Raw genomic sequence first — 56,966 nt, forward strand, 5'->3', positions numbered from 1 at the left:
GCAAGGAATTGCAAGAAGCAATGGATGAGCTGGACAAGTAACGAGCATTGCGCGGCGAGTCATCTCGATGATCCGCCGCCTGTACGCAAAGTGCCGCTACATCGAGACGAAGAAGTAACTGACGATGATCGCGAACCCGGTGAACCATACCAACGACCGCAAGGCAGCCCAGTCGGCCAGGTAACAGATGATGTACAGCAGGCGTGTAGTGATGAACACCACTGCCAGCACGTCGAGCGTCACCTGTTGCGCATTGCCGACGATATCGGAAATGACCACTGCGGCGATGAAGCCGGGAAGAATTTCGAAACTGTTCAACTGCGCGGCGTGGGCCCGCTTGGGCAAGCCCTCCAGCGCGTCGAGGTAGGCACGCGGATCATGGTTGTGGCGCAAGCCGAAGTTGCCGCCCGTGAACTTGGCGATATAGGCGCATGCGTAGGGCAATACCAAAGCGATCAAGACACACCAGAAGGCGACGGTCATACAGAGTTCCTTGTTCGAGTCTTCCATACCGATGTGCCCATGCACGCTCGATACACACTAAGAGGACACACGCCGCGAAAGGTTCGCCCGCGCAGAGTTCCATTGCAATTATCAATTTGGCCGCCTTTGCGGCACTCCCTATAATACGCGCCGCTGTATTGCTGCATCCTTTTGCGCTCCTATTCCAATAAATCGTGTTCTCTGCAGTTCATGCGGAGGCTGGCGCATGCCTTTGTCGGGCAACTCACCCTCCTACTCGAGAACATCCGCATGCCACTTGCATTGTTTGCATTGGCCGTCGCCGCATTCGGCATCGGCACCACCGAATTCGTCATCATGGGCCTGCTCACCGATGTGGCGCAGGACCTGTTCGTCAGCATCCCGGATGCGGGCTTGCTGATCACCGGCTACGCCCTGGGCGTGGTCTTCGGCGCGCCGGTGCTGGCGGTGCTCACCGCCAACCTGCCGCGCAAGGCTACCTTGCTGGGCATGACCTTGATGTTCATCCTTGGCAACGTGCTGTGCGCGCTGGCGCCCAATTACGCCACGCTGATGGGCGCCCGAATCATCACGGCCCTGTGCCATGGAGCGTTCTTCGGAATCGGCTCGGTAGTGGCCGCAGGCCTGGTGGCGCCGAACAAGCGCGCCCAGGCCATCGCCCTGATGTTCACCGGACTGACCCTGGCCAACGTGCTGGGGGTACCGCTGGGCACGGCGTTGGGCCAGTTCGCCGGCTGGCGCTCCACGTTCTGGGCCGTCTCGGTGATCGGCATCATTGCCCTGCTGGCGCAGATCGTCTGGCTGCCCAAGGCCATTCCCATGGAACGCGGCAACCTGGCCCGCGAGTTCCGCGTGCTGCGCAAGCCCAACGTGTTGCTGCCCCTGGCCATGAGCGCGATGGCCTCCTGCAGCCTGTTCAGTGTGTTCACCTACATTGCACCGATCCTGCAGGACGTTACCGGCGTCAGCGCCCACGGCATCACCGTGATGCTGCTGCTGTTCGGCGTCGGCCTGACCATCGGCAGCATGCTCGGTGGCCGTCTGGCCGACTCGCGCCTGCTGCCCTCGCTGGTGGGCATGGCCATTGCGGTGGTGTTGATCCTGGCCCTGTTCACCCAGACCAGCGGCTCATTGATCCCGGCCGCGCTGACATTGCTGGCGTGGGGCGTGTTCGCCTTCGCGCTGTGCCCGATCCTGCAACTGCTGATCATCGACCAGGCACACGAGGCGCCGAACCTGGGCTCGACCCTCAACCAGAGCGCCTTCAACCTGGGCAACGCCGCCGGCGCCTGGGTCGGCGGCCTGGTTGTCGCCAGTGGTGCACCATTGGTGGATTTGCCATGGACCGGCGCCATAACCGGCATCGGCACCCTGATACTCGCCGTGGTGTTCATCTATTGGCAGCGCAGGCCAACCGCGGCACTCAACGCGGCGGGATGAACGGGTGTGCCGTTCGGGCGCACGGCAACATCCAACAACACTGCAGCGTTTGATAGACCTCATCTATCGAGAAATCTTCATCATTTGACCAAAGGAGCCCGGATGCTCGAGCTAGTTGCCACATTCATCTGCCTCACCACACTGCTGACCTATGTGAATTTCCGCTTCATCGGCCTGCCCCCTACCATCGGCGTGATGGTGACCGCTCTGCTGTTCTCGCTGATCCTGCAAGGCTTGAGTTTCATCGGCTACCCGGGCCTGGAAGAACGCGTCGAAGCATTGATGAACCAGATCGACTTCGGCGATCTGCTGATGAACTGGATGCTGTCCTTCCTGCTGTTCGCCGGCGCCCTGCACGTGAACCTCGCCGACTTGCGCAACTACCGCTGGCCGATCGGTCTGCTGGCCACTTTCGGCGTGCTGATCGCCACCTTCGTCATCGGCGCCCTGGCCTTCTGGATATTCGGCCTGTTCGGCTGGCACGTCAGCTTCCTGTACTGCTTGCTGTTCGGAGCCCTGATTTCACCTACCGATCCGATCGCGGTGCTGGGCGTGCTGCGCACGGCCAACGCCTCCAAGCCGTTGAAAACCACCATTGTCGGCGAATCGCTGTTCAACGATGGCACGGCGGTGGTGGTGTTCACCGTGCTGCTGGGTATCGCTCAACTGGGCGAAACACCGACGGCGGGCGCAACGGCCATGCTGTTCCTGCATGAAGCCGTGGGGGGCGCACTGTTCGGCGGCCTGATCGGCTACATCGTCTACCGCATGATCAAGAGCATCGAGCAGTACCAGGTCGAGGTCATGCTGACCCTGGCGCTGGTGATCGGTGGCTCGGCCATGGCCTACGAGCTGCATGTGTCGGCGCCGATCGCAATGGTGGTGGCCGGGCTGATCATCGGCAACCTGGGGCGCAACCTGGCAATGAACGACATGACCCGGCGCTATATGGACGGCTTCTGGGAGTTGCTCGACGACATCCTCAATGCGCTGCTGTTCGCCTTGATCGGCCTGGAGCTGTTGCTGCTGCCGTTCTCCTGGCTGCACCTGTTCGCAGCCTCCCTGCTGGCCGTGGCGATCCTGCTCTCGCGGTTGCTCACGGTGGCCCCGGCGATTCTGCTGCTGCGACGCTTTCGCAGCGTCCCGCGTGGCACCATTCGCGTGCTTACCTGGGGTGGCCTGCGCGGCGGCGTCTCGGTCGCCCTGGCCCTGGCCCTGCCGATCGGACCGGAACGCGACCTGCTGTTGAGCATCACCTACATCGTCGTGCTGTCCTCGATCCTGTTGCAGGGCCTGAGCATCGGCAAACTGGTCAAGGCCGTGACCCGCGAGCCGGATACGCAGGCCGTGCGCGAGCATTGATCGGCACCGTTCGCATACGAAAAACCCCGCTCTCGCGGGGTTTTTCATTTACACCATCACAACCGGGTCGCCATCAGAAGATGTTGATCGGGTACTCGACGAAAGCGCGTACTTCGTTGCCGTCGTCGTTATAGCCCGAAGCACGGACGTTGTCCGAGGTGCGCAACCACGAGCCGCGCAGACGCAGGGTCAGGTCCTTGGCCGGGCCGTTCTGCACCACGTACTGGACCTGGTTGAAGATCTCGCGTTCCTGGCCATCGCCCGTCGGGGTGCGGATGTTGTCGCCACGCACGTAGGCCACCTTGTAGGTCAGGCCGGGCACGCCGAACGTGCGGAAGTCGATGCCGTAGCCCAACTGCCAGGAGACTTCGTCTTCGGCGTTGAAGTCCGACCAGTACGAGTTGGCCAGGAAAATGGTCGAGCCACCGTCGCCCACGCCACCGGCGTTCTGATAGAAACCGTAGTTGTAGCCGGTATCGCCCGTGCTGCGCTGGTGTGCCAGGGTCAGCGAGTGCGGACCGAAGGCCCAGGTCGCGGCCAGACTCCAGATCTTGTTGTCCTGGCCAGTGCCCAGCGTGCTGGCGTAGTCCTTGTCCAGGTGCGAGCGGTAGCCGTTGAAATCAAACGTCAGCGACTGTTCGCTCGGCAGGGCCAGCACGTAGTTGAGGTTGACGTACTGCTTCTTCAGCCGGTCTTCGACATCCGAGGCATACAAGGCGCCGGTCAGGCTGTCGCTGAACTGATAGCTGCCGCCGTACACGTCGATCTTCTTCAGGCCACCGCTGTCGCGGGCTTCGGCGCTCTTGCGCGCTTCCTGGGTGAAGCGGCCGGCGTTGAGCACCAGGCCATCGATTTCCTTGGAGGTGATCAGGGTGCCGGTGAAGCTTTCCGGCAACAGGCGCGAATCGTCGAAATTGAGCACCGGCAGCGCCGGCATCTGGTCGCCGTACTTGATCACGGTATTGGAGATGCGCACTTTCACCGCTGCGCCGGCGCGGGCCAGATCGTGGGGCGCACTGCTCGGATCGTCCGAAGTACCGCCACGCTTGAAAAAGTCGATACCGCCGGCACCGGCGCGACCGGTGCCGCCGTCCAGGCGCAGCGCATACAGGCCGAATGCATCGACGCCGACGCCGACCGTGCCCTGGGTGAAACCGGAATTGAACTTGGCGATCACACCCTGGCCCCACTCGGCCTTGTCCTGCCCGCCATGCTTGTAGTCACGACTGATGTAGGCATTGCGCAGCAGTACGTCGAGGTGGCTGTCTTCGACGAAGCCCTTGCTATCGGCCTGTTCGCTGGCCATGGCCTGGGTCGCCGCCATCACGCCCAGCGCGAGGACAGCCAGTTTCTTGTTCAACATCTTGTTTTCCCTAATCACCAGTGAGGACGCGACACGGCCACCCGCTCGTTTCCCGCCGTCCGCATTGCCAGCGCAACGCTCTGCAACAGGCATTCGGAGGGGCGGGGCAGGGTCTATGCGGGCCAGTGCGCGGGGTCGGATCCTAGCGATGGGAGGATGCGAAAGTCAAAATTTCGTGAAACTTTATCGCTATAAGCAGGTCGCTTTGCGGCATAACGCCCACAAAAAAGCCCGACATCAGGTCGGGCTTCAAAGGCTGGTCAGCCCGCCTCAGCCGCGCACGGGCGCCGGCTGCTGCTGGGTCAGGCAATGGATGTTGCCGCCACCGAGCAGCAATTCACGGCCCGGCACCATCACCACTTCGTGCTCCGGAAACAGCTGCTGCAACAGGGCCTGCGCCTGGCTGTCGAGGGGGTCGTCAAAGCTGGGCGCGATGATGCCGCCGTTGACGATCAGGAAGTTAACGTAGGATCCGGCCAGGCGCACGGACGGGTGACGCTCCTGGCTGCCGGCAACCAGATCGACGCCATCGCACTCCTGCTGGGTGGCATACAAGGGCCCCGGGATCGGCATCTTGTGCACCACCAGCGCCCGGCCCTTGGCATCGACGCTGCTTTCCAGCACCTGCAGGGCAGCCTGGCAACGGGCATAGTTCGGATCACTGGCGTCGTCGGTCCAGGCCAGCAGCACTTCACCGGGACGCACGTAGCAGCAGAAGTTGTCGACGTGTCCGTCGGTCTCGTCGTTGAACAGGCCGTCGGGCAGCCAGATGACCTTGTCCACTGCCAGATGATCGGACAGGATTCGCTCGATCTGCTCGCGGCTCAGGTGCGGGTTGCGATTGCGGTTCAGCAGGCATTCCTCGGTGGTGATCAGCGTGCCTTCGCCGTCCACGTGAATCGAGCCGCCTTCGAGCACGAAACCTTGCGTGTGGTAACCCTGGCAGCGCTCCATGCCCAGCACCTTGCTCGCCACCTGCTCGTCGCGGTTCCAGGGCGCATAGAGGCCACCGTCAAAGCCGCCCCACGCATTGAACGCCCAGTCCACACCGCGCACCTGGCCGCTTTCGTCGATCACGAAGGTCGGCCCGGTATCACGCATCCAGGCATCGTCGCTGCTCATTTCGACCACGCGAATGTTCGGCACGTCCAGGCGCGCGCGCGCGTTGTCGTACTGCCCTGCAGACACCCCGACCGTGACCGGCTCGAAACGCGCGATGGCCTTGGCCAGGGCGACATGCGCCGCCTGCACCGGCTTGCCGCCCAGGCGCCAGTTGTCCGGGCGCTCGGGCCACAGCATCCAGGTCTGGGTATGGGGCGCCCATTCGGCCGGCATGTGGAAACCGTCGGCGCGAGGGGTACTGTCGAGCGTGGTCATGGGTCAGGGCTCCGGTGGTCCATGAAAAAGGTATGGACGCACTCTACAGGTTGTCGAGCGGATCGTGAAACGCGCCCGGGCCTGTCTTTCAGCCCTGGATTTCGTCCAGCACCTGCGCTACGCAATCGACGAAGAAATCCACGCTCTGTCGGGTGGTCACCATCGGCGGCTTGATCTTGAGGATGTTCAGGTGGTCACCGGTGGGCTGCATGAAGATGCCCAGCTCGCGCAGCCGCTCGCACAGCAGCGCCGTCTCCTGCGTCGCCGGCGCCAGGCTGTGGCGATCGCGCACCAGTTCCAGGCCCAGATAGAACCCGGACCCGTGCACGGCGCCCACCAGCGGATGCTGGTCGAGCAACCCTTGCAAGCGTGCCTTGAAATGCCCGCCAACCACCTTCGCGTTCTCCCACAGCCCCTCTTCGGCCATCACATCGAGCACCGCCAGGCCAATGCGGCAACTGACCGGGCTGCCACCGGACGATGAGAAGAAATACCCCTCGGCTTCCAGTGCCTCGGCTACCTCGCGGCGGGTAATCACCGCGCCCAGCGGGTGACCATTGCCCATGCCCTTGGCCATGGTGATGATGTCCGGCACCACGCCTTGCTGTTCGAACCCCCAGAAATACTCGCCCAGGCGCCCATAGCCAACTTGCACTTCGTCGGCGATGCACAGCCCGCCCCGCGCGCGAACGCGGTCATAGACCTGCTGCAGATAGCCCTCGGGCAAGGCTATGCCGCCGGCGTTGCCGTACACCGGCTCGCAGATGAAACCGGCCAGCTGGCGGCCCTGCTCATCCAGCTGACGCAAGGTGTCGTCGACACTGCGGACGTAGCCTGCGGCGCAGTCGGGACCACGGAAAGTGCCACGGTAGCTGTTGGCCGCCATGACCGGATGGACCCAGTCCGGTCGCGTGCTCAACGCCTGCGGGTTGTCGGCGATGGAGGTGGAAATGGCATCGGTGGCCACCGACCAGCCATGGTAGGCCTCGAGCATGCTGAGCATGTCGCGCCCGCCGCTGGCTGCCCAGGCCAGGCGGATCGCCAGATCGTTGGCCTCGGTGCCGCTGTTGACCAGAAACACCCGATCGAAACCTGGCGGCGCGAGCGCCAGCAGGCGCTCGGAAAACTCGGCGATAGCTGCATAGTGAAAGCGTGAGTTGGTATTGAGCAGTGACCATTGCCGCGCCGCCACCTGGGCCATGCGCGGGTGTCCATGGCCGAGCACCGCGACGTTGTTGAGCATGTCCAGGTACGACTGGCCGTGCATGTCGATCAGATGGTTGCGCCAGCCGCGCTCGATCTGCGGCGGCGCCTGGTAATAATGCTTCTGCGAGCGAGCGAAACTGGCGTCGCGCCGCTGCAGCAGCAGACTTGCGTCGGGCGGTAGCGGCGCGTCGCAACCCATGCCGAGCACCCTTGCCGGCGACGGGCACAGGGACTGCCAGGCCGCCGCCCGCGCCGGCGTGCAGAACAGTGGCGGGCTCACATCAGGGCTGCGGCACAACTGCACCAGCAGCGAACCGTCGACCTTGCCCAACGGTGCGCCCGCAGCCAGCACGGTCCCCGCCGGGCTTGGGCAGTCGAGCCCCCACAGGTGCAGGCTCACGGAAGGACCTTCGAGCACCACGCTGGCATCTGCCAACCGCTTCAGCGTGCCAGCCCAGGGCGCCTGCAGGTTGGTGCCCGGCGGCGCCTGAACCTGCACGTGCAGCGCGCAGGTCGCCGAGGCCGCGCAGGTATCGATGCGGGTACGCGAAAGGCGATACTCACCATACCCCGTACAGGCCCAGCCGCTGCCCGCTGCGGCATCGCTCAGCAGCCGTTCGTCGATATTCGCTTGCTCCCAATTGCCGTCCGCGAAATGCTCGCTGAGTACGCTCAAGTCCACTCGACAAACTGTCGAATGCGTCACGTGGGCGAACAAAGGCAATATGCCATCTCCGCCTGATTCAGGTATGCTCTGGCCCACACTGCTGAAAATTGCCGCTTCCATCAATTCGAATGGTTCTGCGGTAGCTATGTCGAAGATTTCCCACTCATGTTCGACATTCGCCCGGATGTAGTCGTTGTCCGGTGCCACGCTCAACTGCCGGGCGCTGCTCGACACCAGCACCGCGGCCCGCAGCACCACCAATGGCCACAACGCACGCAACTCCGCTGCATCGAGCGGATTGACCCGATGATAGGCTGCCACTGCCGGCAACACCGCGAACGGATCGCCATGGCCATGATGCAGCAGCGCAGCGCAGGTCGCCGCCAGGTCCGCCACCCGCCAGGTGTGCACCAGATCACCGAAGTCGATCAGGCCCGTGAGCTGCCAGCGCAGGTCGGCATCGCGCTGCCAGACACTGTTGTCATCGGTGATGTCCAGATGCACCGCCTGCAGCGGCAGATCGGCACTGACCGCACCCAGTCGACGCTGCGCCTGGAACGCCATTTCGACCACACGGCCGCGCTGCCCGGGATCGTCGAGCGCCGGCAACAGATGATCAAGCAACTTATGCGCATGTCGCGGGTCCCATTGCAGCGTGCGCGCAAGGCCAGGGTGTTGAAAGTCGAGCAAGGCGCGGCCTACTTCGCCGCACAACTGACCGATGCGCGCGATCGCAGCCGGCCCCAGATGCTTGAGGCGTGTCAACGGCTGACCGTCCAGATAGCTCAACACGCGCATCTGCAGGCGCTGCTGGCCCAGGTGTACGCCGAGGGTGTCGCGACCGTCGAGGGCAGCCAGTGCCTGTGGTACTGCAAGGCCGTGGCCAGCCAGATGGCGCATCGCGGCATGCTGGGCCGCGAGTGCCTGGGGGGCGTCATCGTGACAGAACTTCAGCACCCAGCGATGCTGGGCGCTTTCCACGCGAAAATTGAGGTCTTGCTGGCTGCCCAGGCTGTGCAGCTGACCTTGCAGGCCATAATGCTCGAACAACAATGCCTGCGCCTGTTCGATACTCACCACGGGGTTGGGACGACTGGCGCGATGCACGAGCGTGTCGAGCGGCATGAATGAAACCTCGATGGTCTGGTTTGCAAGTACTGTAGCGGTTCGCCGCGCAGGATTTCCACCGCCGGCAACCCTGCCGCTCGCGATTCGATCGCGCAGGCAGACTGCCGTTGAATTACGCCGCCCCAGGCCTGTGTCACTCATGAACAGGCCTGGGGTGGAACACCGTTGCACATTCGTTTGACAAACCGGGCTTGCACCGCCGCGCCCATCCACACAAGCTAGGCTGCAACGAATCATTGTCAGCTCAGGAAGAAGGCTTTCGACATGCGCATTCTCATCACCGGCGGCGCCGGTTTCATTGGCTCGGCACTGGTGCGTCACCTGATCGCCAACACCGAGCACGAAGTACTCAACCTCGACAAGCTGACCTACGCCGGCAACCTCGAATCACTGGCTGAAATCGCCAGCGACAGCCGTTACGAATTCGTCCAGGCCGACATTGCCGACCAGGCCGCGGTCAGCGCCGTGCTGGCGCGCTTCCAGCCCCACGCGATCATGCACCTGGCGGCCGAATCCCACGTCGATCGCTCCATCGACGGGCCGGGCGAGTTCATCCAGACCAACGTGGTCGGTACCTACGCCTTGCTCGAAGCCACCCGTGGCTACTGGCAGCACCTGCCGACGGCCGAACGCGAAGCCTTCCGCTTCCACCATATTTCCACCGACGAGGTCTACGGCGACCTGCACGGCGTGGACGACCTGTTCACCGAAACCACACCGTACGCGCCAAGCTCGCCGTACTCGGCCAGCAAGGCAGCCTCCGACCACCTGGTGCGTGCCTGGCAGCGTACCTATGGGCTGCCGGTGCTGATCACCAACTGCTCGAACAACTACGGCCCGTATCACTTCCCGGAAAAACTCATTCCGCTGGTGATTCTCAATGCCCTGGCCGGCAAGCCACTGCCCGTGTACGGCAATGGCATGCAAGTTCGTGACTGGCTGTACGTCGAAGACCATGCCCGCGCCCTGTTCAAGGTCGTCACCGAAGGCGTGGTCGGCGAGACCTACAACATCGGCGGCCACAACGAGCAGAAGAACATCGACGTGGTGCGCAGCATCTGCGGCCTGCTCGACGAACTGGCGCCACAGCGTCCGGACGGCGTGGCGCACTATGCCGACCTGATCACCTTCGTCAAGGACCGCCCGGGCCACGATGTGCGCTATGCCATCGACGCCAGCAAGATCGAGCGCGAACTGGGCTGGGTGCCGCAGGAAACCTTCCAGACCGGCCTGCGCAAGACCGTACAGTGGTATCTGGACAATCTTCAATGGTGCCGTCGCGTACAGGACGGCAGTTATCAAGGTGAACGCCTGGGCTTCACCGAACCTAAGGATTTGATCGCATGATGAAAGGTATCGTTCTGGCCGGGGGCTCCGGCACCCGCCTGCACCCCATTACCCTGGGTGTTTCCAAGCAACTGCTGCCCATCTACGACAAGCCGATGATCTACTACCCGATCTCGGTACTGATGCTGGCCGGCATCCGCGAGATCCTGCTGATCTCCACCCCTCAGGACCTGCCGCAATACCGCCAGTTGCTCGGCGACGGCAGCCAGTTCGGGATCAACATCCAGTTCGCCGAACAGCCAGCACCGGACGGCCTGGCCCAGGCGTTCCTGATCGGTGAGGAATTCATCGGCGAAGACCCGGTGTGCCTGATCCTGGGCGACAACATCTTCCACGGCCAGCACTTCAGCGACCAGCTCAAGCGTGCCTCGGCGCACCCGACCGGCGCCACCGTGTTCGGCTACTGGGTCAAGGATCCGGAGCGTTTCGGCGTGGTCGAGTTCGACCAGGACGGGCGTGCACTGTCCATCGAAGAGAAGCCGACCGAGCCCAAGTCCAGCTATGCGGTCACCGGCCTGTATTTCTACGACAACGACGTGGTGCGCATCGCCAAGGATGTCCAGCCTTCGCCCCGTGGCGAGCTGGAAATCACCGACGTCAACAATGCCTATCTGGAACGCGGCGACCTGCGCGTGGAACGCTTCGGCCGCGGCTTTGCCTGGCTCGACACCGGTACCCACGACAGCCTGCTCGATGCTTCGCAATACGTGCAGACCATCGAACACCGTCAGGGCCTGAAAGTGGCTTGCCTGGAAGAGATCGCCTACCAGAACCACTGGATCGACCGCGAACAGCTGCTGGTACGCGCCAAGTACTTCGGCAAGACCGGCTATGGTCAGTACCTGTACTCGCTGGCCGGAGAAACCCGATGAAAGTGATCGCTACCGACCTGCCCGATGTGTTGATCATCGAGCCGAAGGTTTTCGGTGACGAGCGCGGCTTCTTCTACGAAAGCTTCAATGCCAAGGCCTTCCAGGAAGCCACCGGCGTGACGCTGCCGTTCGTCCAGGACAACCATTCACGCTCCGCCCGCGGCGTGCTGCGCGGGCTGCACTATCAGGTGCAGCATGCCCAGGGCAAGCTGGTTCGCGTGGTCACCGGGCAAGTGCTCGACGTGGCAGTGGACATCCGCCGCAGCTCGCCGAACTTCGGTAAGTGGGTGGCGGTCGAGCTGTCCGCGCAGAACAGCCGTCAGTTGTGGATTCCGCCAGGCTTCGCCCACGGTTTCGTGGTGCAGAGCGAGTACGCCGAGTTCCTCTACAAGACCACCGATTACTACGACCCGTCGTCCGAGCGCAGCATTGCCTGGGATGACGAGCAGTTGGCAATCGACTGGCAGCTGGACGCAGCCCCGTCGCTGTCGGCCAAGGACCTGGCCGGCAAGCGCCTGGAAGAGGCCGACGTGTTCCCGTGATCGGCCTGCGGTAACGTCGCGATGCATGTCGACCGTGCTTCGCGGCGTTTACGTGGCGCATAATACGCCGGTCAATTCCGGCGTGTTGTCCTATGACCTCCAGACCTTTCATCACTCGCAGACCCCGCTGGCGCAGCCTGGCAATCCTGGCCCTGTGCCTGGCGCCACTGTTGTGGCCACTGGAGCATCTGGCCGAGCGCTATTACAAAAGCGAGCTGGTCAGCCAGAATCGGCAGACGCTGGACCTCTACGTCGCCAACCTGCTGGGCACCCTGCACCGCTACGAAACCCTGCCGCAGATCCTCGGTGACCTGCCGGCGCTGCGCGCCTTGCTGGCCGCTCCCCGCGATGCCCAGGCGATCCTCGACGCCAACCACCTGCTCAAGGACATCCGCGAACAGACCGGCGCCGAAGTCATGTACCTGCTGGACGCCGACGGCAATACCCTGGCCGCCTCCAACTGGGAACAGCGCGACAGTTTCGTCGGCCGCAATTTCGCCTTCCGCCCCTATTACAGCGATGCCGTGGCCGGGCGCCTGGGGCGCTTCTTCGGGCTCGGCACGACCTCTGCCAAGCGCGGCTACTTCTTTGCCGCCGCCGTGCATGACCAGGACAAGGTCATTGGCGTTCTGGTGGTGAAGGTCGACCTCGACCACACTGAAACCCTGTGGGGCAAGACGCCTGAACAGCTGCTGCTCACTGACCACAACGGCGTGGTCATCCTGACCTCGCGCCCTGAATGGCGCTTCCGTGCCACGCGCCCGCTCAGCGACAGCGAGCGCCAGGGCATCGTCTCGATCCTGCCCTACCCCACCCGCGATCCACAGCCGCTGAACCTGGACCCCGACGCCTGGCTCACGCAAACGCGCACCATCGCCGAAACCGGCTGGAACGTCAGCATCCTCGCCCCCAAAACCTTGCTCGATCGACCGGTGCGCACCGTCGTCGCCGTGGGCGGAGCCTTGCTCCTGGCATTGATGCTGCTGCTCGGCCTGATGATGCAGCGCCGCCGCCACTACCTCGAGCGCATCGAGTTCGAAGGGCGTACCCGGCACGAACTGGAAACCCGGGTGGTGGAACGCACCAGTGCGCTCGAAGGGCTCAACAGCAAGCTGCGCCAGGAAGTGCTCGAACGCGAGCAGGCCCAGCAGGAACTGGTGCGTGCCCAGGACGAACTGGTGCAGGCGGGCAAGCTGTCGGCGCTGGGCACCATGTCGGCCAGCATCAGCCACGAGCTCAATCAGCCCCTGGCGGCCATTCGCAGCTACGCCGAGAACACCGAAGTGCTGCTCGACCACGAGCGCATCGAGGATGCACGAGGCAACCTCAAGCTGATCAGCGAACTGACCGGGCGCATGGCCTCGATCATCGCCCACCTGCGCGCCTTCGCCCGACGCGACCGTCACGCCCTGGAAAGTGTCGCCCTGCAACCAGCCCTCGACGATGCCCTGGCCCTGCTCGCCAAACGCCGCCGCGCCATGGCCGTCGAACTCATCCGCGACCTGCCCGATGCGCCGCTCTGGGTGCAGGCCGGTGAAACCCGACTGCGCCAGGTGCTGGGCAACCTGCTGGCCAATGCCCTGGATGCCTTGACCGAAAAGGCCAACCCGCGGTGCCTGTGGCTGAGCGCCGAACAAACGGCCGACGGCGTCGAACTGCGCATCCGCGACAACGGCCCAGGCTTCACCAGCGAGGCCATGGCCCGCGCCCGCGAACCCTTTTTCACCACCAAGACACGCACGCAGGGACTTGGCCTGGGCCTGGCGATCTGCGATACGCTGATGCGCGCGCTGGGCGGCGAACTGCTGCTGTCCAATCATCCCCAAGGCGGTGCCCTGCTGATCCTGCGCTTGCGCGCCGGAGAGCCCGGGGTCAGCCTGCAAGCTCCAGAGGACCCATCGGCATGACCAGCGACAGCGCCATCGACAGCAAGATCCAGGTCGTGCTGATCGACGACGATCCCCACCTGCGCCAGGCCTTGAGCCAGACCCTGGACCTGGCCGGGCTGAAAGTGCTGGCCCTGGCCGACGCCCAGGGCTTGTCCGGGCGCATCGAGCGCGACTGGCCGGGTGTCGTGGTCAGCGACATCCGCATGCCGGGCATCGACGGCCTGCAGTTGCTCGAACAACTGCATGCGCGGGACACCGAACTGCCGGTTCTGCTGATCACCGGGCACGGCGACGTCCCATTGGCCGTGCAGGCCATGCGCGCCGGTGCCTACGATTTCCTCGAAAAACCATTCGCCAGCGATGCGCTGCTCGACAGCGTGCGTCGCGGCCTGGCCGTGCGCCGGCTGGTACTGGACAACCGCAGCCTGCGCATGGCCCTGAGCGATCGCCAGCAGCTGAGCACACGCCTGGTGGGCCAGTCGGCGCCGATGGCGCGTTTGCGCGAACAGATCGGCGCCCTGGCCGGAACCAAGGCCGACGTGCTGATTCTGGGCGAAACCGGCGCCGGCAAGGAAGTGGTGGCGCGCGCCCTGCACGACCTGTCCAGCCGCCGCGGCGGTCCCTTCGTGGCGATCAACGCCGGTGCCCTCGCCGAATCGGTGGTGGAAAGCGAGCTGTTCGGCCATGAACCCGGCGCCTTCACCGGCGCGCAGAAACGCCGCATCGGCAAGTTCGAGTTCGCCAACGGCGGCACCTTGTTTCTCGACGAAATCGAAAGCATGAGCCTGGACGTACAGGTCAAGCTGCTGCGCCTGCTGCAGGAGCGCGTGGTCGAGCGCCTGGGTGGCAACCAGCAGATCCGCCTGGACATCCGGGTGATTGCCGCCACCAAGGAAGACCTGCGTCAGGCCGCCGACCAGGGACGCTTCCGCGCCGACCTGTATTACCGCCTCAATGTTGCCTCGCTACGCATTCCGCCGTTGCGCGAGCGCGGCGAAGACGTACTGTCGTTGTTCCAGTACTACGCCGACGCTGCTGCCGAGCGCCACGGGGTACTGGCCAACGAACTGTCGGCGGCCCAGCGTGCATTGTTGTTGCGGCACAGCTGGCCGGGCAATGTGCGCGAGCTGCAGAACGCTGCCGAGCGCTTCGCCCTGGGCCTCGAACTGGCCCTGGACAACGGCGAGCCCGGCCCCGTGGACATGGCGCGGACGGTCGCCGGCGGGCTCAGCGAACAGGTCGAGCATTTCGAACGCGCCTTGATCGCGGCCGAGATGAGCCGCTCGCACACCTCCGTGCGCAGCCTGGCCGAGGCCCTGGGCATTCCACGCAAGACCTTGCACGACAAGCTGCGCAAGCATGGCCTGAGCTTTGGCGGGGGCGACGAACACGAGTGAATCCAGGGCTCTGCAGCGACTGCCTAGTGCTCGCTCGCGGCCTGCGCCAGCGTCACCAGTGACTGACGCCATGGCACATCCCTGGGCAGCGCCAGGAACGACGGGTTGAGCAACGACTGGCGGGCAGGATAGACGAACGGCTGCCCGTCGATCTGCAGCACTTCGCCGCCAGCACCTTCGAGCACACCCTGGGCGGCAGCGGTGTCCCATTGCGAGGTTGGCGCCAGGCGCGGATAGCAATCGGCGGCGCCTTCGGCCAACAGGCAGAACTTCAGCGAGCTGCCGACACTGACCAGATCCAGGGGGCCCACCACGGCGCTCAACCCGGCGAGCAGGTGCTCCTGCCCGGGGCTGGAATGGCGGCGGCTGGCAACCACCTTGAACGCGCTGCCTGGCGCAGGCGTGCGGCGCACGCTGATCGGTTGCGCCGGCTGCTCGCCCACGGCGTGCCAGGCGCCGAGCCCCGCCCCGCCATAGTAGGCGCTGCCCGTGGTTGGTACGGTGACCACACCGAACAGCACCTGACCATGCTCGATCAAGGCGATGTTGACGGTGAATTCCTCGCTGCCGTTGATGAATTCCTTGGTGCCGTCCAGTGGATCGACCAGCCACCAGCGGGTCCATCGTTCGCGCACGTCCAGCGCGATGTCCGCATCTTCTTCGGACAGGATCGGGATATCCGGTGCCAACGCCTTCAATCCATCGACGATGACGTGATGCGCGGCGAGGTCGGCTGCGGTGACCGGCGACTCGTCGGCCTTGGCCATGACCTGCACATCGGCCCGCCAGAACGGCAGGATCGCCGCTCCAGCCCGATGGGCCAGCGCCACTACTTCTGGCAACAGACGTTCGAGATCGCTCACAGGCTGAACACTCCACGCTGGATCAGCAGGTCGCGCGCCAGGTACAGGGCGGCCAGTGCGCGGCCTTCGGAGAACTGCGGATGCTGGGCCAGGCTGGCCAGCTCGCGCAGGTTCACCCGCTCGACCCGCATCGGCTCCGGCTCGTCGCCCTCGAGCTGCTCCTCGTACAGCCCTTGGGCCAGAACCACCTGGATTTTCTGGCTCATGTAGCCGGGCGACAACGACAGCTCGGTCAGGTGCTCGAGCTGCCGGGCGCCAAATCCGGCTTCTTCCTTGAGCTCACGATCGGCTGCAGCCAGCACGTCTTCGCCCGGCTCGATCAAACCCTTGGGCAGCGACAGCTCATAGGCGTCGGTGCCCCCGCAATACTCTTCGACCAGCAGCGCATGCTCGGCATCGGCCATCGCCACGATCATCACCGCGCCATAGCCATTGCCGCGCCCCACCAGACGTTCGTAGGTACGCTCGACACCATTGGAGAAGCGCAATTGCACTTCTTCGACACGGAACAGGCGACTACTGGCGACGATTTCGCGGGCAAGGACTTCGGGTTTCTGGCGCATCGGGCAGCTCCTGGACGTGAACGGGTTACTATACCGTGGCTTGGCCTGCGGCAGGCCACCCTTGATCCACCACTGCCCGAGAATCTTCGCTATGCCACGCCTCGCCTGGAGCACCATCGATACCGTCCTGCTGGACATGGATGGCACCTTGCTCGACCTGCATTACGACAACCATTTCTGGCTCGAACATCTGCCGCAGCGCTATGCCCAACTGCACGGGGTGAGCCTGGCCATGGCACAGCTGGAGCTGCAACCGCTGTTCACCGACAACGCCGGCAAGCTGAACTGGTACTGCCTGGATTTCTGGACCCGCGAACTGAACATCCCGGTACGCGAGCTGAAACTGGAGACGGCCGATCTGATCGCCCTGCGCCCCGACGCCGACACGTTTCTGGCAGCGATTCAGCGCGCCGGCAAGCGGGTGATCATGATCACCAACGCCCACCGCGACTCGCTGTCGCTGAAGCTGGAGCGCATCGAGCTGGCGCCGTATTTCGAACGGCTGATCAGTTCCCACGACTACGGCTACCCCAAGGAAAACGCGCAGTTCTGGGACGCCCTGCAGGCCGACATCGGCTTCGACCCGGCGCGCAGCCTGTTCATCGACGATACCCTGCCGGTGCTGCGCAGCGCCCAGGCCTACGGGGTCAAGCATCTGCTCGCGGTGTGCGAGCCGGACAGCCGCAAGGGCGCCAAGGACACCGAAGAATTCGAGGCGGTGGGTGATTACCGCGAGCTCATCGCAGGTCTGTGACCCACCCTGCTGCCCACCGCCCCACCGCCAGCGCGTGCCGCTATACTGCGCATCGCCTACCCGGGAGCGAGCATGGACATCAAGCAACTCAAATTCCTTATCGCGTTGGATGAAACCCGTCATTTCGGCCAGGCCGCAGCGCGTTGCCACATCACCCAGCCGACCCTGTCGATGCGCCTGCGCAACCTCGAAGAAGAGCTCGAGTTGCCCCTGGTGAAGCGCGGCCAGCGCTTTGAGGGCTTCACTGCCCCAGGCGAGCGCGTGCTGGCCTGGGCGCGTACCGTGCTGGCCGCCTACGACGGCCTGCAGGCGGAAGCCGCTGCCTGTCGCGGGCATCTGGTAGGCACCTTGCGCTTGGGGGTGGTGCCGCTGTCCAGCTTCGACCCAGTGCCACTGCTGCACACCCTGCACGGTGAGCATCCCAACCTTCGCTTCGAGCTCAGCTCGCTGAGTTCCGAACAGATCCTCGAGCAACTGGCAAGTAACCGCATCGACCTGGGGGTATCGTTTCTGGAGCGGCTCGATCAGGAGCGCTTCGAATCGAGGGCGCTGGGAGAAACCCGCATGGGCCTGTTGTTCGATCAACGCCACTATGATTTCGGCGAGCAGGCCCTGAGTTGGGAGGCGCTCATCGAGTTGCCGCTGGGCATGCTCACCACCGGCATGCATTTTCGTCAGTCCATCGACCACAATTTCCACTCCCGAGGGCTGGCGCCGCAGCCCTTGCTGCAGACCGACGCGGTTCACCAGTTGATCCAGGCCGTACACGGTGGCCTGTGCTGCGCCATCATGCCCCTGGCCGGCGGGCTGGAAGGGCTGACCGAGCACTTGCGCCTGCAACCCATCGCCGACGCCCACACGCTGGCGCCGCTGGGGTTGATCATGCGCCGCGCGGCGCCGCGCTCGGCACTGGCCGAAGCGTGCTTCAAGCTGTATGACGCGCCATGATCAATGCGGTCGATCGTCGCATCGGCAATAGCAATTAGACGCTGGCTCGTCCTGCGCCTAGGCTAAAGGCTGAATTCACTGCCGGTCCATTCCCATGAACGCCAAGCACCCGGCCAGCGCGGTGCCCGTTTCTACCTCGGCTGCACCTCTCGCCAGCCCCATCGCCAGCCAGACCTACAGTTATTGCAGCTTGAGCCTGGACGCGCCCGGCAGTACGCCCCTGGCCGAAGAAGTGGCGCTGGCGATCGCCTACAACGGTATCAGCCAGGCGGTGATGCTGGTCACGCCCACCGATCTCGAAGACTTCGTCACCGGCTTCAGCATCGGCAGCGGCATCGTGGCCGACGCCAATGAAATCTACGACATCAAGCTCAGCGGCACTGGGTCGGCACGCCACGCCGAGGTACAGATCGCCAATCGCGCCTTCTGGAACCTCAAGACCCAGCGCCGGCAACTGGCCGGCAGCAGTGGCTGCGGATTGTGCGGCGTCGAAGCCGTAGAGCAGGCGCTGCCCGAACTGGCCGTGCTGGCCGGCGCCGACTTGCCGCCGGTGCAGTGGCTCGAGGGCCTGCGCCAGCGCATCGGCGCCTTCCAGCCCCTGGGGCAACGCAGCGGCGCGGTGCATGCGGCGCTGTTCATGGACGCCCAAGGCACCCTGCTGCTGGGCCGTGAAGACATAGGCCGGCACAACGCGCTCGACAAAGTGATCGGCGCCCTGGTGCGGCAGAACATCGACAGCACCGGCGGCCTGGCCATCGTCACCAGCCGGTGCAGCCTCGAACTCATCCAGAAAGTACTGCGCGCCGGCATCCAGACCCTGGTCAGCCTGTCGTCGCCCACCGGCCTGGCCCTGCAATGGGCACGCCGGCACAACCTGAACCTCATTCACCTGCCGCAGCACAGCGCGCCGCGGGTCTATAGCCCTGCGTTGGAGAATCAAACGTGAGTATTCACAATCAAGCCGACAAGACCCCCGTTCCCCGCTACAAGCCCTACAAAGGTGCAGCGGGTGGCTGGGGCGCACTGATGAGCGTGACGCAGTTCTGGCTGAGCAGCGACAACGCGCTGAAGAACATCCGCACCCTGCTCAAGACCAACCAGAATGGCGGCTTCGACTGCCCCGGTTGTGCCTGGGGCGATTCGCCGGAAAGCGGCATGGTGAAGTTCTGCGAAAACGGCGCCAAGGCGGTGAACTGGGAGGCGACCAAGCGGCGTGTCGACCCGGCCTTCTTCGCCAAGCACAGCGTCACTTCCCTGCTCGAGCAGAGTGACTACTGGCTCGAGTACCAGGGCCGTCTCACCGAGCCGATGGTCTACGACCCTGCCAGCGACCGCTACGTGCCGATTGCCTGGGACGATGCGTACGCGCTGGTCGCCAAGCATCTGCTCAACCTCGAAAGCCCCGACCAGGCCGAGTTCTACACCTCGGGCCGGGCCAGCAACGAAGCGGCCTACCTGTATCAGCTGTTCGTGCGGGCGTTCGGCACCAACAACTTCCCCGATTGCTCGAACATGTGCCACGAAGCCAGCGGCGTTGCATTGTCGCAGAGCATCGGGGTGGGCAAGGGCACAGTGACGTTCGACGACTTCGAACACGCCGATGCCATCTTCGTCTGGGGGCAGAACCCCGGCACCAACCATCCGCGCATGCTCGAACCCCTGCGCGAAGCGGTCCAGCGCGGCGCCCAGGTGGTCTGCATCAACCCGCTCAAGGAGCGGGGCCTGGAGCGCTTCCAGCACCCCCAGCATCCGATCGAGATGCTCACCAACGGTGACCGTCCGACCAACACCGCCTACTTCCGTCCGGCACTGGGCGGCGACATGGCGATGATGCGCGGCATGGCCAAGTTCCTGCTGCAATGGGAACGCGAGGCCCAGGCCAACAACGCGCCGTCGGTGTTCGACCACGACTTCCTCAACGAGCACACCGCCACCGTGCTGGAATACCTGGCCGCGATCGACGACACGCCATGGGCGCATATCGTCGAGCAGTCCGGCCTGCCGCTGGAGGACATCGAACTTGCCGCGCGCATGTACCTCAAGGGCAAGAACGTGATCATGTGCTGGGCCATGGGCATCACCCAGCATCGCCACTCGGTACCGACCATTCAGGAAATCTCCAACCTGATGCTGCTGCGCGGCAACATCGGTCGTCCCGGTGCCGGCCTGTGTCCGGTACGGGGTCACAGCAACGTGCAGGGCGACCGCACCATGGGCATCAACGAGCGCCCACCGGCGTTCCTTCTCGACGCCCTGGAAAAACGCTTCGGCTTCAATGTGCCGCGCACCAACGGCCATAACGTGGTGGAAGCCATTCATGCGATGGCCGAAGGCAGGGCCAAGGTCTTCATCGCCCTGGGCGGCAACTTCGCCCAGGCCACGCCGGACAGCCCGCGCACGGCGCAGGCGCTGCGCAACTGCGAGCTCACGGTGCAGATCAGCACCAAGCTCAACCGCAGCCACCTGATGCACGGCAAGCAGGCACTGATTCTGCCCTGCCTGGGTCGCACCGACATCGATCAACAGAGCGAGGGCCCACAAGCGGTCACCGTGGAAGATTCATTCAGCATGGTGCACGCCTCCAATGGCCAACTGCAGCCGCTGTCGAAGCACATGCGCTCGGAGCCGGCCATCGTTGCCGGCATTGCCGCCGCCACGCTCGGTACGCAGCCGGTGGACTGGAACTGGCTGATCGGCGACTACGATCGCATTCGTGACCTGATCGCCGATACCCTGCCCGGCTTCAAGGACTTCAACCAACGGCTGAAGCATCCGGGCGGCTTCTACCTGGGCAACAGCGCCGGTGCACGCCGCTGGAACACCCCCAGCGGACGGGCCAATTTCAAGCCCAACCGCCTGCCGCTGGACCTGATCGACGAACGCGTACGCGCCACCGGCCAGATACCGGACCTGATCATGCAGTCGATGCGTTCCCACGACCAGTACAACACCACCATCTACGGCCTGGACGACCGCTATCGCGGCGTGCGTGGCCAGCGTGACGTCCTGTTCGCCAATGAAGCCGACATCATTCGCCTGGGCTTCCGTCCAGGGCAGAAAGCCGATCTGGTGTCGATCTGGGAGGACGGCCGCGAACGGCGCGTGAAGGGCTTCACACTGCTGGCGTTCGACATTCCGGCCGGTCAGGCCGCAGCGTACTACCCGGAGGTCAATCCGCTGGTGCCGCTGGAAAGCGTGGGCGAAGGCAGCAGCACGCCTACCTCGAAGTTCGTTGCCATCCGCCTGGAGCAGCCTGCCCCAAGCGTCCGCATCGCCTGATGTCGAGCGCAGCTCCGTGTCGCACCGCGTGGGCCGCCAACGCGGCTTGCGCCGCTGCTACAGGTAGATCGGACGCCCTGTAGCAGCGGCGCAAGCCGCGTCGCTTTTGATCGTGATCTCGATCTCGATCTCGATCTCGACAAAAAGACGCCACTCCGGAAGTACGTGCGACCACCCTCTCTGCTCAAAGTTTCCCCATGAAACTTCCGAATCTCGAAACTGCGTACCCATCGTGCTTTCCATCACCTCGTGCTTGCCGGCTGACCCGTCGCATTGCAAAGTCGCGCCGTCATCCCTCTGAGATCTGATCGATGAAATTTCCCTCGATACTTTTGTTGACCCTTGGCCTGGTGACAGGCGCTGCTTCTGCAGGCAGCAACACCGAAGCCGGTGTAGGGGGCGCATTGGGTGGGGTTCTGGGCGCGGTGGTTGGCCAGCAACTGGGCGGCAGCACCGGCTCGACCATTGGCGCGGGCCTGGGTGGTGCCGCCGGCAGTGCAGTGGGCGCAGACAAGCGCAATCGCGGCCAGGCCGCCATAGGTGGCGCGCTGGGCGCTGCAGGTGGCAACGTGGTAGGCCGCACCGTGGGCGGCAGCACCGGCGGGCTGGTGGGCGCGGCGACGGGTGGCGGCGCAGGCGGCGCATTGGGCAACTACATGGGCACCTCGGCCGACCGCGACGACCGTGACGATCGTCGCTATCGCGGCCATGACAATCGCGGCAAATCGAAACATCGCGACCGCGGTCGCCACGTCGGCCACAACAAGCACTGGCGTGATCGCTGAGCCAGGCTTTCTGCAAACGCGGCAGGCGGCAAGGCTTCCAGCTGCAGGCCTTTAACCGTCCGCCTGTGCCAGAGCCATAAAAAAACCGCCCTCAAGGGGCGGTTTTTTATTTCAGCAGACGCTTACAACTGCGGACCGGCAGCCTTGATCGAGTCGCTCACTTCGAACTTCTTGAAGTTCTCGATGAACAGCGAAGCCAGGCCTTTGGCCGCTTCGTCGTAGGCAGCTGGGTCGGCCCAGGTGTTGCGCGGGTTGAGCAGATTGGTATCGACGCCCGGTACGACCTTTGGCACGTCCAGGTTGACGATGTCCAGGTGCTCGGTCTCGGTGCCGATCAGGGCGCCGCTCTGGATCGCTGCAATCACGCCACGGGTGGTGGGGATGTTGAAGCGCTTGCCAACGCCGTAGCCACCACCGGTCCAGCCGGTATTGACCAGGTAGACCTTGGAACCGAAGCCACGGATACGCTTGATCAGCAGCTCGGCGTACTCGCCCGCCGGACGCGGGAAGAACGGTGCGCCGAAGCAGGTCGAGAAGGTCGACTTGATGCCGCTGCCCGAGCCCATTTCGGTCGAACCTACCAGTGCGGTGTAGCCCGACAGGAAGTGATAGGCAGCCTGCTCTTCGCTGAGGATGGACACAGGTGGCAGCACGCCGGTCAGGTCGCAGGTCAGGAAGATCACGGCATTGGGCTCACCGCCCAGGTTCTTCGGCGCGCGCTTCTCGATCAGCTCGCGAGGGTACGCGGCACGGCTGTTCTGGGTCAGGCTGTCATCGGCGTAGTCGGCCTTCTTGTCGGCATCGAGCACGACGTTTTCCAGCACGGCGCCGTGTTGAATGGCTTTCCAGATGACCGGCTCGTTCTTCTCGGACAGGTCGATGCACTTGGCATAGCAACCGCCTTCGATGTTGAACACCACGCCCACGCCCCAGCCATGTTCGTCGTCACCGATCAGGTAACGGCTTTCGTCGGCCGAAAGCGTGGTCTTGCCAGTGCCCGACAGGCCGAAGAACAGAGTGACGTCGCCGTCTTCGCCCATGTTGGCGGCACAGTGCATCGGCAGCACGTCGGCAGCCGGCAGCAGGAAGTTCTGCACCGAGAACATGGCCTTCTTCATTTCGCCGGCATAGCGCATGCCTGCGATCAGCACCTTGCGAGCCGCGAAATTGATGATCACGGTACCGTCGGAATTGGTGCCGTCGCGCTCTGGGACGCACTCGAACTCAGGCGCATTGAGCACCTGCCATTCGTCCTTGCCACCGCCGTTGTACTGCTCGGGGTTGATGAACAGGCAACGTCCGAACAGGTTGTGCCAGGCGGTCTGGGTGGTCATCTTGACCGGCAGGTAGTGCGCCGGATCGGACCCTACATGAACATGGGAAACGAACCGCTCGCGCTCGCCCAGGTAGGCTTCGACACGATTCCACAAGGCATCGAACTTGTAGGCCGGGAATTTGCGGTTGATCGGGCCCCAGGCGATGGCGTCTTGGGTGGTGGGCTCTTCGACAATGAAGCGGTCGACTGGCGAACGACCGGTGCGATGACCGGTACGCACTACCAGAGCACCGGTATCGGCAAGCTCGCCTTCACCACGGTTCAGGGCTTCTTTAACCAGATCGTCTACAGTCAGATCGGCGTACACGGCGTTCTTGGCTTGCGTCATGAGGTTCCCCGTCGGCTCTGGGCCGAGTGTTCCAAACATTTTGTAGTAAGTTTACAACAACCACTACAGCTAAAAAGTGGGCCGGATTATGCCAGAAACGCTCGAAAAGAATAGCGTCCTCCGGTCGGTAACGGCGTTATTCCGGCGTGTTTTTCTTCATTTAGCGAGACTAAATCGCTTCAGTGACGGGTATCTGACGGAGCGTCGACACCAGCACCACTGAAGAGCTGATCGACGTCGGTGGCGTCAAACAAGTAGCGCTGGTTGCAGAACTGGCAGTCGATTTCCACCGTACCGCCATGCTCCTTGAGCAACTCGCGTGCATCGTCGTGCCCCAGGCTGACGAGCGCTCGTGCCGAACGCTCTCTGGAACAGCTGCAGCGAAACCGTATCGGCTGGGTATCGAAAAGCCGCAGTGCCTGCTCGTGATACAGGCGGTACAGCACGGTTTCGTTATCCAGGCCCAACAGTTCTTCGGCCTTGAGGGTGTCCGCCAGGGTGGTGGCGGCCGTCCAGCTCTCGGCGCGCTCGTCCTCGTCCTTGATCACGGCGGCAGGCAATTGCTGCAGCAGCAAGCCACGGGCACGGGTGCCGTCGGCCTTGAGCCAGAAGCGCGTGCCGAGCTGTTCGGAGAGGGCGAAATAATTCGAGAAACTTGCCGACAGGTCGGCACCTTCCAACTCCACGATGCCTTGGTAGCGCTGGCCTTCGGTAGGATCGATGGTCATCGCCAGGGTTCCGGCAGGCATCAATTCGGGCAGGCCATCGGTGTCGTTGATCTGCTCGGCGTGGAAACGCGCCAGGCCGCGGATCTCGCGTTCGCTGGAGCACTCGATCATCAACAGTGGCACGGGGCCTTCGGAACGGGCCTGCAGGATCAGCAAACCGTCGAACTTGAGCGTACCTACCAGCAGCGCCGCGGCAGCCATGAACTCGCCCAGCAGCAACTGCACCGGCAACGGATAGTCGTGCTTGGCCAGAACCTCGGCATAGCTGCGCTCCAATGCTACCGCCTCACCGCGTACATCGGCGTCATCGAAAATAAAGCGTTGGGTGAAATCGGCTTCAGGAAGATCGTGCATAATTCCAGTATCTGAGAATGGTGACAAAATGTGTAGCGGCTTTTATAAAGCCCGCTTCAGAGCGTTCGCTTGATCGCTCACTGCCCTGTAGATGTAGAGGTATCTTATGAACAAAGCCCCGCTGTTCCAAGCCAGGTGGAACGTTAGCGGCTTGCTGCTGTGCAATACAATCCCGATCATGCTGTTGTGCTTCTGGTTATGGCCTATTGGCCATCATTTGTGTACAGCATTCGACGAATGGCTGTTTCGCCTGCTCAACGCGCCCTTGGCCAGCAACGCCGCCTGGCGTTACGCCTGGACCCTGGGCAGTCTGCGCCCTTTCGATATCGTGGTCGGCGTGATCATGCTGGCGCTGCTGATCCGCGGCAACTGGGTGTTCAAGGCCCATCAGGTTCGCCAGGCTTTCTTCGGCTTCATGGCCGTGCTGTTGCTCTTAGTGGTGGTGCGCGCGCTGTTTTCCAAGTGGATACACGCAATGGGCTGGGACCATGACAGCCCGAGCATGGTATTGGCCGACCCGGTACTGCTCAGCGACTGGTACCCGAACCTGGAACGTCACTGGGAGCTCAAGGACCGCTCCAGCCAGAGTTTTCCCGGCGATCACGCTTCGGTGCTGTTGATCTGGGCGCTGTTCATGAGTGTCTGTACCCGCAGGCTCGGGCAGTGGCTGTGCATCTGGGCCCTGGCCGTGGTGTTCATGCTGCCGCGCCTGGTGGCTGGCGCCCACTGGGGGCAGGACGACTACATTGGTGGCGTGTTGATGGCCGTCTGGGCGCTGGGGTGGGGGTATTACACACCTCTCGCGGCCCACACTTCACAGTGGCTCGTACGTGCCACCGAGCCACTGTTCAGGCTGCTGGCGAAGCTGCCGGTGCTGGGCCGGTTGAGTATCGCCGCAAGGTGATGCGGTGTCTGTGCTGGCCTCTTCGCGGGCAGAGAGCTCGCCGCCCGCCCCGCTCCCACAGGCCAGCACTGCGCTGCATCAATCCACTGAGCGAAAACTGAACAGCTGCCGGCGCTGCTTCTTCGAAGGCTTGCCATCGGTGGTAACACCCAGGACACCTGCCTTGCGCATGGCCGCCGCGGCCTCGCGCCTGGCCTGGCTCTGTTCGGTCTCGCGGTAGAGCGTCTGCGCTTCCGGCGCCCCACGCCGCACGATTGACAGCGCCTCGATGATCACGCTGCGCTCATCGAAACCGGTGCGTATCTGCAACTCGTCGCCCACGTGTGGCTCCTTGCCAGGCTTGCAGCGCTCGCCGCGGTAATGCACCTTGCCGCTCTCGATGGCTTCCTTGGCCAGCGCGCGCGTCTTGTAGAAGCGCGCCGCCCACAGCCATTTGTCCAGACGGACCTTTTCCTCTTCTTCCTGCTTGTGCTTCTGTGCCACAGGCTCACCTCGCGAAATGCCGTCATCAAACTGTACTACCGTGCCTGTCGGATGCAAGCGGCGGTCTTTGCGATTACAGTGCACGCATGCTTGCCAAGCGGCGTCGGGCTGGGTTGAATTGATCCGGTCCGCGCCGGTCTGAAGCTTGCGTATACGGGTCCATCCCTACCTCTTGCGGTTTGCCGATTTGAAGACATTTGACCATCTGACCGTTATCGGTCTGCGCGAGTGGGTGGCGCTGCCCGATCTGGGTGTCGCCGGCCTGCGCGCCAAGATCGATACCGGCGCCAGCACCTCCAGCCTGCACGCCACGGACATCGAGCCGTTCACCCGTGCCGGCGAAAAATGGGTGCGTTTCACCGCTCATCTGGGCACCGTGGTGCAGCTGCGCCACCGGCGTTGCGAAGCGCCGCTGGTGGCGATGAAAACCATCAAGAGCTCCAATGGCCATGCGCAGACGCGCTACGTGATCAAGACCACCCTGGCCCTGGGCGACCGGGTCTGGACAGTGGAATTCACCCTGGCCTGCCGCAAGTCCATGCGTTACCGCCTGTTGCTCGGCTCCAAGGCGCTGGTCCATGGCCAACTGGTCGTGAATCCGGGCGTCACCTACGTTCAAGACAAGCCGGTGTTCCCGGCCTCTACTACCTCTGCCACAGGTGTTGCATGAAGATCGCTGTGCTGTCGCGCAATCCGCGTCTGTATTCCACTCGTCGTCTGGTCGAAGCCGGTACTGCCCGTGGCCATGAAATGGTGGTGATCGACACGCTGCGCGCGTATATGAACATCGCCAGTCACAAACCGCAGATCCACTACCGCGGCAAACCGCTGCAGGGCTTCGATGCGGTCATTCCGCGCATCGGCGCGTCGGTGACGTTCTATGGCTGCGCGGTGCTGCGCCAGTTCGAAATGATGGACGTCTTTCCGCTGAACGAATCGGTGGCCATCGCCCGCTCGCGGGACAAGCTGCGCTCCCTGCAGCTGCTGTCGCGACGCGGTATCGGCCTGCCGGTCACCGGCTTCGCCCACTCGCCGGACGACATTCCCGACCTGATCAGCATGGTCAACGGCGCCCCCCTGGTGATCAAGGTGCTCGAGGGTACCCAAGGCATCGGTGTGGTCCTGTGTGAAACCACCAACGCGGCCGAATCGGTGATCGAAGCGTTCATGGGCCTCAAGCAGAACATCATGGTTCAGGAGTACATCAAGGAGGCCGGCGGTGCCGACATCCGCTGTTTCGTGGTGGGTGACAAGGTGATCGCGGCGATGAAGCGCCAGGCCAGGCCCGGTGAGTTTCGCTCCAACCTGCACCGCGGCGGCTGTGCCAGCCTGATCAAGATCACACCCGAAGAGCGCATGACCGCGATCCGCGCCGCCAAGGTGATGGGGCTCAGCGTCGCCGGCGTGGATATCCTGCGCTCCAACCACGGCCCGCTGGTGATGGAGGTGAATTCATCACCCGGCCTGGAAGGGATCGAGGTGACCACCGGCAAAGACGTGGCCGGGATGATCATCGAACACATCGAAAAGAACAGCGGCCCGAACATGACCCGCACCAAGGGCAAGGGCTAAACACCGCAACATGCCGTTCGGCCAGCGTTGGCGAACGGCATCCTCGTGGCGGCAGGTCTACACGGCGTCCCTGGGCAGCATCAGGCCCAGCGGCAGCCTGACACGCGCCTCCAGCCCACCCGTCGAACGATTGCGCAGCTCCACGTTGCCGCCATGCATGGCAGCGATGCGCTTGACGATCGCCAGGCCCAACCCGGTGCCCTTGCCACTGCGGGCGCGGTCCCCGCGAATGAACGGGTCGAAGATGCCGGCCAGTTCACCCGGATCGATGCCTGCCCCCCGGTCCACCACACTGAGCACCACATAGGGCGCGTTGTCGTCGCCCGAAACATGGACCGCCACCTCCACGCCGCTGCCGGCATGGTAGAGGGCGTTGCCGATCAGGTTGTTCAGCAGGCGCTTCATCGACACCCGGCGCAGTGGGAACGGCGGGATCGGTTCCAGGCGAAGCAGTACCTGTTCTTCTGCCTGGTTATAGGGCGCGACCACTTCCTGCACCAGATGGCCCAGATCGACGACCTCGACGCTTTCGTCACGGCCGTCGCGAATGAAGGCCAGGAACTGATCGAGGATCGCGTCCATGTCCTCGATGTCGCGGACCATGTCGGGGGTGAACTCGTTGTCCGAGGTCATCAGTTCCAGTGACAGCCGCAAGCGGGTCAATGGCGTGCGCAGATCGTGGGACACCCCGGCCAGCATCAGCTCGCGCTCGCGGCCGGCCTGTTCGACGTCCTCGGCCATCTGGTTGAACGCTCGGTACACCTCGGTCATTTCGCTGGGCGTGTCGCTCACCGGCAGGCGCACGCTGCGGCCCTGCCCCAATTGCCGGGCGGCGAACACCAGACGCTTGAGCGGCTGGTTGAGCTGACGCACGAATATCCAGGCCGAAGCGGTCGACAGCAAGCCGATCGCAAGGAACCAGCCCAGCACGCTCCAGATCTTCTGCCCACGCAACGGGTGCGGGTACAGAGGCACTTTCAACCAGCCCGCGCCCAGGCTCGGCGCACGCACCCACAGCGCGGGCGGGGCGTGGACGCGCAGGCGCACTTCGGTGTCTTCGCCCAGCTCGGCCTGCATCTGGCGTTGGTAGATTTCACTGTACGGCCAGTGCTGCTCGCCTTCCGGCACGCCGCCGCCGACCACCCGGATCAGGCCCGCCGCATCGGCGATCTGGTCACGGTTGTTCTCGTCCGCCGCCCAGTAGGCACGCAGCGTCAGCGCCACGCCGTGACTGTACTGGCGGTCGACCAGCACGTCTTCGTTCATCAACAGGTAGACCAGGGTCAAGGCCTTCGAGAACAGGACGACGACCAACACCAGCCAGAGGGTTCGGGCGAAAAAACTTTGGGGAAACCAGACAGGGGTTTTCATTGCGTGGCGATCACATACGTTGCAGGAGCGAGCAGGCTCGCAGACATTGTGGATGACGAACATCCCGAATCAACGAGTGATTCAGGATATCGCTCCTACAAAAACCCCGGCAGTCTATCGGGCAGCGTTGCCATCGGGTACGAACACGTAACCCACACCCCAGACCGTTTGAATGTAGCGAGGCTTGGAGGGATCGGGCTCGATCATGCGGCGCAGCCGCGAGATCTGCACGTCGATGGACCGCTCCAGGGCATCCCATTCACGTCCGCGAGCCAGGTTCATCAGCTTGTCGCGGGTCAGTGGCTGGCGCGCGTTCATCACCAGGGCCTTGAGCACGGCGAACTCACCGGTGGTCAGCATGTGCACTTCGTCGCCGCGCTTGAGTTCGCGGGTGGCCAGGGAAAGCTCGTAGTCGCCGAAGGAAACCGATTCGTCCTCGCTGCCCGGAGCGCCGGGAACCGGCGCCGACTGGCGACGCAGCACGGCCTTGACGCGCGCCATCAGTTCATCCGGGTTGAAGGGCTTGGCCAGGTAGTCGTCCGCGCCCAGTTCCAGACCCTTGATCCGGCTGAGTTCGTCACCCTTGGCGGTCAACATGATGATCGGGACCTGGTTGTTGCTGGCACGCAGGCGGCGGCAGGCAGACAGGCCGTCTTCACCGGGCAGCATCAAGTCCAGGACAACCAGATGGAACACTTCACGGGCGAGCAGGCGATCCATTTGCTCTACATTGGGCACGGCGCGCGCACGGTAGCCTTTGCTGGTGAAGAATCGCTCCAGCAGGCTGCTCAGTCCCGGATCGTCGTCAACGATGAGGATCTTTTCACCTTCGGCTGCTTGTGCGGTACTGCTCATGGGTTGCTCCTCTGATCTCGGCGCGCATTATGGCGTAGCTGCCAACGCTCGTGCCGTGTGCATTGTTAGCAGATTTTTCCTGGCCCGCTAGTCACAATCCTCGATCGCCTGGGCGTCGGGTTCGCGCCGCGACGATGTGGCTGGGTATACTGCACGGCTCGTCAGCCGGGCTCGGCGGGGATTGCACCTTGTACCCAACATTTTTCAGGTGGTTATCATGATCAGCATAAACAGCCGCATCGCCGAGGAACTCGGCGTCCGCCCTCAACAGGTCGAAGCGGCCGTCGCACTGCTGGATGAAGGTTCGACCGTGCCTTTCATCGCTCGTTACCGCAAGGAAGTGACCGGCAGCCTGGACGACACCCAGCTGCGTCACCTCGAAGAGCGCCTGCGCTATCTGCGCGAACTCGACGAGCGCCGGGCAAGCATCCTCGCCAGCATCGAGGAGCAGGGCAAGCTGACCCCCGAGCTGGCCCGCGAGATCAACCAGGCCGACACCAAGACCCGCCTGGAAGACCTTTACCTGCCGTACAAGCAGAAGCGCCGCACCAAGGGCCAGATCGCCCTGGAAGCCGGCCTCGGCGAGCTGGCCGACCGCCTGTTCGGCGACCCTGCGCTGCCCCCGGAAGCGGAGGCGGCACGGTTCGTCGACAGCGACAAGGGCGTCCTCGATACCAAGGCCGCGCTTGAAGGCGCCAAGTACATCCTGATGGAACGTTTCGCCGAAGACGCCACGCTGCTGGCCAAGCTGCGCGGTTTCCTCAAGCAGGAAGCCGTGCTCAGCGCCCGGGTGCTGGCCGGCAAGGAAGAGGAAGGCGCCAAGTTCCGCGACTACTTCGAGCATGACGAACCGCTCAAGAGCATGCCTTCGCACCGCGCCCTGGCGATCTTCCGCGGACGCAACGAGGGCATCCTCGGTTCTTCGCTGAAGGTCGGCGAGGAACTGCCGGGTACCCTGCACCCGTGCGAGATGATGATCGCCGAGCGTTTCGGCGTGAAAAACCAGCAGCGGGCCGCCGACAAGTGGCTCGGCGAAGTGGTGCGCTGGACCTGGAAGGTCAAGCTCTACACGCACCTGGAAACCGACCTGCTGAGCGAGCTGCGCGAGAACGCCGAAAGCGAGGCCATCAACGTCTTCGCACACAACCTGCATGACCTGCTGCTGGCCGCCCCGGCCGGCCCACGCGCCACCCTGGGCCTGGACCCGGGCCTGCGCACCGGCTGCAAGGTGGCGGTGGTGGATGCCACCGGCAAGCTGCTCGATCACGCCACGGTGTATCCGCACGTTCCGCACAACAAGTGGGACCAGACCCTCGCCACGCTGGCCGCGCTGTGTGCCAAGCATGCCGTGGACCTGATTGCCATCGGCAATGGCACTGCCAGTCGCGAGACCGACAAGCTGGCGGCCGAGCTGATCAAGAAATACCCAGGCCTGAAAATGACCAAGGTCATGGTGTCCGAAGCCGGTGCGTCGGTGTATTCGGCCTCGGAGCTGGCTGCTCGCGAGTTTCCCGATCTGGACGTGTCTATCCGCGGTGCGGTCTCCATCGCCCGCCGCCTGCAGGATCCGCTGGCCGAACTGGTCAAGATCGATCCGAAATCCATCGGCGTCGGCCAGTACCAGCACGATGTCTCGCAGCTCAAGCTGGCGCGGGGCCTGGATGCCGTGGTGGAAGACTGCGTGAACGCCGTGGGCGTGGACGTCAACACCGCCTCCGTGGCCTTGCTGGCACGCATCTCCGGGCTCAATGCCACGCTGGCGCAGAACATCGTCGCCCACCGCGACGAGCATGGTGCATTCAGAACCCGTGCGGCGCTGAAGAAAGTCTCGCGCCTGGGCGAAAAAACCTTCGAACAGGCGGCGGGCTTTCTGCGCGTCATGAACGGCGACAACCCGCTGGACGCCTCGGCCGTGCACCCCGAAGCATACCTGCTGGTGCAGCGCATTGCCGCGGGCACCGATCGCGACATTCGCTCGCTGATCGGTGACAGCGGCTTCCTCAAGCGCCTCGATCCGAAAAAATTCACCGACGAAACCTTTGGCCTGCCCACCGTCACCGACATCCTGCAGGAATTGGACAAACCGGGCCGCGACCCTCGTCCCGGATTCAAGACTGCAGAATTCCAGGACGGTGTCGAAGACCTCAAGGACCTGCAACTGGGCATGGTGCTCGAAGGCGTGGTCACCAACGTGACCAACTTCGGCGCGTTCGTCGATATCGGCGTCCACCAGGACGGCCTGGTGCATATCTCGGCACTGTCGGAAAAATTCATCAAGGACCCGCGTGAAGCGGTGAAGGCTGGCGACGTGGTCAAGGTCAAGGTGATGGAAGTGGACATTCCGCGCAAACGCGTAGGGTTGTCGATGCGCATGGGCGACACGCCCGGGGAGAAGATCGACGGCGCACGTGGCAGCCGTCCTGGTGCCGCCGGGCGCCAGCAGGCCGCTCCGGCGCGCGTCAAGGAACCTGCCGCCGCACCGGCCAGTGGTGCCATGGCGTCGTTGTTCGCCAATGCCAAACAGCTGAAGAAGCGCTGATGCAGGTCGACGACGAGTTGACCCAGAGCGCCTACTTTCGCAACCTTGGCTGCGAGGTGCGGCGCCTGGACGCCGGCGTGGCCGAGGTGGCACTGCCGCTGGCCGCGCACCTGCGCAATCGTGGGCAGGTGATGCACGGTGGCGCCATCTTCAGCCTGGTCGACATTGCCATGGGCCTGGCATGTTCCACCGCGCACGGTTTCGATAATCGAAGTGTCACGCTCGAATGCAAGATCAATTACCTTCGCGCGGTGTCAGAAGGTGAGGTGATCTGCAAGGCCCAGGTATTGCACGCCGGTCGGCGCACGATGGTGGTCGAGGCCGAAGTGCTCCAGGGCGAAAAACTGATGGCAAAAGCACAAGGTACCTTCGTGGTTCTCTAGCCCGAAGGGGCCGTTATGCGGTAATTTCGGCACGGCGCAGGCGGTGCCGAACGCCGCACGGCCTGCACCCTGCCCGATCGAAACCAGGCGACAACGCCGGTTCCTTTTTGTCTTCACCCTTGCAGACCGTCCGCTCCACCCCCATATCGGGGCGACTGACGCGTGAAGGAATCCAACTTGAGCGAATTTCTCAACCGCCGCCTGACTTTGCTCGGCGAGCCTGCCACCCTTTCCCTGCTCGCGCAGTGCCTGCATGGCATAGAGCGCGAGTGCCTGCGCGTCAACCACGAGGGTCGCCTGGCACAGACGCCACACCCCGAGGCGTTGGGCGCGGCGCTGACCAATGAACAGGTCACTACGGACTATTCCGAATCGCTGCTGGAATTCATCACGCCCGCGCTCCAGGATCCTGCACAGACCCTGCACAGCCTCGAGCAGATCCACCGCTTCGTGTACAGCAAGCTGGGCAGCGAGTATCTGTGGAGCCCCTCCATGCCCTGCCCGCTGCCAGCCGAGGAAGACATCCCGCTGGCCTACTACGGCACCTCGAACATCGGGCGCCTCAAGTATGTCTATCGCCAGGGGCTGTCCCTGCGCTATGGACGCACCATGCAGTGCATCGCCGGCATTCACTATAATTTCTCCCTGCCCGAGCAGCTGTGGCCAGTGCTCAAGCAGGCCGAGGGTTACGTCGGCACCGATCGCGATTATCAGTCGGCGGCCTACATTGCACTGATCCGCAATTTCCGTCGCTACAGCTGGTTGCTGATGTACCTGTTCGGCGCCTCGCCGGCGCTGGATGCAGGCTTCCTGCGCGGACGTGCCCATCAACTCGAGCAACTGGATGCGCAGACCCTGTACCTGCCCTATGCCACCAGCCTGCGCATGAGCGACCTGGGCTACCAGAGCAATGCCCAGGCGGGCCTGACGCCGTGCTACAACGATCTGGCCAGCTACACCGACAGCCTGCGCAAGGCGGTTGCCACGCCCTACGCACCTTACGTCCAGGTCGGTACGCACAAGGATGGCGAATGGGTGCAGTTGAACACCAACATTCTGCAGATCGAAAACGAGTACTACTCCAACATTCGTCCGAAACGAGTGACCTACAGCGGCGAACGGCCGATCCAGGCCTTGATGGCGCGCGGCGTGCAGTACATCGAAGTGCGCTGCCTGGACATCAACCCGTTCCTGCCCACCGGCGTTGACCTGCCCGAGTCGCGTTTTCTCGATGCGTTCCTGCTGTTCTGCGCGCTGGAAAGCAGCCCGCAGATCGACAGTGCCGAGTGCTCGGCGTGCACCGACAATTTCCTCAACGTGGTCAAGGAGGGTCGCCGCCCTGGCCTGCAGCTGCAGCGCAATGGGGAAGCGGTCGAGCTCAAGGACTGGGCCAATGATCTGCTGGAGCGTATCGACGCCGTCGCCGCCCTGCTCGATCGCAGCACTGGTACCGATGAGCATGTGCAGGCGATGGCGGCGCAGCGTGCCAAGGTTGGCGATGCGTCGCTGACGCCGTCGGCGCAGGTACTGGCGAAGATGGCCGAGCAGAAGCAGAGTTTTGCCGAGTTTTCCTTCAGCCAGAGCCAGGCTCACGCCGACTACTTCCGCGAACAGCCATTGAGCCCCCAGGACCAGGCGCGCTTCGAACAGCAAGCCCGCGATTCGCTGGTAGCCCAGGCGACGCTGGAAGCCGAAGAAGTTGGCGATTTCGATCTGTTCGTCGGCTCCTATCAGGCAAGCATCCTCGCCATCAGCAACTGACCAAGCGGTCGATCCTCGAAAGACCGCGCCGCCTGCTTCGCGGCCACGGACCGCTCCTACGGATGGCCTCGACCTCACGTAGGAGCGGTCATCGGCCGCGAAAAAGGCGCCGCCGATCCAGCGGATGCCCCGCTACAGCGCTTTTTCGAAGATCTTCGAATTGCGCTGGTAGTTGTACAGCGAGGCGCGCGCCGAGGGCAGGCGTTCGACACCGCTGGGCACGAAGCCACGCTCGCGAAACCAGTGCGCCGTACGGGTGGTCAGCACGAACAGGGTGTTGAGCCCGAGCGCGCGCGCCCGTTCCTCGATGCGCTCGAGCAGCTCGTCGCCACGCCCGCCGTGGCGGTATTCCGGATTCACCGCCAGGCAGGCCAGCTCACCGGTCTGCGAATCGGCGATCGGGTATAACGCCGCGCAGGCGATGATCATGCCTTCGCGCTCGACCACGCTGAACTGGGTGATCTCACGCTCCAATACTTCCCGGGAGCGGCGCACCAGAATGCCCTGCTCTTCCAGCGGACTGATCAAGTCCAGCAGCCCACCGACGTCTTCGATGTTGGCTTCGCGCACCTGTTCGAACTGCTCTTGCGCCACCAAGGTGCCGCCGCCATTGCGAGTGAACAGCTCGGTCAGCAGTGCACCGTCTTCGGCGTAGCTGACGATATGCGCGCGGCTGACGCCACCCTTGCACGCCTGGGCAGCGGCATCGAGCAACTCGCCCTGGTAGTCGTTGCCCAGACGCAGCAAGTGCGCCGGTACCTGCTGCGGACGCAGCTCGCGCACCAGATGACCGGTTTCGTCGAGCAAGCCCGGCTCGGCGCCGAACAGCAGCAACTTGTCGGCTTCCAGGTCGATGGCTGCCCGCGTGGCCACGTCTTCGCAGGCAATGTTGAAGATCTCGCCGGTGGGCGAATAGCCCAGTGGTGACAGCAGCACGATCGAGCGTTCGTCGAGCAGGCGATTGATGCCCTTGCGATCGACCCGCCGCACTTCGCCGGTATGGTGGTAATCGACACCCTCGACCACGCCGATCGGCCGCGCCGTGACCAGGTTGCCGCCCGCCACGCGCAACCGCGAGCCCTGCATCGGTGAGGACGCCATGTCCATGGACAGGCGTGCCTCGATGGCGATCCGCAGGTGACCCACGGCATCGATCACGCATTCGAGCGTGGCCGCATCGGTGACCCGCAGGTTGCGATGGTAATGCGGGCTCAGACCGCGCGCGGCCAGGCGGCTCTCGATCTGCGGGCGCGACCCGTGGACCAGCACCAGGCGCACGCCCATGCTGTGCAGCAGCACCAGGTCGTGGACGATATTGCCGAAGTTGGGGTGGGCAACGCCTTCGCCGGGAAGCATCACCACGAAGGTGCAGTCACGGTGGGCATTGATGTAGGGAGAAGCGTGGCGAAGCCAATTCACGTAGTCGGGCATGACAGCAAAAGCCTGTAGAAAGGTGGGACGAAAAGCATCACTCGGCGCACAGCGGTATGAGGGTTATCGTCGTGACAGGCTAGGCAACACGCGTGCACTCCTTGCATGGATGGCGGCCTCGGGGGCGGTCAGATTCAGGTAATCACCGATTCGAGGCAGTAATGCCCGATCAGTTCACGCAATAGACGCACGGTAGGCTGCAAACGTGACATTTCGAGGTATTCGCCGGGCTGGTGGGCACAGGCGATGTTGCCCGGACCCAGCACCAGGGTTTCACACCCCATGCTCTGCAGGTATGGCGCCTCGGTGCCGAAGCCCACGGCGGCTGCAGTGTGCCCGGTCAGGCGCTCGGCGACCCGGACCAGCTCGGCGTCGGCACGCTGCTCGAAGGGCGGTACCTCGGCGAACAACGGGGCATAGTCGATCTTCACCTGGTGCAGCTCGGCCAACGGTGCCAGCTTGCCGAGAATCGCGGCACGCAGGACCTGCGGGTCCATGCCCGGCAACGGCCGCAGGTCGAACTCCAGCGAGCATTGCCCGCAGATACGGTTGGGGTTGTCGCCGCCGTGGATGCAACCCAGGTTCAAGGTCGGCTGGGGCACACTGAACTGCGCGTTGTTGTACTCGCGCTGCCACTGCCGGCGCAGGTTCAGCAACTCGCCGATCGCCCCGTGCATCGCTTCCAGGGCGCTGTGGCCCAGGCTTGGGTCCGAGGAATGGCCACTGCGACCGAGGATGTCGATGCGTTCCATCATCACCCCCTTGTGCAGGCGTATCGGCCTGAGCCCGGTCGGCTCGCCGATGACCGCGGCACGGCCCAACGGGCGACCGGCCGCGGCCAGCGCCTTGGCGCCGGACATCGAACTTTCCTCGTCACAGGTGGCGAGGATGATCAGCGGCTGCTTGAACGGCTGGTCGATCAGGCCGCGCACCGCCTCGATCGCCAGCGCGAAGAAGCCCTTCATGTCGCAACTGCCCAGCCCGACCCAGCGTCCGTCGACTTCGGTGAGCTTGAGCGGATCGGTGCTCCACAGCGCCTCGTCGTAGGGCACCGTGTCGCTGTGCCCGGCCAGCACCAGGCCGCCGGGGCCGCTGCCGAACGTGGCGATCAGGTTGAACTTGCCGGGCTCGACCTGCTGGATATCGCAGGCAAAACCCAGGTCGGACAGCCAGCCGGCCAGCAGATCGATCACCTGGCGGTTGGACTGGTCCAGGCTGGGCTGGGTGCAACTCACCGAAGGCGCCGCGATGAGGGCGGCGAACTGTTCCTGCATGGACGGCAATGGCATGGCGAACCTCCCGGGGCGAGCCCCATCATAGAGCCATCGGGCGCCAAGAATAAACCGCCGTGGCGCGACTGCTGTACACTGCACGGCCTTATCTAGTCATCAGCGCGTTGTTGTCCGCCAGCGCTTGGATTGCCCCCTCATGCACAAAGAAACCGAAATCAAACTGCGCGTCAGCCGCGAAACGCTCGCTGCCTTGCGTGAGCACCCTTTGCTGAAGAAGCGCAACAAAAGTGGCTGGGAGCGCCGAGAGCTGTTCAACCAGTACTTCGACACGCCTGCGCGCGAACTGGCGGCGGCCAAGGTTGCCCTGCGCCTGCGTCGCGATGGCGAAGAAGTCATCCAGACCCTCAAGACCCGTGGCAGCAGCGTGGCCGGGCTGTCGCAGCGCAACGAGTACGACTGGACCCTGCCCAAGGCCAAGCTCGACCTGAAGAAACTCGACGGCGAATGCTGGCCCGAGCAACTGGCCGAACTCGACAAGAAGACCATCAAGCCGGTATTCACCACCGATTTCGTGCGCGAGCGGGCAGAGATCGCCTGGGGCCGCGGCAAGGCCCGGGTGGTGATCGAAGCCGCCCTGGACCTGGGCAAGGTCATCGTCGGCAAGCAGTCCGAAGAGATCTGCGAACTGGAGCTGGAGCTGCGTGAGGGTGAGCCATCGGCATTGCTCGAGCTGGCCGCCGAACTGGCCGAGAAACTGGCGCTGATGCCCTGTGACATCAGCAAGGCCGAGCGCGGCTATCGCCTCAGCGATCCGGACAGCTACGCCCTGAGCCTGCCGGCGCCGGAACTGAACGCTGAAACCTCGCTCGACGACGCCTTCACCGCCTTGGCCTGGCACCTGTTGGCGAACAGCCAGCGCCTGGCCGAGCAGTACCGTTTCAACGGCCACTGGCGCCTGCTGCAGGACTGGGTACAACAACTCGTCGAACTGCGCGGACTGGTTGGCAGTCTCGGCCAGGCCGCTCCACGCACCAGCAGCAACGAGCTGCGCACCTCCCTCGATGCGCTGCTCGAAGACTGGCGCCCGCTGGTGCAGGCCGGGCAGGAGGACGAGGACGTGCGCAAGGCCGCGCCCGAGCAGTTCGCCGAAGAACTGCTGGACGTGCGCTGGGGCCAGTTCTCGCTGAACACTTCGCGCTGGCTGCTGGGCCGCCTGTGGACGGTCGAGCGCAACAACCGCGGCAACCGCCAGGGCGCCGCCCAGCTGCAAAGCTGGCTGGGCCACCTGCTGGCCGAAGAAGGCGCAGCGCTGCAACTGCCGCGCTACCAGCAGCAGCCCGAGGACCTGGCCGAGCAGTTGCCACGCATCGAACGCATCCAGAGCTGGCTGCACCTGGCCCGCGGTGTGCTGGACGTGCCGGAAGTCGACCGCCTGTTCGGCGAACTGAACAAGCTGCATGCATTGGCCAGCCTGGATATCAGCGATGAAGTGCTGGACGCGCGGATGCAGCAGGCCATTGCCGTGAGCCAGAACCGCGCCTGGAAAATGCTGCTGCGCAAGTAAGCTTTGCGGGGTTTTTCCGACCTCTTCGCGGCTGCCAGCCGCTCCTACAGGGTGTTGTGAACCTGTAGGAGCGGCTGGCATCGCGCCTCACCGATTCACCGGCAAACTGGTGGTGGACTTGATTTCGGACAGCGCCACCGTCGAATTCACCTCTTGAATGCCCGGCACCATCGACAGTTTCTCGAAGAAAAAACGCTCGTATGCTTCGATGTCCGGCGTGACGATGCGCAGCAGGAAATCGACATTGCCCATCAACACATAGCACTCCAGCACTTCTGGAAAGCCGCGTATCGCTTCGGTGAACTCGGTGAAGTTCGAGCGACCGTGGGCGTTGAGTTTCACTTCGGCGAATATCTGCGTGTTGAGGCCGATCTTCTTGCGGTCCAGCAGCGTCACCTGCGCCCTGATCACCCCCTCTTCCTTGAGCCGCTGGATGCGCCGCCAGCAGGGTGACTGCGACAAGCCCACCTGCTCGGCAATCTGCGCGCTGGAGAGCGTGGCGTCCTCTTGCAGCAATGCGAGGATGCGCCGGTCATAAGCATCCAAAGAACTTTGCATAGAAATGCCTCTGCCTTGCTGTTTATGGAATTGCACAATTCAAGATAGCTCAATAACTCGCCAAGTCAGGCAAGAAATACCCGTTCCAGCGTGGGAGACTTTCTCCCATCGACCACGGAGATCGCCCATGTCCGCCTTTGAACTGCTGACCTCGCCGCGCCCCGATGTCTGGGCCGCAGGCAACCTGACCACCACTGTGCAGTTCAGCCTGAGTGCCGAGATCGAGGCCGACGTGCTGTGCCGGGTGCTCAATCTGTTTGCCATGCAGTACCTGATCCCCCGGCAGCTCGCTGCATCCCAGGTAGCGGACAGCCTGCAGATCCAGGTGCAGGTGGGCGAGTTGACCTGGCACCGCGCACAGGTGATCGCGGAAAAGATGCGCAACCTGATCAGCGTGTTCGATGTGCAACTGGTCGATGCCCAGCACCCGGCCCAGGTACAGTCGTACGCTTGAGCGGCCGACAAATGCGGCAACGGTTGCCATGACGGCGACTTCCGGCACGGGCGCTAGGCTGGGTAGCACGACAGATCGCGCACCGCCAAGGAGGCCCCCGCATGACGCTCGTCGCCACTCCCCGCCGACATTGCCCCGACGGCAGCCTGAACCTCGATGATCTGATCGACGCCCTGCTCGTCGAAGGCCTCATCGCAGCGGACGTCGCCCAGGCACTGTGCGACGACTTGAAACAGGAATGCGCGCACCCAGCCCACCCCCTGCAACGGCTCGCCGACTGCCGATTGCCCGACCCGCGCCAACCCGGGCACCTGCTGACGCTCGAGGTCCTGAGCCGGTGGCTGGCGGACCACGCCGGGCAACCCTACCTGCGCATCGACCCGCTGTGCATCGACGTTGCCACCGTGGTCGCCTTGATGCCCCAGGCCTTCGCCATGCGCCACAACATTCTCGCCGTGGCCGTGGACGAACACAGCGTTACCATCGCCAGCGCGCAGCCCTGGCAGCGCCAGTGGGAAGCCGACCTGGCCCACGCACTCAAACGCTCGATCAAGCGCGTGGTCGCCAACCCCGCGGACATCCAGCGTTTCACCGAACAATTCTTTCAGCTGGCGCGCTCGGTCAGCGGCGCCAGGGTCCAGGGCCAGCCCGGCGCCGCGGGCAATCTGGAGCAGCTGCTGCAACTGGGCGACATGGCCACGGTGCCCGCTGCCAGCGACCAGCACGTCATCAATATCGTCGACTGGCTGTTCCAATACGCGTTCGAGCAGCGCGCCAGTGACATTCATATCGAGCCTCGGCGCGACTTCGGTGCGCTGCGCTTTCGTATCGATGGCTTGCTGCATTGCGTGTACCGGTTCCCCGAGCAGGTCACCCTGGCTATCGTCAGCCGCCTGAAAAGCCTGGGGCGCATGAACGTCGCCGAGAAGCGCAAGCCTCAGGATGGCCGGATCAAGACCCGCCTGCCGCAGGGCCAGGAAATCGAGCTGCGCCTGTCCACCCTGCCCACGGCCTTCGGCGAAAAGCTGGTGATGCGCATCTTCGACCCTCAGGTGTTGCTCAAGGATTTTGCCCAGCTGGGCCTGGTGGCCGAAGACCTGCGGCGCTGGCAGCAGATGACCTCCCAGGCTCACGGCATCGTGCTGGTGACCGGACCCACGGGTTCGGGCAAGACCACCACGCTGTACACCACCCTCAAGCAGCTGGCGACCCCGCAGATCAACCTGTGCACCATCGAAGATCCGATCGAGATGGTCGAACCGGCCTTCAACCAGCTGCAGGTGCAGCACAACATCGACCTGGACTTTGCCAGTGGCCTGCGTGCACTGATGCGGCAGGATCCGGACATCATCATGATCGGTGAGATCCGCGACCTGGAGACGGCCGAGATGGCGATCCAGGCGGCCCTCACCGGCCATCTGGTGGTATCGACGCTGCACACCAACGATGCCGTGGGCGCGATCACCCGCCTGCTGGAACTGGGTGTTGCGCACTACCTGATCAAAGCCACAGTGCTGGGCGTCATGGCGCAGCGCTTGGTACGTACGCTGTGCGAAGACTGCAAGGCGCCGGTGCGCATCGACCCGAAGAGCTGGCAGGCGCTCATCGAGCCTTGGCGCATGGCCGTGCCCGAGGGTGCGCGGCGGGCCGTCGGCTGTCCGCGCTGTCGCGACACCGGTTACTGCGGACGTGCCGGGGTCTATGAAGTGCTACTGATAAGCGACGGCGTGAAGGCCTGCATCGACGCCCACACCGACCTCGCCGAGCTGCGGCGCCAGGCCTGCCGGGAGGGCATGCGCAGCCTGCGCCTGAGTGGCGCACGGCAGATCGCCGCCGGCCTGACCACGCTCGAGGAGGTGCTGCGCGTCACCCCGCGCATCGAGTCGCTGTAACGCCACCGCGGCAGGCAAGCCGTTGGCCTTGGGGAACTTGGACGTGGTTGGCCGTATCCAACATGCGAACGACAACTGCCCCGGATTACATTCGTACCGGATCACACTGTGGAGTCTCGATCATGCGCCTCAAAACCGCCGTTGCTACCCTCGCGTTGCTGTCCCTGCCCGTAAGCTCGGCCATGGCCGACCCCTTCTGGCGCAACGTGCTCTCTTCCGGCGCCACGACCGGCTCCTCCTACCTGACCTTCAAGGATCACAAGTTGATCATCGCCGCCCAGGACGATGCCGGCAGCTTCGTGGCCAGCGAAGGCGGTATCCGTGGCCCGTACCTGGAAGCCGCGATCCACAAGGTACGCGCCGAGAACCCTGGCCTGCAGGCTTCCGACATGGATCTGGCCAACGCCATCCTGGCCCGGAACGCCGTCGCCGACAACTGACAGCGCAGCCATGAAAAAACCCTCGCACCCAGGTGCGAGGGTTTTTTTGTGTGCAGGTTATTTGCACGGGCGCGAGCAAGGGGCTGTGGGCCCCTTGCCGCTGTCAGCGCACCAGATGCAGGAACTGCATGTGCCGTTCGTACTGGTCGAGGATGTCGTTGATGATCTGCTCCTTGCTGTAGCCGACCAGGTCGTAGTCCTGGCTGCCTTCGGCCAGATGCACCTCGGCACGGTAGTAGCGCCGGTTCTTCAGTTCCTGATTGCCCATGCCGCCACGGGCGAAGGATGGCGTGAAGTAACCGCGCATCTGCACCTGATAGATGAACGGCCGCTCTTCACCATGACCGATCTCGAAGATCACGTTGTCGTGAGGCGTGTCCTCTTGCGCAACGGCATCCAGGCCCTTCTCGGCGAACGATGCGGTCACTTCGGCCACGGCAGGCCGTACGTGGGTGTCCATGAACCGGTACACCTCGTCACGCGAGGGGAAGCTCACGGCCTGACTCAACCGCTGCCGCCAGCCGCCACGCCCTGGGCGCGAGCTGGCAACCGGGGCCAGCGAATACAACTGGGCGATCTTGCGCTGGCTTTCCATGTGGAACGCCTTGTGCAGTCCCCACATCATCGCCAGCAGAATGATCGAGAACGGCAGCGAGGTCAGCACCACCGCCGATTTCAGCGAGTCGATGCTGCCGGCGAACAGCAGGCCGCTGGTGACCAGCGCGGTCATCGCACCCCAGAATACCCGCAGCCATTTCGGCCCGTCTTCGTCCGGGTTGCCGCCACGTGCCGACAAGGTGGAGAGCACGACGGTGCCCGAGTCGGCCGAGGTGACGAAGAACACGAAACTGATGAACACCGTAACGGCAATCACCGTCCTCGCCCATGGGTAGGTTTCGAGCAGCAGGTAGAGGGTCATCGACGGGTCGTCGATGGCCGACTGGCCGATGGCAGCCATGCCGTGGTTGATCACCTGGTCGATGGCGCTGTTGCCGAAGATCGACATCCAGGCCAGGGTGAAGCCCAGCGGAATCAGCAGCACGCCGAAGACGAACTCGCGAATGGTGCGTCCGCGCGAGATGCGCGCAATGAACAGCCCCACGAAAGGCGACCAGGCAATCCACCAGGCCCAGTAGAACACCGTCCAGTTACCCAGCCAGTCGCTGGGTTTGTCGTAGGCGTAGACGTCGAAGCTCTTGCTGGGCAGTGCACCCAGATAATCGCCAACGTTCTGCACCAGGGTGCTGAGCAAGTGCTGGGTCGGCCCGGCGAACAGCACGAAGAGCAACAGCGCACAGGCCAGTAGCATGTTGATGTCGGACATCACCCGCACGCCCTTGTCGACACCGGAGACCGCCACCAGAATGGCTGCACCCATCATCAGGGTGATCAGGATCACCTGCACCCACTGGGTATGGGCCACCCCGAACAGGTAGTCCAGGCCGGAATTGAGGTGCAACACGCCGAACCCCATGTCGGCCCCCAGGCCGAAGATGGTGGCGATGATGCCGAAGCCGTCCACCGCGTAGCCGATCGGCCCGTTGATGCGTTTGCCGATCAACGGGTAGAGCGCCGAACGCAGCGCCAGCGGCAGGTTGTGACGGTAGGCGAAATAGGCCAAGGCCATGCCGACGAAGGCGAACACGCCCCACCCGTGCAGGCCCCAGTGCAGGAACAGCAACTGCATGGCCTGGCGCGCGGCTTCCTGGGTGCCCGCCTCGCCCTGCGGCGGTTGCAGCATATGGGTCAGCGGTTCGGAAACGCAGAAGAAGAACAGCGTGATGCTGATGCCGGCGGCAAACAACATGCCGGCCCAGGACAGGTAGCTGAACTCGGGCTCGTCATGATCGGCCCCCAGCTTGATCTTGCCGTAACCCGACAGCGCCGTGACCACGACGAACACCAGGTACAGGGTCATGGCCAGCATGTAGTACCAACCGACCGTGTTGGCGGCCCAGCTTTGCGCCGCCATCAGCCACTGGCCAGCTGCCTGCGGAAAGGAGATGACGACGATGCCGAAAATCAGGATGAAACTGGCGGCGAAGTAGAACACCGGAGGGTTCATGCGCACGTTGCCGCTTGGCGCTGATGAAGATGCACTCATGCGCGGTGCACTCCACACGTTCGTAAATGGAAGAAACTGGGCGTTTTCAGCAAGGGATGGCCTCCTGTTGAACGCGAATCGCGATCCATGGTTTTATTGAACGAGCGTTCAATTAAAACACGACTGATGGTAGATGGCCAATTGATGGGCCGAACGGTCCTGCCTGGCAGGCCGTTCGCGGCGTCCTGCCAAGCCCTATTTCTGACTGCCGTCGTCGTGCACCAGGTTGGCTTGGGTGAGGTTGCTGCCGGCCGGCACGGTGCGCGTGAGCCAGACGTTGCCGCCGATGGTCGAGCCCTGGCCGATGGTGATGCGACCCAGGATGGTCGCGCCGGCGTAGATGACCACATCGTCCTCGACGATCGGGTGGCGCGGATGCCCCTTCTGCAGCTGCCCGGACTCGTCCGCCGGGAAGCGCTTGGCGCCCAGGGTGACCTGCTGGTAGATACGCACCCGCTCGCCAATGACGGCGGTTTCGCCGATCACCACGCCCGTGCCGTGGTCGATGAAAAAGCTTGGGCCGATGCGCGCGCCGGGGTGGATATCGATGCCAGTCGCCGAATGCGCCAGTTCCGAGCTGATGCGCGCCAGCAACGGCAGGCCGGCGAGATACAGATGGTGAGCGAGGCGATGATGGATCACCGCGAGCACGCCGGGATAGCACAGCAATACCTCATCGACACTGCGCGCCGCGGGATCGCCGTGATAGGCGGCCAGCACGTCGGTGTCGAGCAGGCGCCGCAGGCCGGGCAGCGCCGCAGCGAAATCCTGGATCAGTTCCAGGGCCCTGGCGTCGACGGCGGGCAAGTCGCAGTCGCCATTGCGCGCGGCGTAGCGCAGTTCCAGGCGGGCCTGGGTCAAGAGTTCGTTGAGCGCAGCGTCCAGGGTATGGCCTACATAGAAGTCTTCGCTTTCTTCGCGCAGGTCCACCGGCCCCAGGCGCATCGGGAACAACGCGCCGCACAACTGCTCCAGCACTTTGGCCATGGCCTCGCGCGACGGCAGCTCGCGGCCGCCCTGCATGCCGCAACTGCGTCCGTTCTGCCGGCGCCAATCGGAGCGCGCCTCATGCAACTGGCCGACGATGGACTGCAACTGCCAATGGCCTCTGCGTGCCTGAGGAATGTCGTTCACGGTTATACCCTGCCTTGTGTGGAAACAGCGATGGCCGCCGATTGGCGCCCACCATACGGGAAAAATCCAGGCGGTAAAAAGAACGCTTTGGACGTGTCGTGGAGCATCTGAACATAAGCCGCGGTCATACGTTCCGTGGGCGCCGAGGGGGCTTGTGGGCCAGCGTGGCGGTGCCTATAGTCCTGTTTTCCCATTGCGCCTTCGCCTCGACGACCGGTAACCGCACAGGTGGCCGCCAACGCTGCGAAACCCTCCCTCATTTCAAGGATCCGCCATGAAGTTTCCCGCATTGCGCAAACACCTGCTGATCGCCGGCCTGGTTCTGGGCAGTTCGCTGCTGGGCCAGGCAATGGCTGGCGAACAGTTGCAGAAAATCAAGGACGCCGGTGTCATCAACATCGGCCTGGAGGGTACCTACCCGCCGTTCAGCTTCGTTGACGAAAACGGCAAGCTGACCGGCTTCGAAGTGCAACTCTCCGAGGCCCTGGCCAAGGAACTGGGCGTCAAGGTCAAGCTGCAGCCCACCCCATGGGCCGGTATTCTCGCAGCGCTGGAGTCCAAGCGGCTCGACGTCGTGGTCAATCAGGTGACCATCTCCGATGAGCGCAAGAAGAAGTACGACTTCTCCAAGCCTTACACCGTGTCCGGTATCCAGGCCGTGGTCGCGAAGAAGAATGCCGACAGCATCAAGCAGGCCTCCGACCTGGCCGGCAAGAAAGTCGGCATGGGCCTGGGCACCAACTACGAGCAGTGGCTCAAGGACAACGTGCCGAGCGCCGTGGTGAAAACCTACGACGATGATCCGACCAAGTACCAGGACCTGCGCGTCGGCCGTATCGATGCGATTCTGGTGGACCGCCTGGCCGCATTCGACCTGATCAACAAGACCAACGAAACCCTCGCCCTGGCAGGCGACGCGTTCTCGCGTCAGGAAGCCGGGATCGCCGTGCGCAAGGGCGAGCCGGAACTGCTCAAGGCACTCGACGACGCTCTCGACAAACTGCGCGCCGACGGCACCCTGGCCAAGCTGTCCAAGCAATGGTTCAGCGCTGACGTCACGCAATGATCGAGAGCAGCCTGCAGCTGATGCTCGATTCGGCACCCTTTCTGCTCAAGGGTGCCTACTACACGGTCTTCCTCAGCCTGGGCGGAATGTTCTTCGGCTTGCTGCTGGGGTTCGGCCTGGCGTTGATGCGGCTGTCCCGAAGCCGCCTGCTGAGCTGGCCGGCCAGGGTCTACGTGTCGTTCTTCCGCGGCACGCCGTTGCTGGTCCAGCTGTTCGTCATCTACTACGGCCTGCCGCAGATCGGTATCGAACTGGACCCGTTGCCCGCTGCACTCATCGGCTTTTCGCTGAACATGGCCGCCTATGCCTGTGAAATCCTGCGGGCGGCGATCGCGTCCATCGAGCGTGGCCAGTGGGAGGCAGCTGCCAGCATCGGCATGACCCGCGCGCAGACCTTGCGCCGGGCCATCCTGCCGCAGGCCATGCGCACCGCCCTGCCGCCACTGGGCAACAGTTTCATTTCACTGGTCAAGGACACGGCGCTGGCAGCGACCATTCAGGTACCGGAGCTGTTCCGCCAGGCGCAGTTGATCACCGCCCGTACGTTCGAGATCTTCACCATGTACCTGGCGGCCGCATTGATCTACTGGCTGTTGGCAAGCGTTCTGGCGCACCTGCAGAATCATCTGGAACGGCGGGTCAACCGCCACGACCAAGAGGCATGAAGCAATGATCGCGGTAAAGGGCCTGACCAAACAGTTCAATGGCCACAGCGTGCTCAAGGGCATCGACCTGGAGATCGCCGCCGGTGAGGTGGTGGCGATCATCGGTCCCAGCGGCTCGGGCAAGACGACCTTCCTGCGCTGCCTGAACCTGCTGGAAACACCTACCAGTGGCCAGATCCGTGTGGGCGACATCGAAATCGACGGAGCCCGCGTGGCGCAGCAGCAGGGCCTGATTCGCGAGTTGCGCCAGCAGGTGGGTTTCGTCTTCCAGAACTTCAACCTGTTTCCCCATCGCACGGCGTTGGCGAACGTCATCGAAGGGCCGCTGGTGGTAAAGAAGATGGCCATGGCCGAAGCGACCGAACTGGGCCGCGAGCTGTTGGCCAAGGTTGGCCTGGCCGGCAAGGAAGAGGCCTACCCCAGGCGGCTCTCGGGCGGTCAGCAGCAGCGCGTGGCGATTGCCCGGGCGCTGGCCATGCAGCCGCAGGTCATCCTCTTCGACGAGCCGACTTCAGCGCTGGACCCGGAGCTGGTTGGCGAAGTGCTGGCAACGATTCGGGGCCTGGCGCAGGAAAAGCGCACCATGGTCATCGTCACCCACGAGATGCAGTTCGCCCGCGACGTGGCCAATCGTGTGGTGTTCTTCGACCAGGGGGTGATCGTGGAACAGGGTCCGGCCCGCGAGTTGTTCGCCAACCCGCAGCAGGCACGGACCCGGCAGTTTCTCGACAAGTTCCTGCACCCCGAGGGCTAGCGCCGTTCAGCGCTTGCGGAACACGTAGAACAGGTTGGGTTCGCTGACCATGTACAGATTGCCATCGTCGTCCATGGCGATGCCTTCGGGTTGCGGCACGCTCTTGCTCAAGCCCTGGCGGCCCTTGCGCAGCGACATGGTGCTCAGGGGCCGGCCCTGCACGTCCAGTTCCAGCACCAGCAGCGATTCGTCCGACAGGGCGAGCAGGTGGCCGCTGCGCTCGTCGTATTGCAGGCTGGAAAGGTCGCGCACGAACAGGCCGGCATCGCGCCGGCGGTCTTGGGTCACCTGCACGTCCAGCGGCTTGTCGCTGACCCCACGCGGAAAGCCCTGCACTTCGTAGATCAGCATGGGATCGCGCTCGCGCGCCACGAACAGGCGCTTGCCGGTCGAGTCGTAGGCCAACCCCTCGAAACCCTTGTTGCTGCGGCCACCGAAGTTGAGGCTCAACTGCTCGGCCTGCTGGGCGTCGATGATCTGCGTATCGTCGGTGACGTTGACCTTGATCAGGCGCTGCTGGCGCTCGTCGGTGATCACGTAGACGCCAGGGCTGATGTACTCGACCGCCTCCGGGTCGCCGAACCCGACCAGCGCGATACGTCGCAGGATGGTGCCCTGCAGCGACAGCTCGATCAGCTCCGAACGCTGGTTGGTAACGGTGAACAGGGTCTTGCGCGATGGATCGAAGGTCAGTGCCGAGATGTCGTCGTCCAGGCCTTCGACCACCTGCGCCTCGATATCCACCTGATAGCTGTCCAGGTTGATCGCGCCTGGCAGCGGGCCTCCGAGCCAGCGCTCGACGTTGAAACTGGCCCGTTCGATCCAGCGAAAGTGATGCAGTGCGGCGAAGGCGCAGATCAGTGCAAGCAGTGCCGCGATCAGCAGCAGGTGAATGGGTCGAACGAAGAAACGCATCGCGTCGGGCTCTGAAGTGAAGTGTGCGCATCAAACCATTAAATGATGAAGCCAGGCTTAAGTTTCTACGGATTGATTTGTAGGAAACGTCGAAGAAATTGCAGCGCCAGAAGACGCTGCTATCCGGCTCAACGCTTGCGCAATACGTAGAACAGATTCGGCTCGCTGACCAGGTAGATCGTGCCTTCGTCGTCCATGGTCACGCCTTCGGCGCGGGGAATGGTGTCCTTGAGGCCGTTCATGCCGCCCAGCAGGGTCATGAAGCTCCACTGCTTGCCGGTTTCGTCGTATTCCATGAGCAGGTGCGAGTCGGCCGAGAGCAGCAGGCGGTGACCGGTGCGCGGATCCACTGCCAGCGCCGAAAGGTTGCGCATGTCCAGGTCGGGCGCATCGAGGCGTTGCTTCTCGCCGGTGGGCAGGCCATCGCTGCCCAGCTTCAGCGAGAACAGCGCCGGTGGTCTTTCTTCGCCAAGCAACAGGCGCTGGTTGCGCGGATCCCAGGCCAGGGCTTCGAAAGCCTTGTTCTGGTCCGCCGAAGGGCCGAGGTCGAACGGCGCGAAGTCGGCGATGTTCAGCTCGCGGGTGTCGGCCTCGACCTTGACCACGGTCAGTTGGTGCTGGCGCTCGTCGATGATCCCCAGGCGCCCATCGGCGAGTGTGGTGATGGCCTCCGGATTGCTCCAGCCGGTCAGCGGCATCTTGCGCAGCACGTCGCCCTGCAGGCTCAGCTCGACCAGATAGGGGTTCTTGCCCATCACCGCGAACAAGGTACGGGTGCCGGGGTGATAGGTGATGTCCGAGGCTTCGTCGCCTTCCATGCCGGGCAGGGCCTTGGCGTCGATCACGGCTTCATAGTCAGGCAGCCAGACACTGGCCTTGCGCTCGGTGCTGTTGTGCGTCCACTCCTGCACCCACAGCTCGGCGCGGTCGTCCCAGTGCAAGACCACCGCGACGATGTAGCCGATCAGCAGCACCAGCAAGGTCCACAGGTACCAACGTTTGTGCAGGGGGCGGGATGAATGCAGCGCGGCGCGGACCATGAAGTACCCTTGCTGGAGACGGATTCATACGGGCACATCCGAACAATGCACCCACTTGGGTGGGGGCATTATCCAGATCGAATGTAAAAAAAAGGTGAGGCGTGGGGCGACTACTGGACGCGGCTGGTGAAGCGGCTGACACCGGGCAGTTCCAGCACGATTTCGGCGCCGATTTCGAGCGGGCCTACCCCGGCCGGGGTGCCGGTGAGGATCACGTCGCCAGCCTGCAGCGAGAAGCACCCGGCCATGTACTGGATCATCGGCACGATGGCGTTGAGCATCAGGTTGCTGTTGCCGTCCTGGCGCACGTCGCCGTCGATGGTCAGGCGTATCGGGATGTCGGTGAGGTCAGGGAAGCTGTCGGCCGATACGAACGGTGCGATCACTGCCGCGCCGTCGAACGACTTGGCGATTTCCCACGGCAGGCCCTTCTCGCGCAGGCGCGCCTGGACGTCGCGCAGGGTCAGGTCCAGCGCCGGGGCGAAGCCGGAGATGGCGTCGATGACTTCTTCGGCACTGGGCCGGGTGCTCAGTGACTTGCCCAGCAGCACCGCGATTTCCGCCTCGTAGTGCACCGCGCCGCGATCGGTCGGAATGGTGAAGGTTTCCTGCAACGGCACCACGCAGCTGCTTGGCTTGATGAACAGCAGCGGCTCGGTCGGAATCGGGTTGTCCAGCTCCTTGGCATGCTCGGCGTAGTTGCGGCCGATGCACACCACCTTGCCCAGCGGAAAGTGGATGCGGGTACCGTCGATGTACTGGTGCTGGTAGCTCATTGCTCGAACCTCTGCTCAGATGAACGTATCAAATGGAAAAGATCTTGCCAGGGTTCATGATCCCATTGGGGTCGAACACTGCCTTCATGGCTTTCATGTACTGGATTTCGACCGGCGAGCGGCTGTACTGCAGGTAGTCGCGCTTGACCATGCCCACGCCGTGCTCGGCGGAGATGGAGCCGTTGTACCTGCGCACGGTTTCGAAGACCTCGGTATTGACCAGCGCACATTCGGCAAAGAATGCGTCTTTGTCCATGTGCTCGGGCTTGAGGATGTTCAGGTGCAGGTTGCCGTCGCCGATGTGGCCGTACCAGAGCACGTCGAATGCCGGATAGCGCTCGCTGACGATGGCGTCGATCTCGCGCAGGAAAGCCGGCACCTTGGAAATGGTCACCGAGATGTCGTTCTTGTACGGCACCCAGTGGGAAATGGTTTCGGAGATGTACTCGCGCAGCTTCCACAGGTTGCGCAACTGCTGCTCGCTCTGGCTCATGACGCCATCGAGCACCCAGCCCTGCTCCACGCAGTGTTCGAAGGTGGCCAGCGCGGTGTCGGCGATGTCGTCGGTGGTGGCTTCGAACTCCAGCAGGGCATAGAACGGGCAGGCCGTTTCGAACGGCGCCGGCACGTCGCCGCGGCCCAGCACCTTGGCCAGCGCCTTGTCGGAAAAGAACTCGAACGCCGTGAGGTCGAGCTTGCCCTGAAACGCATGCAGCACCGGCATGATCGCATCGAAGTCGGTGGTGCCGAGCACCATCGCGGTGAGGTTCTTCGGCGCACGGTCCAGGCGCATGGTGGCCTCGACGATGAACCCCAGGGTGCCTTCGGCGCCGATGAACAACTGACGCAGGTCGTAGCCGGTGGCGTTCTTGACCAGGTCCTTGTTCAGCTCCAGTACATCGCCCTGGCCGGTGACCACTTTGAGGCCCGCCACCCAGTTGCGCGTCATGCCGTAGCGGATGACCTTGATGCCGCCGGCGTTGGTGCCGATGTTGCCGCCGATCTGGCTGGAACCCGAAGAGGCGAAATCCACCGGGTAGTACAGGCCGTTTTCCTCGGCCAGGTTCTGCAGCTGCTTGGTGATGACGCCTGGCTGGCAGACCACGGTGCGGTCGGTGGCGTTGAAGTCGAGCACCTTGTTCATGTAGTCGAACGACACCACCACCTCGCCGTTGGCCGCCACCGCCGCAGCCGACAGACCGGTACGCCCACCCGAAGGGACCAGCGCCACCTTGCGCTCGTTGGCCCAGCGCACGATGGCCTGGACCTGCTCGGTGGTCTTGGGAAAGGCGATGGCGCTGGGTGCCGGGGCGTACTGTTTGGTCCAGTCCCGGCCGTAGGTGTCGAGCGAAGCGGCATCGGTGAGGACCTTGCCAGGCTCGAGCAGGGTCTTGAGTTCATCGATCAGGGCATGACGGTTCATGGACGCGACTCTGCAAGTGAAGGATTCACGAATCGGGCGATTCGCGGCCCGCTAAACCTCGGACCATTCATAGTCACCCTGAGAACGGCTCATGACCCAGGATGGGCGTACGACAGGGAGGCTATGCTAGCATACGCCCCCCGCCAATCGAGCCCTGGCCCGGTGTGCGCCGCTTCACTTCCTGCCATTTTTTTCGGGACACAGGTTTACGCAGATGAGCAAGACTTCCCTCGACAAGAGCAAGATCAAGTTCCTTCTTCTCGAAGGCGTCCACCAATCCGCCGTGGACGTCCTCAAGGCTGCCGGCTACACCAGCATCGAGTACCACACCAAGTCGCTGCCCGAAGCCGAACTCAAGGAAAAGATCGCCGATGCGCACTTCATCGGCATTCGCTCGCGCACCCAGCTGACCGAAGAGCTGTTCGACTGTGCGAAGAAACTGGTCGCCGTGGGCTGCTTCTGCATCGGCACCAACCAGGTTGATCTGGCCGCCGCTCGCGAACGCGGTATCGCGGTGTTCAACGCACCGTATTCCAACACCCGTTCCGTGGCCGAACTGGTGCTGGCCGAAGCCATTCTGCTGTTGCGTGGCATCCCCGAGAAGAACGCTTCCTGCCACCGTGGCGGCTGGATCAAGAGCGCGGCGAACTCCTTCGAGATCCGCGGCAAGAAACTGGGCATCGTCGGCTATGGCTCGATCGGCACCCAGCTGTCGGTCCTGGCCGAAGGCCTGGGCATGCAGGTGTACTTCTACGACACCGTGACCAAGCTGCCGCTGGGCAACGCCACCCAGGTCGGCAGCCTGACCGAGCTGCTGGGCATGAGCGACATCGTCACCCTGCATGTGCCCGAAACCGCCGCCACCCAGTGGATGATCGGCGAGAAGGAAATCCGTGCCATCAAGAAGGGCGGTATCCTCATCAACGCCGCGCGCGGCACCGTGGTCGAGCTCGACGCACTGGCCGAGGCGATCAAGGACAAGCACCTGATCGGCGCTGCCATCGACGTGTTCCCGGTCGAGCCACGCTCCAACGACGACATCTTCGAAAGCCCGCTGCGTGGCCTGGACAACGTCATCCTGACCCCGCACATCGGTGGTTCCACCGCCGAGGCGCAGGCCAACATCGGCCTGGAAGTGGCCGAGAAACTGGTCAAGTACAGCGACAACGGTACCTCGGTGTCGTCGGTCAACTTCCCGGAAGTGGCTTTGCCCGCGCACCCTGGCAAGCACCGTCTGCTGCACATCCACGAGAACGTGCCGGGCGTGATGATGGAGATCAACAAGGTCTTCGCCGAGAACGCCATCAACATCTCCGGCCAGTTCCTGCAGACCAACGAAAAGGTCGGCTATGTGGTGATCGACGTCGACGCCGATTACTCGGACCTGGCGCAGGAAAAGCTGCAACAGGTCACCGGAACCATTCGCTGCCGCGTATTGTTCTGATAGCGGCCGGATTGCGGTGTGCCTGGCACACCGCGTCCTCTGGTTCGCGGCTGCCAGCCGCTCCTACAATCAACCCAGATCCCCTGTAGGAGCGGCTAGTAGCCGCGAACCAGGCGACGCGGTGTATCAGAACGGCTCGTTGCCCCGACGGCGAAACCAGCCGGTCAGCGACAGCCGATTGCGCTGCGCCGGCATCACTTCGTGCGGCACCTCGCCGGAAAGAAACACCACCAGCGTGCCACCGATCGGCTGCACGTCGTACGCCGTGTCGCCTTGCAGGTACATACGCAACTGACCGCCATCCTCCTCACCCCAATCCGCATCGTTCAGGTACAGCACCGCTGACACCATGCGCCGGTCATCGTCGCGAAAGCGATCCAGGTGGCGCAGGTAGACGCTGCCCGGTGGGTACAGGGCGAAATGGCATTCGAAGTCTTCCAGGCCCAGAAACAGACCACGATTGAGCGCCTCGCGCAGGCTGTCCATGATCTGCATGTAGGCATCGCACGGCACGGCTTCGCCCGGTTCGATCCACTGGATGCGGTCACCGCGAATGCCTTCGCGGATCTCCTGGGATGGACCGCGCCCGACGGCCGCCGGCGCCAGTTCGCCTTGGGCATGGCGGGTACGGCACTCGGCCGCCAGCGCCAGGGTCAAAGCCTGGGGCACGAAGAGTTCCTGCTGCGACCAGCCGTGCTCGGCCAGGTCGTCGACGATGCGCAGCAGCAGTGGATGATCAGAAGGTATTTGCATGCCCGGCATAGTATCCATACGCCTGCAAAACCGACAGGGGCTTGCACGAGGTCGCTGCGCAGTCGATGCATCGAGGCGCAGCGTGCATGTCACTTCTCGACAAAGCCAGGCAATGCCACGGACAATGGACCCTTGCCGACAGGAGTCCCTATGCGCCGCGTCCTTGTGTTCTTGATGATGTTCAGTACGACGCCCGCCTGGGCCGACGACCACGACCTGCTGTACAAGGCCGCTGGCTGGCCTGAACAAAGGGCGCATTTCAGCGACGCCCTCAAGGCGGCCCAGCAGCGCTACCAGAGCAGCTTGCCACCGGCGGTTTTCCAGGCACTGGTGAGCAACAGCGACCAACGCTTCGCGGCGCAGGCCATGGACCAGCGGGCCGAAGCGCGACTGCGCCAGGGCCTGGCCGATCCCAAACCGGCCCTCGCCTTCTTCGAGTCTGCCCTGGGCCGCAAGATCGTCGCCGCCGAGCTGCTGGCCACCCGCAGTGATCAACTGGCCAAGAATGCCCAGGGCCTGCCGAAACTGCAGGTCGAGTCCACCCGCGCGCTGTTGATCGGCCATCTGGCGCAGGCACTGCCGGCGCGCCAGGCTGGCGCAGAGGTCAGCCTGGCGATCGCCGGGGTGGCCGCCGACAGCCTCAGCTCGATGATTCCAGGTCTGTTGGGGGGCGGCCAGGCTGCAGGTCTGCTCGATGGCCAGCGTGAGCGGCTGCAGCAGCAGATCGCCATCGACCTGAACAATACGCTGCTGTACGTGTACCGCGAATTGTCCGATCCGGAACTGGAGGAGTTCGTCGGCTTCGCCGAGTCTGCCGCTGGCCAGGCTTATTATCAGGCGGCCCTGGATGCGGTACGGGCTGGGCTGGCGGTTGGACAGACACCGGGCAAGGCGGGAAACTGAGGGGCGCCGTTCGCGGCCGCTGACCCACCCGCAGCAATGGCCCACCCCCGTAGGAGCGGTCAGCGGCCGCGAAGCAGACGACTCGGTTATAGATTCTGTTCGAAGAAATCGAAACACTTCGCCCGAATCGCAGGCAGCTCATTGACCAGATGATGCCGGGCCCCCGCCACCTGCAACACCCGCACCTCGGCGAACTTTGCGCGTAGCACCTTGAGGTTGTGCCGCCAATCCACGGTGTCGTCATCCTCCCCCTGCACGACCACCACAGTGCGCGGGCTGCGCGGCGCGGCTTCGATGTGCTGCACCCACTGCACCAACGCCCCCACCCACGCCGTCGGCAGGCGCACGGGCTGCAGCGGGTCCGCCTGCAGGAACGGCATGAAATCCGGGTCGTTGGTATTGGCGCTGAAACGCCTGGCAATGCCGTTGACGAACGGCTTCAGCACGCGATAGCTGAGTTTGGACAAACCCCATGCGCTGGGCCGCACCAGCGGCGCCATCAGCAGCACCTGCCCCTGCGCCGCGGACTGCGCGCCCTGGTGCAGCAGATGGTCGACGATGATCGCGCCACCGGTGCTCTGCCCCAGCAGGTGCCAAGGCTGCGGCAGCTGCAGGGTGCGTGCTTCGGCGAACAGGCCATCGAGCGTGGCCTGGTAATCGGCAAAGCTGTGAATGCTGGCTCGCTCGCCGCTGGACAGACCATGGCCCGGCAGGTCGCAGGAAATGACCGCGAAGCCACGTGCCAAGGCCCACTGCACGGCGTGCCGGTACAACCCCATGTGATCGTAGAAACCGTGCATGACGAAGAGCGTGGCGACAGGCCGCTCCGGCAGCCACACTTGGGCCACCAAGTCGAAGCCGGCAGCACTGAAGCGCCCCAGCCAGCTTTGTACGGGCAGGTCGAGCTGATAGAAGCGCTGGTAGGCCTGAGCCTCAGCGGACAGCGGCTGTCGGGTGCCCAAGGGTGGCAGGGAATTTCGCAGGGTGTCGGGATGAAATGCAATGGGCATGGATGATTGTTCCAAGGCAATACGTGTGCTGGCAAGGGCGCTGGAGATCCAGCGCCCTGCCCTCATCACACCGACGCTGCCGGCCGCTGAGTCTTCGGCTGTTGCCAGGAGTTGGCGGCGCTTTCCTCGATGGCTTGCTGGATCGCCTTGCGACGACGCTCTTCGGCCCGACGCCCGAAATACCACACCAGGAACGTCACCAACGAAACGGCCAGCAGAATCAGGCTGGCCACCGCATTGATCTCAGGCTTCACGCCCAGGCGGACCGCCGAAAACACTTCCATCGGCAGGGTCGTGGAACCCGGCCCGGAAACGAAGCTGGCCAGCACCAGATCGTCCAGCGACAGCGCGAAGGACATCATCCCGCCGGCCGCCAGCGATGGCGCGATCATGGGAATGGTGATCAGAAAGAACACCTTCCAGGGCCGCGCACCCAAGTCCATGGCCGCCTCTTCGATCGACAGGTCCAGCTCGCGCAACCGCGATGACACCACCACCGCCACGTACGAGGCACAGAAGGTGGTATGAG

At 63.7% G+C, this 56,966-nt stretch carries 51 protein-coding genes (2 of these 51 cut by a window edge); 28 read left to right on the forward strand and 23 right to left on the reverse strand.

All coding sequences use genetic code 11. The features are described 5' to 3' along the window. Positions 1-41 carry the 3' end of a DUF1090 domain-containing protein gene (locus tag IFT75_RS12295; RefSeq protein ID WP_122479821.1) on the forward strand. 367 nt of this gene lie to the left of the window's left edge, so 41 of the gene's 408 nt are visible here — the last part of the coding sequence; its start codon lies off the left edge, out of view; it ends in the stop codon at positions 39-41. Between the two features lie 55 nt (positions 42-96). Here IFT75_RS12295 and IFT75_RS12300 read toward each other — a convergent pair whose 3' ends face one another. Beyond that, a complete protein-coding gene (locus IFT75_RS12300; RefSeq protein WP_185794742.1) occupies positions 97-483 on the reverse strand; it encodes an MAPEG family protein in 387 nt (128 codons plus the stop codon). A 270-nt stretch (positions 484-753) separates the two neighbouring features. Here IFT75_RS12300 and IFT75_RS12305 point away from each other — a divergent pair, with 270 nt between their 5' ends. Together IFT75_RS12305 and IFT75_RS12310 are read left to right on the forward strand one after the other, a co-directional pair. Next, positions 754-1,923 (forward strand): MFS transporter, encoded by a 1,170-nt coding sequence (locus tag IFT75_RS12305; protein WP_192055011.1) that lies wholly within the window; start codon positions 754-756, stop codon positions 1,921-1,923. A gap of 102 nt (positions 1,924-2,025) precedes the next feature. Beyond that, complete coding sequence (locus IFT75_RS12310) at positions 2,026-3,285, forward strand: cation:proton antiporter (protein WP_122479824.1); 1,260 nt, start codon at positions 2,026-2,028, stop codon at positions 3,283-3,285. A gap of 73 nt (positions 3,286-3,358) precedes the next feature. Here IFT75_RS12310 and IFT75_RS12315 read toward each other — a convergent pair whose 3' ends face one another. The 3 genes from IFT75_RS12315 to IFT75_RS12325 form a co-directional block, all read right to left on the reverse strand. Further along, positions 3,359-4,648: an OprD family porin gene (locus IFT75_RS12315; protein WP_192055013.1), complete on the reverse strand. Its 1,290-nt coding sequence runs from the start codon at positions 4,646-4,648 to the stop codon at positions 3,359-3,361. A 270-nt stretch (positions 4,649-4,918) separates the two neighbouring features. Beyond that, positions 4,919-6,025 carry an agmatine deiminase gene (aguA, locus tag IFT75_RS12320; RefSeq protein WP_192055015.1) on the reverse strand — a complete coding sequence of 369 codons (1,107 nt, stop codon included), beginning with the start codon at positions 6,023-6,025 and terminating at the stop codon, positions 4,919-4,921. 88 nt (positions 6,026-6,113) lie between these two features. Continuing rightward, positions 6,114-9,023, reverse strand: a complete 2,910-nt coding sequence (locus tag IFT75_RS12325) for an aminotransferase (RefSeq protein WP_192055016.1) — start codon at positions 9,021-9,023, stop codon at positions 6,114-6,116. 267 nt (positions 9,024-9,290) lie between these two features. Between IFT75_RS12325 and rfbB the strand changes: the two genes are divergently transcribed. The 5 genes from rfbB to IFT75_RS12350 all read left to right on the forward strand — a co-directional run bounded on the left by rfbB (position 9,291) and on the right by IFT75_RS12350 (position 15,073). Continuing rightward, positions 9,291-10,373: a dTDP-glucose 4,6-dehydratase gene (rfbB, locus tag IFT75_RS12330; RefSeq protein WP_192055018.1), complete on the forward strand. Its 1,083-nt coding sequence runs from the start codon at positions 9,291-9,293 to the stop codon at positions 10,371-10,373. Continuing rightward, complete coding sequence (gene rfbA / locus IFT75_RS12335; RefSeq protein WP_122479829.1) at positions 10,370-11,245, forward strand: glucose-1-phosphate thymidylyltransferase RfbA; 876 nt, start codon at positions 10,370-10,372, stop codon at positions 11,243-11,245. The genes rfbB and rfbA overlap by 4 nt, the downstream gene beginning before the upstream one ends. Beyond that, positions 11,242-11,787: a dTDP-4-dehydrorhamnose 3,5-epimerase gene (rfbC, locus tag IFT75_RS12340; RefSeq protein WP_122479830.1), complete on the forward strand. Its 546-nt coding sequence runs from the start codon at positions 11,242-11,244 to the stop codon at positions 11,785-11,787. Before rfbA ends, rfbC begins: the two co-directional genes overlap by 4 nt. A gap of 92 nt (positions 11,788-11,879) precedes the next feature. Continuing rightward, a complete protein-coding gene (locus tag IFT75_RS12345) occupies positions 11,880-13,694 on the forward strand; it encodes a sensor histidine kinase (RefSeq protein WP_192055020.1) in 1,815 nt (604 codons plus the stop codon). After that, entirely contained in the window at positions 13,691-15,073 is a 1,383-nt protein-coding gene (locus IFT75_RS12350) for a sigma-54-dependent transcriptional regulator (RefSeq protein ID WP_192055022.1), read from the forward strand. Before IFT75_RS12345 ends, IFT75_RS12350 begins: the two co-directional genes overlap by 4 nt. Positions 15,074-15,096: 23 nt before the next feature. On the opposite strand, the gene cysQ is transcribed toward IFT75_RS12350, so the two are convergent. Continuing rightward, a complete protein-coding gene (gene cysQ / locus IFT75_RS12355) occupies positions 15,097-15,936 on the reverse strand; it encodes a 3'(2'),5'-bisphosphate nucleotidase CysQ (protein WP_192055023.1) in 840 nt (279 codons plus the stop codon). Beyond that, positions 15,933-16,499: an ADP compounds hydrolase NudE gene (nudE, locus tag IFT75_RS12360; protein WP_122479834.1), complete on the reverse strand. Its 567-nt coding sequence runs from the start codon at positions 16,497-16,499 to the stop codon at positions 15,933-15,935. The genes cysQ and nudE overlap by 4 nt, the downstream gene beginning before the upstream one ends. Positions 16,500-16,590: 91 nt before the next feature. Between nudE and yrfG the strand changes: the two genes are divergently transcribed. From yrfG to IFT75_RS12385, 5 genes are all read left to right on the forward strand, one after another. Beyond that, entirely contained in the window at positions 16,591-17,253 is a 663-nt protein-coding gene (gene yrfG / locus IFT75_RS12365) for a GMP/IMP nucleotidase (RefSeq protein WP_122479835.1), read from the forward strand. A gap of 72 nt (positions 17,254-17,325) precedes the next feature. Continuing rightward, the gene (locus IFT75_RS12370; RefSeq protein ID WP_122479836.1) at positions 17,326-18,201 is read left to right on the forward strand and encodes a LysR family transcriptional regulator; all 876 of its coding nucleotides are present in this window, start codon (positions 17,326-17,328) and stop codon (positions 18,199-18,201) included. A gap of 94 nt (positions 18,202-18,295) precedes the next feature. Then, complete coding sequence (gene fdhD / locus IFT75_RS12375) at positions 18,296-19,147, forward strand: formate dehydrogenase accessory sulfurtransferase FdhD (protein ID WP_192055025.1); 852 nt, start codon at positions 18,296-18,298, stop codon at positions 19,145-19,147. Beyond that, on the forward strand, positions 19,144-21,480 hold the full coding sequence (locus tag IFT75_RS12380; protein ID WP_192055027.1) for an FdhF/YdeP family oxidoreductase: 2,337 nt from the start codon (positions 19,144-19,146) through the stop codon (positions 21,478-21,480). The genes fdhD and IFT75_RS12380 overlap by 4 nt, the downstream gene beginning before the upstream one ends. Before the next feature lie 311 nt (positions 21,481-21,791). Beyond that, positions 21,792-22,265 (forward strand): glycine zipper 2TM domain-containing protein, encoded by a 474-nt coding sequence (locus IFT75_RS12385; RefSeq protein WP_185794733.1) that lies wholly within the window; start codon positions 21,792-21,794, stop codon positions 22,263-22,265. A 122-nt stretch (positions 22,266-22,387) separates the two neighbouring features. Here the strand turns inward: IFT75_RS12385 and IFT75_RS12390 are convergent, their stop codons facing one another. Both IFT75_RS12390 and hslO read right to left on the reverse strand, forming a co-directional pair. Further along, positions 22,388-23,929, reverse strand: a complete 1,542-nt coding sequence (locus tag IFT75_RS12390) for a phosphoenolpyruvate carboxykinase (RefSeq protein WP_192055029.1) — start codon at positions 23,927-23,929, stop codon at positions 22,388-22,390. A 179-nt stretch (positions 23,930-24,108) separates the two neighbouring features. After that, the gene (gene hslO, locus IFT75_RS12395) at positions 24,109-25,011 is read right to left on the reverse strand and encodes an Hsp33 family molecular chaperone HslO (protein ID WP_122479841.1); all 903 of its coding nucleotides are present in this window, start codon (positions 25,009-25,011) and stop codon (positions 24,109-24,111) included. Positions 25,012-25,117: 106 nt separating this feature from the next. Between hslO and IFT75_RS12400 the strand changes: the two genes are divergently transcribed. Beyond that, positions 25,118-25,915 (forward strand): phosphatase PAP2 family protein, encoded by a 798-nt coding sequence (locus tag IFT75_RS12400; RefSeq protein WP_192055030.1) that lies wholly within the window; start codon positions 25,118-25,120, stop codon positions 25,913-25,915. Between the two features lie 78 nt (positions 25,916-25,993). Here IFT75_RS12400 and IFT75_RS12405 read toward each other — a convergent pair whose 3' ends face one another. Continuing rightward, positions 25,994-26,398, reverse strand: a complete 405-nt coding sequence (locus IFT75_RS12405) for a S4 domain-containing protein (RefSeq protein ID WP_192055032.1) — start codon at positions 26,396-26,398, stop codon at positions 25,994-25,996. A 187-nt stretch (positions 26,399-26,585) separates the two neighbouring features. Here IFT75_RS12405 and rimB point away from each other — a divergent pair, with 187 nt between their 5' ends. Together rimB and rimK are read left to right on the forward strand one after the other, a co-directional pair. Then, positions 26,586-27,068, forward strand: a complete 483-nt coding sequence (gene rimB / locus IFT75_RS12410; protein ID WP_043192313.1) for a retropepsin-like aspartic endopeptidase RimB — start codon at positions 26,586-26,588, stop codon at positions 27,066-27,068. Then, positions 27,065-27,970: a 30S ribosomal protein S6--L-glutamate ligase gene (gene rimK / locus IFT75_RS12415; RefSeq protein ID WP_122479844.1), complete on the forward strand. Its 906-nt coding sequence runs from the start codon at positions 27,065-27,067 to the stop codon at positions 27,968-27,970. The genes rimB and rimK overlap by 4 nt, the downstream gene beginning before the upstream one ends. A gap of 57 nt (positions 27,971-28,027) precedes the next feature. Here rimK and IFT75_RS12420 read toward each other — a convergent pair whose 3' ends face one another. Both IFT75_RS12420 and ompR read right to left on the reverse strand, forming a co-directional pair. Then, complete coding sequence (locus tag IFT75_RS12420) at positions 28,028-29,341, reverse strand: ATP-binding protein (protein WP_122480125.1); 1,314 nt, start codon at positions 29,339-29,341, stop codon at positions 28,028-28,030. A gap of 114 nt (positions 29,342-29,455) precedes the next feature. Then, entirely contained in the window at positions 29,456-30,196 is a 741-nt protein-coding gene (gene ompR, locus IFT75_RS12425) for an osmolarity response regulator transcription factor OmpR (protein WP_122479845.1), read from the reverse strand. Positions 30,197-30,413: 217 nt separating this feature from the next. On the opposite strand from ompR, the gene IFT75_RS12430 reads away from it, so the two are divergent. The 3 genes from IFT75_RS12430 to gshA all read left to right on the forward strand — a co-directional run bounded on the left by IFT75_RS12430 (position 30,414) and on the right by gshA (position 34,879). Continuing rightward, on the forward strand, positions 30,414-32,735 hold the full coding sequence (locus IFT75_RS12430) for a Tex family protein (RefSeq protein ID WP_192055033.1): 2,322 nt from the start codon (positions 30,414-30,416) through the stop codon (positions 32,733-32,735). Beyond that, the gene (locus IFT75_RS12435) at positions 32,735-33,118 is read left to right on the forward strand and encodes a PaaI family thioesterase (RefSeq protein ID WP_122479847.1); all 384 of its coding nucleotides are present in this window, start codon (positions 32,735-32,737) and stop codon (positions 33,116-33,118) included. The genes IFT75_RS12430 and IFT75_RS12435 overlap by 1 nt, the downstream gene beginning before the upstream one ends. Positions 33,119-33,295: 177 nt before the next feature. Then, positions 33,296-34,879 (forward strand): glutamate--cysteine ligase, encoded by a 1,584-nt coding sequence (gene gshA / locus IFT75_RS12440; RefSeq protein WP_122479848.1) that lies wholly within the window; start codon positions 33,296-33,298, stop codon positions 34,877-34,879. A gap of 132 nt (positions 34,880-35,011) precedes the next feature. Here gshA and argA read toward each other — a convergent pair whose 3' ends face one another. After that, positions 35,012-36,310 (reverse strand): amino-acid N-acetyltransferase, encoded by a 1,299-nt coding sequence (gene argA / locus IFT75_RS12445; RefSeq protein WP_122479849.1) that lies wholly within the window; start codon positions 36,308-36,310, stop codon positions 35,012-35,014. A gap of 134 nt (positions 36,311-36,444) precedes the next feature. Next, a complete protein-coding gene (gene argE, locus IFT75_RS12450; protein ID WP_192055035.1) occupies positions 36,445-37,599 on the reverse strand; it encodes an acetylornithine deacetylase in 1,155 nt (384 codons plus the stop codon). Positions 37,600-37,738: 139 nt separating this feature from the next. On the opposite strand from argE, the gene IFT75_RS12455 reads away from it, so the two are divergent. Next, complete coding sequence (locus IFT75_RS12455) at positions 37,739-39,106, forward strand: CYTH domain-containing protein (protein WP_192055037.1); 1,368 nt, start codon at positions 37,739-37,741, stop codon at positions 39,104-39,106. A gap of 87 nt (positions 39,107-39,193) precedes the next feature. Here IFT75_RS12455 and IFT75_RS12460 read toward each other — a convergent pair whose 3' ends face one another. Next, a complete protein-coding gene (locus IFT75_RS12460; protein ID WP_122796211.1) occupies positions 39,194-39,664 on the reverse strand; it encodes an Lrp/AsnC family transcriptional regulator in 471 nt (156 codons plus the stop codon). 127 nt (positions 39,665-39,791) lie between these two features. Between IFT75_RS12460 and IFT75_RS12465 the strand changes: the two genes are divergently transcribed. The 3 genes from IFT75_RS12465 to IFT75_RS12475 all read left to right on the forward strand — a co-directional run bounded on the left by IFT75_RS12465 (position 39,792) and on the right by IFT75_RS12475 (position 42,450). Continuing rightward, positions 39,792-40,118, forward strand: coding sequence for a hypothetical protein (locus tag IFT75_RS12465; protein ID WP_244657671.1), 327 nt, complete (start codon positions 39,792-39,794; stop codon positions 40,116-40,118). 101 nt (positions 40,119-40,219) lie between these two features. Further along, positions 40,220-42,010 (forward strand): GspE/PulE family protein, encoded by a 1,791-nt coding sequence (locus IFT75_RS12470; protein ID WP_185794724.1) that lies wholly within the window; start codon positions 40,220-40,222, stop codon positions 42,008-42,010. Positions 42,011-42,132: 122 nt separating this feature from the next. Continuing rightward, positions 42,133-42,450 carry a DUF2388 domain-containing protein gene (locus tag IFT75_RS12475; protein WP_122479854.1) on the forward strand — a complete coding sequence of 106 codons (318 nt, stop codon included), beginning with the start codon at positions 42,133-42,135 and terminating at the stop codon, positions 42,448-42,450. A 103-nt stretch (positions 42,451-42,553) separates the two neighbouring features. On the opposite strand, the gene betT is transcribed toward IFT75_RS12475, so the two are convergent. Both betT and epsC read right to left on the reverse strand, forming a co-directional pair. Then, entirely contained in the window at positions 42,554-44,515 is a 1,962-nt protein-coding gene (gene betT / locus IFT75_RS12480) for a choline transporter BetT (protein ID WP_185794803.1), read from the reverse strand. 234 nt (positions 44,516-44,749) lie between these two features. Further along, the gene (epsC, locus tag IFT75_RS12485; protein WP_185794723.1) at positions 44,750-45,688 is read right to left on the reverse strand and encodes a serine O-acetyltransferase EpsC; all 939 of its coding nucleotides are present in this window, start codon (positions 45,686-45,688) and stop codon (positions 44,750-44,752) included. A gap of 274 nt (positions 45,689-45,962) precedes the next feature. Between epsC and tcyJ the strand changes: the two genes are divergently transcribed. Genes tcyJ through tcyN form a run of 3 tightly spaced genes read left to right on the forward strand, consistent with a single transcriptional unit; the run spans position 45,963 to position 48,173 of the window. Then, a complete protein-coding gene (gene tcyJ / locus IFT75_RS12490) occupies positions 45,963-46,754 on the forward strand; it encodes a cystine ABC transporter substrate-binding protein (protein WP_122479857.1) in 792 nt (263 codons plus the stop codon). Further along, positions 46,754-47,419 carry a cystine ABC transporter permease gene (tcyL, locus tag IFT75_RS12495; RefSeq protein ID WP_122480127.1) on the forward strand — a complete coding sequence of 222 codons (666 nt, stop codon included), beginning with the start codon at positions 46,754-46,756 and terminating at the stop codon, positions 47,417-47,419. Before tcyJ ends, tcyL begins: the two co-directional genes overlap by 1 nt. A 4-nt stretch (positions 47,420-47,423) precedes the next feature. Then, a complete protein-coding gene (gene tcyN / locus IFT75_RS12500; RefSeq protein WP_185794722.1) occupies positions 47,424-48,173 on the forward strand; it encodes an L-cystine ABC transporter ATP-binding protein TcyN in 750 nt (249 codons plus the stop codon). A 6-nt stretch (positions 48,174-48,179) separates the two neighbouring features. Here tcyN and IFT75_RS12505 read toward each other — a convergent pair whose 3' ends face one another. The 4 genes from IFT75_RS12505 to IFT75_RS12520 form a co-directional block, all read right to left on the reverse strand. Next, positions 48,180-49,088 (reverse strand): SdiA-regulated domain-containing protein, encoded by a 909-nt coding sequence (locus IFT75_RS12505; RefSeq protein ID WP_122479859.1) that lies wholly within the window; start codon positions 49,086-49,088, stop codon positions 48,180-48,182. 128 nt (positions 49,089-49,216) lie between these two features. Beyond that, complete coding sequence (locus IFT75_RS12510; RefSeq protein ID WP_185794721.1) at positions 49,217-50,128, reverse strand: SdiA-regulated domain-containing protein; 912 nt, start codon at positions 50,126-50,128, stop codon at positions 49,217-49,219. Positions 50,129-50,238: 110 nt separating this feature from the next. Further along, on the reverse strand, positions 50,239-50,904 hold the full coding sequence (locus IFT75_RS12515) for a fumarylacetoacetate hydrolase family protein (protein ID WP_122479861.1): 666 nt from the start codon (positions 50,902-50,904) through the stop codon (positions 50,239-50,241). Between the two features lie 28 nt (positions 50,905-50,932). Then, positions 50,933-52,327 carry an FAD-binding oxidoreductase gene (locus IFT75_RS12520; protein WP_122479862.1) on the reverse strand — a complete coding sequence of 465 codons (1,395 nt, stop codon included), beginning with the start codon at positions 52,325-52,327 and terminating at the stop codon, positions 50,933-50,935. Between the two features lie 214 nt (positions 52,328-52,541). On the opposite strand from IFT75_RS12520, the gene serA reads away from it, so the two are divergent. Further along, on the forward strand, positions 52,542-53,771 hold the full coding sequence (gene serA / locus IFT75_RS12525) for a phosphoglycerate dehydrogenase (RefSeq protein ID WP_185794720.1): 1,230 nt from the start codon (positions 52,542-52,544) through the stop codon (positions 53,769-53,771). A gap of 126 nt (positions 53,772-53,897) precedes the next feature. Here the strand turns inward: serA and IFT75_RS12530 are convergent, their stop codons facing one another. Next, positions 53,898-54,533 carry a 2OG-Fe(II) oxygenase gene (locus tag IFT75_RS12530; protein ID WP_192055039.1) on the reverse strand — a complete coding sequence of 212 codons (636 nt, stop codon included), beginning with the start codon at positions 54,531-54,533 and terminating at the stop codon, positions 53,898-53,900. A 141-nt stretch (positions 54,534-54,674) separates the two neighbouring features. Between IFT75_RS12530 and IFT75_RS12535 the strand changes: the two genes are divergently transcribed. Beyond that, positions 54,675-55,427, forward strand: coding sequence for a DUF2059 domain-containing protein (locus IFT75_RS12535; protein ID WP_185794718.1), 753 nt, complete (start codon positions 54,675-54,677; stop codon positions 55,425-55,427). A gap of 86 nt (positions 55,428-55,513) precedes the next feature. On the opposite strand, the gene IFT75_RS12540 is transcribed toward IFT75_RS12535, so the two are convergent. Together IFT75_RS12540 and IFT75_RS12545 are read right to left on the reverse strand one after the other, a co-directional pair. After that, positions 55,514-56,437 (reverse strand): alpha/beta hydrolase, encoded by a 924-nt coding sequence (locus tag IFT75_RS12540; protein ID WP_185794717.1) that lies wholly within the window; start codon positions 56,435-56,437, stop codon positions 55,514-55,516. Positions 56,438-56,502: 65 nt separating this feature from the next. Beyond that, positions 56,503-56,966: the 3' portion of an ABC transporter permease subunit gene (locus IFT75_RS12545; RefSeq protein WP_122479867.1), read on the reverse strand. 421 nt of this gene lie beyond the right edge of the window; only the last 464 of its 885 coding nucleotides appear in the window; the start codon falls outside the window, past its right edge — the gene reads right to left on this strand; it ends in the stop codon at positions 56,503-56,505.

Source organism: Pseudomonas sp. CFBP 8758, from assembly GCF_014841725.1.
In the GTDB taxonomy this organism is placed as follows: Bacteria; Pseudomonadota; Gammaproteobacteria; order Pseudomonadales; family Pseudomonadaceae; genus Aquipseudomonas; species Aquipseudomonas baltica.

Excerpts from the sequence above, each read along its gene's own strand:
- IFT75_RS12300 (WP_185794742.1), bottom strand. The coding sequence starts at position 483 with ATGACCGTCGCCTTCTGGTGTGTCTTGATCGCTTTGGTATTGCCCTAC.
- IFT75_RS12305 (WP_192055011.1), top strand. The coding sequence starts at position 754 with ATGCCACTTGCATTGTTTGCATTGGCCGTCGCCGCATTCGGCATCGGC.
- IFT75_RS12310 (WP_122479824.1), top strand. The coding sequence starts at position 2,026 with ATGCTCGAGCTAGTTGCCACATTCATCTGCCTCACCACACTGCTGACC.
- IFT75_RS12315 (WP_192055013.1), bottom strand. The coding sequence starts at position 4,648 with ATGTTGAACAAGAAACTGGCTGTCCTCGCGCTGGGCGTGATGGCGGCG.
- aguA (WP_192055015.1), bottom strand. The coding sequence starts at position 6,025 with ATGACCACGCTCGACAGTACCCCTCGCGCCGACGGTTTCCACATGCCG.
- IFT75_RS12325 (WP_192055016.1), bottom strand. The coding sequence starts at position 9,023 with ATGCCGCTCGACACGCTCGTGCATCGCGCCAGTCGTCCCAACCCCGTG.
- rfbB (WP_192055018.1), top strand. The coding sequence starts at position 9,291 with ATGCGCATTCTCATCACCGGCGGCGCCGGTTTCATTGGCTCGGCACTG.
- rfbA (WP_122479829.1), top strand. The coding sequence starts at position 10,370 with ATGATGAAAGGTATCGTTCTGGCCGGGGGCTCCGGCACCCGCCTGCAC.
- rfbC (WP_122479830.1), top strand. The coding sequence starts at position 11,242 with ATGAAAGTGATCGCTACCGACCTGCCCGATGTGTTGATCATCGAGCCG.
- IFT75_RS12345 (WP_192055020.1), top strand. The coding sequence starts at position 11,880 with ATGACCTCCAGACCTTTCATCACTCGCAGACCCCGCTGGCGCAGCCTG.
- IFT75_RS12350 (WP_192055022.1), top strand. The coding sequence starts at position 13,691 with ATGACCAGCGACAGCGCCATCGACAGCAAGATCCAGGTCGTGCTGATC.
- nudE (WP_122479834.1), bottom strand. The coding sequence starts at position 16,499 with ATGCGCCAGAAACCCGAAGTCCTTGCCCGCGAAATCGTCGCCAGTAGT.
- yrfG (WP_122479835.1), top strand. The coding sequence starts at position 16,591 with ATGCCACGCCTCGCCTGGAGCACCATCGATACCGTCCTGCTGGACATG.
- IFT75_RS12370 (WP_122479836.1), top strand. The coding sequence starts at position 17,326 with ATGGACATCAAGCAACTCAAATTCCTTATCGCGTTGGATGAAACCCGT.
- fdhD (WP_192055025.1), top strand. The coding sequence starts at position 18,296 with ATGAACGCCAAGCACCCGGCCAGCGCGGTGCCCGTTTCTACCTCGGCT.
- IFT75_RS12385 (WP_185794733.1), top strand. The coding sequence starts at position 21,792 with ATGAAATTTCCCTCGATACTTTTGTTGACCCTTGGCCTGGTGACAGGC.
- IFT75_RS12390 (WP_192055029.1), bottom strand. The coding sequence starts at position 23,929 with ATGACGCAAGCCAAGAACGCCGTGTACGCCGATCTGACTGTAGACGAT.
- hslO (WP_122479841.1), bottom strand. The coding sequence starts at position 25,011 with ATGCACGATCTTCCTGAAGCCGATTTCACCCAACGCTTTATTTTCGAT.
- IFT75_RS12400 (WP_192055030.1), top strand. The coding sequence starts at position 25,118 with ATGAACAAAGCCCCGCTGTTCCAAGCCAGGTGGAACGTTAGCGGCTTG.
- rimK (WP_122479844.1), top strand. The coding sequence starts at position 27,065 with ATGAAGATCGCTGTGCTGTCGCGCAATCCGCGTCTGTATTCCACTCGT.
- IFT75_RS12420 (WP_122480125.1), bottom strand. The coding sequence starts at position 29,341 with ATGAAAACCCCTGTCTGGTTTCCCCAAAGTTTTTTCGCCCGAACCCTC.
- ompR (WP_122479845.1), bottom strand. The coding sequence starts at position 30,196 with ATGAGCAGTACCGCACAAGCAGCCGAAGGTGAAAAGATCCTCATCGTT.
- IFT75_RS12430 (WP_192055033.1), top strand. The coding sequence starts at position 30,414 with ATGATCAGCATAAACAGCCGCATCGCCGAGGAACTCGGCGTCCGCCCT.
- IFT75_RS12435 (WP_122479847.1), top strand. The coding sequence starts at position 32,735 with ATGCAGGTCGACGACGAGTTGACCCAGAGCGCCTACTTTCGCAACCTT.
- argA (WP_122479849.1), bottom strand. The coding sequence starts at position 36,310 with ATGCCCGACTACGTGAATTGGCTTCGCCACGCTTCTCCCTACATCAAT.
- argE (WP_192055035.1), bottom strand. The coding sequence starts at position 37,599 with ATGCCATTGCCGTCCATGCAGGAACAGTTCGCCGCCCTCATCGCGGCG.
- IFT75_RS12455 (WP_192055037.1), top strand. The coding sequence starts at position 37,739 with ATGCACAAAGAAACCGAAATCAAACTGCGCGTCAGCCGCGAAACGCTC.
- IFT75_RS12460 (WP_122796211.1), bottom strand. The coding sequence starts at position 39,664 with ATGCAAAGTTCTTTGGATGCTTATGACCGGCGCATCCTCGCATTGCTG.
- IFT75_RS12465 (WP_244657671.1), top strand. The coding sequence starts at position 39,792 with ATGTCCGCCTTTGAACTGCTGACCTCGCCGCGCCCCGATGTCTGGGCC.
- IFT75_RS12470 (WP_185794724.1), top strand. The coding sequence starts at position 40,220 with ATGACGCTCGTCGCCACTCCCCGCCGACATTGCCCCGACGGCAGCCTG.
- IFT75_RS12475 (WP_122479854.1), top strand. The coding sequence starts at position 42,133 with ATGCGCCTCAAAACCGCCGTTGCTACCCTCGCGTTGCTGTCCCTGCCC.
- betT (WP_185794803.1), bottom strand. The coding sequence starts at position 44,515 with ATGAACCCTCCGGTGTTCTACTTCGCCGCCAGTTTCATCCTGATTTTC.
- tcyJ (WP_122479857.1), top strand. The coding sequence starts at position 45,963 with ATGAAGTTTCCCGCATTGCGCAAACACCTGCTGATCGCCGGCCTGGTT.
- tcyN (WP_185794722.1), top strand. The coding sequence starts at position 47,424 with ATGATCGCGGTAAAGGGCCTGACCAAACAGTTCAATGGCCACAGCGTG.
- IFT75_RS12505 (WP_122479859.1), bottom strand. The coding sequence starts at position 49,088 with ATGCGTTTCTTCGTTCGACCCATTCACCTGCTGCTGATCGCGGCACTG.
- IFT75_RS12510 (WP_185794721.1), bottom strand. The coding sequence starts at position 50,128 with ATGGTCCGCGCCGCGCTGCATTCATCCCGCCCCCTGCACAAACGTTGG.
- IFT75_RS12515 (WP_122479861.1), bottom strand. The coding sequence starts at position 50,904 with ATGAGCTACCAGCACCAGTACATCGACGGTACCCGCATCCACTTTCCG.
- IFT75_RS12520 (WP_122479862.1), bottom strand. The coding sequence starts at position 52,327 with ATGAACCGTCATGCCCTGATCGATGAACTCAAGACCCTGCTCGAGCCT.
- serA (WP_185794720.1), top strand. The coding sequence starts at position 52,542 with ATGAGCAAGACTTCCCTCGACAAGAGCAAGATCAAGTTCCTTCTTCTC.
- IFT75_RS12530 (WP_192055039.1), bottom strand. The coding sequence starts at position 54,533 with ATGCCGGGCATGCAAATACCTTCTGATCATCCACTGCTGCTGCGCATC.
- IFT75_RS12535 (WP_185794718.1), top strand. The coding sequence starts at position 54,675 with ATGCGCCGCGTCCTTGTGTTCTTGATGATGTTCAGTACGACGCCCGCC.
- IFT75_RS12540 (WP_185794717.1), bottom strand. The coding sequence starts at position 56,437 with ATGCCCATTGCATTTCATCCCGACACCCTGCGAAATTCCCTGCCACCC.